The organism is Streptomyces sp. NPDC102283 (genome assembly GCF_044766265.1).
Classification (GTDB): domain Bacteria; phylum Actinomycetota; class Actinomycetes; order Streptomycetales; family Streptomycetaceae; genus Streptomyces.
Genome location: NZ_JBIWLQ010000001.1, coordinates 788,321 through 845,991, shown reverse-complemented (window position 1 = coordinate 845,991; position 57,671 = coordinate 788,321). Strand labels below are relative to the sequence as shown.

39 protein-coding genes (2 of these 39 running past the window's edge) are annotated in these 57,671 nt (G+C 70.6%); 22 read left to right on the top strand and 17 right to left on the bottom strand.

Annotation, left to right across the window (positions count from 1 at the left end; genetic code table 11):
* The 5 genes from ACIRJT_RS03980 to ACIRJT_RS03960 all read right to left on the bottom strand — a co-directional run.
* A protein-coding gene (locus tag ACIRJT_RS03980; protein ID WP_403904073.1) for a hypothetical protein crosses the window boundary here: on the bottom strand, nt 1-1,136 show its 5' portion. The gene continues 358 nt to the left of window position 1, outside the view; only the first 1,136 of its 1,494 coding nucleotides appear in the window; it begins with the start codon at nt 1,134-1,136; the stop codon falls past the left edge of the window.
* An 82-nt stretch (nt 1,137-1,218) separates the two neighbouring features.
* Nucleotides 1,219-3,150 carry a TOMM precursor leader peptide-binding protein gene (locus tag ACIRJT_RS03975; protein WP_403904070.1) on the bottom strand — a complete coding sequence of 644 codons (1,932 nt, stop codon included), beginning with the start codon at nt 3,148-3,150 and terminating at the stop codon, nt 1,219-1,221.
* On the bottom strand, nt 3,143-4,975 hold the full coding sequence (locus tag ACIRJT_RS03970; RefSeq protein WP_403904067.1) for a hypothetical protein: 1,833 nt from the start codon (nt 4,973-4,975) through the stop codon (nt 3,143-3,145). The genes ACIRJT_RS03975 and ACIRJT_RS03970 overlap by 8 nt, the downstream gene beginning before the upstream one ends.
* Nucleotides 4,972-7,515: a hypothetical protein gene (locus ACIRJT_RS03965; protein WP_403904064.1), complete on the bottom strand. Its 2,544-nt coding sequence runs from the start codon at nt 7,513-7,515 to the stop codon at nt 4,972-4,974. The genes ACIRJT_RS03970 and ACIRJT_RS03965 overlap by 4 nt, the downstream gene beginning before the upstream one ends.
* Entirely contained in the window at nt 7,512-8,657 is a 1,146-nt protein-coding gene (locus ACIRJT_RS03960; RefSeq protein ID WP_403904062.1) for a hypothetical protein, read from the bottom strand. Before ACIRJT_RS03960 ends, ACIRJT_RS03965 begins: the two co-directional genes overlap by 4 nt.
* Before the next feature lie 343 nt (nt 8,658-9,000).
* Here ACIRJT_RS03960 and ACIRJT_RS03955 point away from each other — a divergent pair, with 343 nt between their 5' ends.
* The 9 genes from ACIRJT_RS03955 (at nt 9,001) to ACIRJT_RS03915 (ending at nt 19,099) form a co-directional block, all read left to right on the top strand.
* Nucleotides 9,001-9,711, top strand: coding sequence for a class I SAM-dependent methyltransferase (locus ACIRJT_RS03955; RefSeq protein ID WP_403904469.1), 711 nt, complete (start codon nt 9,001-9,003; stop codon nt 9,709-9,711).
* A gap of 231 nt (nt 9,712-9,942) precedes the next feature.
* On the top strand, nt 9,943-10,584 hold the full coding sequence (locus ACIRJT_RS03950; RefSeq protein ID WP_403904060.1) for a class I SAM-dependent methyltransferase: 642 nt from the start codon (nt 9,943-9,945) through the stop codon (nt 10,582-10,584).
* 22 nt (nt 10,585-10,606) lie between these two features.
* Nucleotides 10,607-11,911, top strand: a complete 1,305-nt coding sequence (locus ACIRJT_RS03945) for a nucleotide disphospho-sugar-binding domain-containing protein (RefSeq protein WP_403904057.1) — start codon at nt 10,607-10,609, stop codon at nt 11,909-11,911.
* Between the two features lie 45 nt (nt 11,912-11,956).
* Entirely contained in the window at nt 11,957-13,108 is a 1,152-nt protein-coding gene (locus tag ACIRJT_RS03940; protein ID WP_403904054.1) for a DegT/DnrJ/EryC1/StrS family aminotransferase, read from the top strand.
* A 145-nt stretch (nt 13,109-13,253) separates the two neighbouring features.
* On the top strand, nt 13,254-14,321 hold the full coding sequence (locus ACIRJT_RS03935) for a glucose-1-phosphate thymidylyltransferase (RefSeq protein WP_403904051.1): 1,068 nt from the start codon (nt 13,254-13,256) through the stop codon (nt 14,319-14,321).
* The gene (rfbB, locus tag ACIRJT_RS03930) at nt 14,318-15,310 is read left to right on the top strand and encodes a dTDP-glucose 4,6-dehydratase (RefSeq protein WP_403904049.1); all 993 of its coding nucleotides are present in this window, start codon (nt 14,318-14,320) and stop codon (nt 15,308-15,310) included. The genes ACIRJT_RS03935 and rfbB overlap by 4 nt, the downstream gene beginning before the upstream one ends.
* Nucleotides 15,307-16,614 (top strand): lipopolysaccharide biosynthesis protein RfbH, encoded by a 1,308-nt coding sequence (rfbH, locus tag ACIRJT_RS03925; protein WP_403904046.1) that lies wholly within the window; start codon nt 15,307-15,309, stop codon nt 16,612-16,614. The genes rfbB and rfbH overlap by 4 nt, the downstream gene beginning before the upstream one ends.
* Complete coding sequence (locus ACIRJT_RS03920) at nt 16,611-18,071, top strand: NDP-hexose 2,3-dehydratase family protein (protein WP_403904043.1); 1,461 nt, start codon at nt 16,611-16,613, stop codon at nt 18,069-18,071. The genes rfbH and ACIRJT_RS03920 overlap by 4 nt, the downstream gene beginning before the upstream one ends.
* Nucleotides 18,068-19,099, top strand: coding sequence for a Gfo/Idh/MocA family protein (locus ACIRJT_RS03915; RefSeq protein WP_403904040.1), 1,032 nt, complete (start codon nt 18,068-18,070; stop codon nt 19,097-19,099). Before ACIRJT_RS03920 ends, ACIRJT_RS03915 begins: the two co-directional genes overlap by 4 nt.
* Nucleotides 19,100-19,121: 22 nt before the next feature.
* On the opposite strand, the gene ACIRJT_RS03910 is transcribed toward ACIRJT_RS03915, so the two are convergent.
* From ACIRJT_RS03910 to ACIRJT_RS03890, 5 genes are all read right to left on the bottom strand, one after another.
* The gene (locus tag ACIRJT_RS03910; RefSeq protein WP_403904037.1) at nt 19,122-19,727 is read right to left on the bottom strand and encodes a response regulator transcription factor; all 606 of its coding nucleotides are present in this window, start codon (nt 19,725-19,727) and stop codon (nt 19,122-19,124) included.
* Between the two features lie 1,646 nt (nt 19,728-21,373).
* A complete protein-coding gene (locus ACIRJT_RS03905) occupies nt 21,374-23,506 on the bottom strand; it encodes a DEAD/DEAH box helicase (protein ID WP_403904035.1) in 2,133 nt (710 codons plus the stop codon).
* Nucleotides 23,503-24,834: a BREX system ATP-binding protein BrxD gene (gene brxD / locus ACIRJT_RS03900; RefSeq protein ID WP_403904033.1), complete on the bottom strand. Its 1,332-nt coding sequence runs from the start codon at nt 24,832-24,834 to the stop codon at nt 23,503-23,505. The genes ACIRJT_RS03905 and brxD overlap by 4 nt, the downstream gene beginning before the upstream one ends.
* Before the next feature lie 3 nt (nt 24,835-24,837).
* Entirely contained in the window at nt 24,838-27,618 is a 2,781-nt protein-coding gene (gene pglZ / locus ACIRJT_RS03895) for a BREX-2 system phosphatase PglZ (protein ID WP_403904031.1), read from the bottom strand.
* Nucleotides 27,618-31,544: a PglY protein gene (locus tag ACIRJT_RS03890; RefSeq protein ID WP_403904028.1), complete on the bottom strand. Its 3,927-nt coding sequence runs from the start codon at nt 31,542-31,544 to the stop codon at nt 27,618-27,620. Before ACIRJT_RS03890 ends, pglZ begins: the two co-directional genes overlap by 1 nt.
* Before the next feature lie 375 nt (nt 31,545-31,919).
* Between ACIRJT_RS03890 and ACIRJT_RS03885 the strand changes: the two genes are divergently transcribed.
* The gene (locus ACIRJT_RS03885; protein WP_403904026.1) at nt 31,920-32,756 is read left to right on the top strand and encodes a hypothetical protein; all 837 of its coding nucleotides are present in this window, start codon (nt 31,920-31,922) and stop codon (nt 32,754-32,756) included.
* On the top strand, nt 32,753-34,102 hold the full coding sequence (locus ACIRJT_RS03880; protein WP_403904023.1) for a hypothetical protein: 1,350 nt from the start codon (nt 32,753-32,755) through the stop codon (nt 34,100-34,102). Before ACIRJT_RS03885 ends, ACIRJT_RS03880 begins: the two co-directional genes overlap by 4 nt.
* On the opposite strand, the gene ACIRJT_RS03875 is transcribed toward ACIRJT_RS03880, so the two are convergent.
* Nucleotides 34,055-34,561 (bottom strand): ATP-binding protein, encoded by a 507-nt coding sequence (locus tag ACIRJT_RS03875; protein ID WP_403904021.1) that lies wholly within the window; start codon nt 34,559-34,561, stop codon nt 34,055-34,057. The genes ACIRJT_RS03880 and ACIRJT_RS03875 overlap by 48 nt on opposite strands.
* A gap of 184 nt (nt 34,562-34,745) precedes the next feature.
* Between ACIRJT_RS03875 and ACIRJT_RS03870 the strand changes: the two genes are divergently transcribed.
* Nucleotides 34,746-35,597 (top strand): Scr1 family TA system antitoxin-like transcriptional regulator, encoded by an 852-nt coding sequence (locus ACIRJT_RS03870; RefSeq protein ID WP_403904018.1) that lies wholly within the window; start codon nt 34,746-34,748, stop codon nt 35,595-35,597.
* Entirely contained in the window at nt 35,594-35,776 is a 183-nt protein-coding gene (locus ACIRJT_RS03865; protein WP_403904015.1) for a DUF397 domain-containing protein, read from the top strand. Before ACIRJT_RS03870 ends, ACIRJT_RS03865 begins: the two co-directional genes overlap by 4 nt.
* Before the next feature lie 60 nt (nt 35,777-35,836).
* On the opposite strand, the gene pglX is transcribed toward ACIRJT_RS03865, so the two are convergent.
* Nucleotides 35,837-39,613 carry a BREX-2 system adenine-specific DNA-methyltransferase PglX gene (pglX, locus tag ACIRJT_RS03860; protein ID WP_403904013.1) on the bottom strand — a complete coding sequence of 1,259 codons (3,777 nt, stop codon included), beginning with the start codon at nt 39,611-39,613 and terminating at the stop codon, nt 35,837-35,839.
* Between the two features lie 149 nt (nt 39,614-39,762).
* Here pglX and ACIRJT_RS03855 point away from each other — a divergent pair, with 149 nt between their 5' ends.
* Genes ACIRJT_RS03855 through ACIRJT_RS03845 form a run of 3 tightly spaced genes read left to right on the top strand, consistent with a single transcriptional unit; the run spans nt 39,763 to nt 43,083 of the window.
* The gene (locus ACIRJT_RS03855) at nt 39,763-40,233 is read left to right on the top strand and encodes a hypothetical protein (RefSeq protein WP_403904011.1); all 471 of its coding nucleotides are present in this window, start codon (nt 39,763-39,765) and stop codon (nt 40,231-40,233) included.
* A gap of 22 nt (nt 40,234-40,255) precedes the next feature.
* Nucleotides 40,256-41,626, top strand: a complete 1,371-nt coding sequence (locus ACIRJT_RS03850) for a KGGVGR-motif variant AAA ATPase (RefSeq protein ID WP_403904009.1) — start codon at nt 40,256-40,258, stop codon at nt 41,624-41,626.
* Nucleotides 41,623-43,083 (top strand): hypothetical protein, encoded by a 1,461-nt coding sequence (locus ACIRJT_RS03845; protein ID WP_403904006.1) that lies wholly within the window; start codon nt 41,623-41,625, stop codon nt 43,081-43,083. Before ACIRJT_RS03850 ends, ACIRJT_RS03845 begins: the two co-directional genes overlap by 4 nt.
* 30 nt (nt 43,084-43,113) lie before the next feature.
* Here the strand turns inward: ACIRJT_RS03845 and pglW are convergent, their stop codons facing one another.
* Nucleotides 43,114-47,490: a BREX system serine/threonine kinase PglW gene (pglW, locus tag ACIRJT_RS03840; protein WP_403904003.1), complete on the bottom strand. Its 4,377-nt coding sequence runs from the start codon at nt 47,488-47,490 to the stop codon at nt 43,114-43,116.
* 371 nt (nt 47,491-47,861) lie between these two features.
* On the bottom strand, nt 47,862-48,950 hold the full coding sequence (gene ychF / locus ACIRJT_RS03835) for a redox-regulated ATPase YchF (protein WP_384333963.1): 1,089 nt from the start codon (nt 48,948-48,950) through the stop codon (nt 47,862-47,864).
* Nucleotides 48,951-49,315: 365 nt separating this feature from the next.
* On the opposite strand from ychF, the gene ACIRJT_RS03830 reads away from it, so the two are divergent.
* A complete protein-coding gene (locus ACIRJT_RS03830; RefSeq protein ID WP_403904467.1) occupies nt 49,316-49,882 on the top strand; it encodes a DUF6542 domain-containing protein in 567 nt (188 codons plus the stop codon).
* A gap of 145 nt (nt 49,883-50,027) precedes the next feature.
* On the opposite strand, the gene ppgK is transcribed toward ACIRJT_RS03830, so the two are convergent.
* Nucleotides 50,028-50,777, bottom strand: coding sequence for a polyphosphate--glucose phosphotransferase (ppgK, locus tag ACIRJT_RS03825; protein WP_403903999.1), 750 nt, complete (start codon nt 50,775-50,777; stop codon nt 50,028-50,030).
* A gap of 37 nt (nt 50,778-50,814) precedes the next feature.
* Complete coding sequence (locus ACIRJT_RS03820) at nt 50,815-51,804, bottom strand: 4-hydroxy-3-methylbut-2-enyl diphosphate reductase (protein WP_403903997.1); 990 nt, start codon at nt 51,802-51,804, stop codon at nt 50,815-50,817.
* Nucleotides 51,805-51,897: 93 nt separating this feature from the next.
* On the opposite strand from ACIRJT_RS03820, the gene ACIRJT_RS03815 reads away from it, so the two are divergent.
* The 4 genes from ACIRJT_RS03815 (at nt 51,898) to ACIRJT_RS03800 (ending at nt 55,890) form a co-directional block, all read left to right on the top strand.
* Nucleotides 51,898-53,346 carry an APC family permease gene (locus tag ACIRJT_RS03815; RefSeq protein ID WP_403903995.1) on the top strand — a complete coding sequence of 483 codons (1,449 nt, stop codon included), beginning with the start codon at nt 51,898-51,900 and terminating at the stop codon, nt 53,344-53,346.
* 194 nt (nt 53,347-53,540) lie between these two features.
* The gene (xseA, locus tag ACIRJT_RS03810; RefSeq protein ID WP_403903992.1) at nt 53,541-54,752 is read left to right on the top strand and encodes an exodeoxyribonuclease VII large subunit; all 1,212 of its coding nucleotides are present in this window, start codon (nt 53,541-53,543) and stop codon (nt 54,750-54,752) included.
* Between the two features lie 96 nt (nt 54,753-54,848).
* Nucleotides 54,849-55,085 (top strand): exodeoxyribonuclease VII small subunit, encoded by a 237-nt coding sequence (locus ACIRJT_RS03805; protein WP_403903990.1) that lies wholly within the window; start codon nt 54,849-54,851, stop codon nt 55,083-55,085.
* 214 nt (nt 55,086-55,299) lie between these two features.
* A complete protein-coding gene (locus tag ACIRJT_RS03800) occupies nt 55,300-55,890 on the top strand; it encodes a malonic semialdehyde reductase (RefSeq protein ID WP_403903987.1) in 591 nt (196 codons plus the stop codon).
* An 83-nt stretch (nt 55,891-55,973) separates the two neighbouring features.
* On the opposite strand, the gene ACIRJT_RS03795 is transcribed toward ACIRJT_RS03800, so the two are convergent.
* Nucleotides 55,974-56,522 carry a DUF4245 domain-containing protein gene (locus ACIRJT_RS03795; protein ID WP_403903984.1) on the bottom strand — a complete coding sequence of 183 codons (549 nt, stop codon included), beginning with the start codon at nt 56,520-56,522 and terminating at the stop codon, nt 55,974-55,976.
* A 170-nt stretch (nt 56,523-56,692) separates the two neighbouring features.
* Between ACIRJT_RS03795 and glpX the strand changes: the two genes are divergently transcribed.
* A protein-coding gene (glpX, locus tag ACIRJT_RS03790; protein ID WP_403903982.1) for a class II fructose-bisphosphatase crosses the window boundary here: on the top strand, nt 56,693-57,671 show its 5' portion. It continues 53 nt past the right edge of the window; only the first 979 of its 1,032 coding nucleotides appear in the window; its start codon is at nt 56,693-56,695; its stop codon lies beyond the right edge, outside the window.

The window sequence follows — 57,671 nt, the reverse complement described above, 5'->3', positions numbered from 1 at the left end:
TGGTGCAGCGTCGGGCGCCCGTCCCTCAGGTGCCAGACTCCGTCGGCGTGCCCTTCGATGCCCTGGAACACGGCGGTCAGGCGCAACTCCTCCCAGGCGGCGGCCAGGTGCGGGCCGGGGGGCGGGACGCTCAGCCAGCTGACAGCCTCGCGCAGGGTCCGCTCGGGTACCGGTCGTCGACGGCCGGTCATGCCGTACATGCCGCGCGGCATCCGTCCCGCGCTGCGGCGCCACAGCACCTCCGCCCAGGACAGCGCTCCGTCCCGGGGCAGACCGGCCGGGACGGACGGACCGAGCGGGGCGGCCGAACCCGTGAAGTCCTGGGCGCGGTTGACGGTCAGGATCCCGCCGAGGACCGGGTCGGCAGCCCGCTCCGCCGGGGCCGCGGCGACGGGCGGCCCGCCGTCCTCCAGGGCCACCGTCAACGGCAGGGACCATTCCGACTCGGGCGTCAGGCCGAAGTCCGTCAGCAGGCCCGACGCGTTCCGGTCCGGCAGCCGCAGCCTTCCGGACAGGCCGAACAGCTCCATTCCCAGACACAACTGGCGCAGGTTGACACCCAGTTCGAGACCGATCAGGGAGCTGCGGAACCACCGGTAGGAGTCGGGCAGCCGGGTGTACCTCCCGGCCAGCGCCACCTCCAGCGGACCGGCCGCCCCGTCCTGGCGTCCCACGCCGGTCAGCGCATGCCGGTAGAGGTCGAGCACCCGGCGGTGACGGCCGTCCCTGACGAGCACCTGGACGGGAAACTTCGCCCGCACCGAGGGATAGGGGCGGTGGTCGTTGAACGGGTTCTCCGGCTCCCGCCGTTGCAGCCCGAAGCCCGCGACCAAGGCGTGCCCGAGGGCGTCGGCGCTCTCGCGCGCCTCGCGCGGGGAGCCGACCCGGCCGTGCGGATAGGGCGCCCGCTCCAGCAGCTCGGCCGTGCCCCGGGGCAAGGGCGTCCGGTCGCCGAGCGCCGCCTCCGGGAGCGCCGGCGCGACCTCGGTGTCCGGGCGGGGCTCGGGGACGGCCTCCGCCTCCACCCGCACGCCGAGCCCCGTCGCGTAGGTGAACCACCGCATGTCGCGGGACATGACATCGGCATCGTCCGGGATCGGTGACTCAGGGCCGCCCCGGTCGCTGGTATCTGTCATGGGGAACTCCGTATGCCTCGGTGGTTCGGTGAACATCGGCGCGACTTCGCCGCTCCTGCTGGGCCTGTGGGCCGTCCGCGAATCAGGGGAAGGCGTGCGGGTCGTAGGGCGGCGACAGCTCGCCGGAGGGGGTTCCGACCAGTGCGGCCTCCAGTCGCGGCAGCCCGGCCACGCGTTGCTGGGCCTGGCCGAAGCACATGGGGACGATGCCCGGCACCACGGCCTTGGCGGCGGCCAGGCCGATGTCGGCGTGGTCCCGCGTGGTGGAGTCCACCAGGACGATCCGGTCCAGGCCGGCCGCGGCGTACCTCCCCCGGACGTAGTCCAGCGCCCCGCGCACATCGCCCCCGGCGACCTGTTCCAGCCGGTCCGGCCAGCCCGCGAACGCCTCCGCCAGGCTCATGCGCGGCCCGCCCAGAACGGACGTGACCCGCTCCTTCATCTCGGGCAGCGCGTAGAGCCGCAGATGGTCGTCCATCTCGTCGACCAGCCAGGGGTCGGCCAGCATCGGTTCGGCCTCGGAGCGTTCCCAGGTCATGCGCTCGGTCGCCATCTGGACCACCTCCCACAGCGCCCCGCGGACCGCGGAGACCGGGTCGATGCCGGAGCCCGCGGCGGAGAACGTGGCGGGGAAGGGAGCGCGCGTGTTGACCGCCATCGCCCAGACCACCGGGACGTCGATGTCCTGGGTGGCGCGCAGCAGATGGACCCGGAAGCCGCGCGAGGCGGCCGTCGCCAGCAGCCCCCGGGCGACCGGATCGGTGATCGAGGAGTGGGTGATCTCCGGCAGCGGAAGGGCCCGGTGGAAGCTGATCAGGAAGGCGTCGCGCTCGGCGAGTTCCAGCAGCGAGTACAGCGCCGCCTCCTCCAGGCAGGAGCCGACCGCGCAGCCGCTGGAGGACTCCTGGTAGAGGTGCCGGCGCGGTGCGGCGCCGTGCCTGCGTGCCGCCCGCTGCTCCCGTCCGTAGCGGTAGTCGTACTGGAAGAACGCGAGTTCGGCGGGGACGAGCCGGGGGCGGCCGTCCGCCAGATCGTGCCCCCACGCCCAGTCCATCGGCGTCTCGTCCGTCACCCGCTCGATCCGCGCGGTGGGACGCGCCGCCTGTTCCTCGGTGTACTCGCCGAACGCGGCGGGCCGCACCGCCAGCTCCGCTCCGTCCGCGGTGCGGACGAGTTCGGCGTACGACACTCCCTCGACCAGCGGCGCCTGGTGCGGGAAGCCCGACAGCCGCTCGTACACCTCCAGGATGGCGATCGGGTCCGCCTTGGCGAAGGTCGTCTCGCGGGCGTAGCCGAGGGCCACCGCGTCGGGCTGGAGCGCCATGCTCATGGCAAAGGGGGCCAGCAGCTCCCGCTGCTGCGCGAGGACCGGTCCGAAGCGTGGGTCCACCAGTCGTGAGCGCAGTGCTCCGGGCCGCACCAGTGCGGTCCCGGCCTCGGCCCGGCCCGGATTGTCCGCGGCGGCCGGGCGTGGTTGCAGGGCCAAGGGCTGCGGCGGACTCCCCACCGGCCGGTCGGGGATCTCCGGCGCACACAGCGGACAGGCGAAGTGGCGGGGTATGCGGTGCGTCCGCGTCCCCCGCGCCCCCACCGCGTACAACTCACCGGGCTCCAGCGGGCGGACGGCCAGCCGTGCCAGCGCCGCACGGGTGAGCTCGGGAAGGAACGGGCGGCGCGGAGCGACCCGCGAGGTGGGCCGGGTCAGGTCGTCGGTCAGGGGGTGGTCGATCACCAGCCGGGAGCGCAGCTCGGCGCAGCCCGCGCAGCCGGAGTCCGTCCCCGGCACCCAGCGGGGGCCGACCAGCACCTCGTCGCCGTAGACGCGGACGGACAGATGCTCACGCCCGCCGGCGGACCGCAGCCGCTCGCGTTCCCAGTCCAGGTCCCAGCCGAGGTTGGCGCCGACAGTGCCGTCCCCGGCGGCGCCCAGCGGCTCCAGCACGGCACGCCAGTCGGTGCCGGCGGCGTCGGACAGGGCGGGTGCGCAGGCCACGGTGGTCGCGGTCTCAGCCATGGGCGGTCTCCTCGGCGCTCTCATCCACCATCTGCGGCTCTCCGGCGAGGGCGACGGCCCGGACGGCCCCCGACCACAGGGGCAACGCGCCGGTCACCGGGTCCGGTCGCCGCGGGGTGCCCTCGTAGCGGAGCCCGGCGGCCGCGGCCGACTCCGCGATCTGCTTGCGCAGCGCGGCCTGCGCCGAGGGATCGGCGAACAGCAGGGCGTCGGTGTGCACGCCTTCGGCCAGGGGGCCCGCGCCGAGCACCCCGTGGGTCTGGTGCCGGGCCAGCGCGGTGGCCAGCGCGCGGTGCACCGCCTCCGTGTCGTCACGGCCCCAGCTCCGTCCGGTCCACGGCTGCGGGCCGCCGGAGGTCCCTACCTCCGCCAACGTCCAGTCCAGGCCGGGGTGGCGCAGCAAGGTCACCGCCGGGTCCGGCATGCCCTCTTCCTCCAGCATGCGCAGCAGCGGCACCGAGCGCGCCTCCACGGCCCCCACGGCCCTGGTCGCGTAGGGCACGGCTTCATCGGCCATCAGCCGCAGCGCGCCGTCCAGCAGCCAGTGCTCCTCGGTGAGCCCAGCGGCGGCGGCGCCCGGGGACGGGCAGGCCGCCCGGAGAGCGGCGAGGGCGACCGCGACCGTCGCCGTCCGCTGCTCCTCGGCCCAGGCGACCACGGAGCCGGCGCCGCCGTCGCGGTCGGCCATCTCCCGCAGGGCCAGGGGCATCTGGGGCAGTTCCTCGCCGCCCAACAGGGCGAAGGGGCCGGTCCAGCGTCCGGTGAGCGCGGTCACCGCCTCGACGGCCTCGTCGGGGGTGGGCGGCGGTACGGGTTCGGCGCCGGCCTCGGGCGCGGCTGTCAGGAAGCGCCGCTCGGCGGCTTCGCCGGCGGCGGGGCCGGGGGCCGTGAGGCTCACACGGTCCGCCGTCAGTTCCTCACCGTGGAGGACATGCGCTTCGCCGGGCGGCGCGATGCCCGCGAGTGTGTCGAACAGCAGCTGTCCCGCGAGCGCCCCGGCCAGTGCCGCGGCCGTGGGGTGGGGGACGGGGGCGGTCGCTTCGTCCACGGCCCAGCGTGCGGCCCTGCGGACAAGCGCGGCCGAGCCGGGAAGCGACGCACCACCGGGAGAGACAGGACCGACGGCCGCGACGAGTCCGTCCCAGCGCACCGGGACCACCGGCGCCCCCGCGGGCAGCAGCGCGGTCAGCGCCCGCGGGGTCAGCGCCCGCGGGGTCACGCCGTCGTCCGCGCCGGGGCAGTAGAGGGCGGCGTCCGGCGGCACGGGCAGGTCCCCGGGGTCCGGAAGCGACGCGGAGTCGCTGAGCGGCAGCAGCCGCATTCCCAGCCGGGAGGCGGTGGCAGCGGCGGCGTCGGGGTCCGGGGTGGCCAGCGTGAGACCGGTGATGCCGGCCCGGTGCAGTCCGCGGGCCGCCGGCAGCACGGCGTCGGCCGGACCGCACAGCAGCACCTCGGTGGTGCGCAGCCGCTGGAAGACGGCGTACGGGTCGGCGCACTCCGTCTCCAGGTGTGCCAGGGCCTCCGGGTAGCGGGCCCGGATCTCGGCCGACGGCTCGGGCACGGTCAGCGCGTCCACGTCGAGCATGAGGCCGCGGGCCCGCAACTCGTCGACGATCCGGCGGACGACGGGCCGGGCCCGCTCGCTGCCCAGGGCGGTGACCAGCTCGTCCTCGGTGGTTCCCGCTTCCAGCAGCGGCACACAGACGTCGGCGACCCGGTAGAGCAGTTGGGGGCCGCTGATCACGAACTGGGTGCCGGGACCGTTGAAGTAGACCCCTTCCGAGACCGGCGCATAGTGGAGATGGGGGCGCGCGCGTAGCGTCATCGGGTCTTTCCTCCGTACTGGAAGGGGCCGCCGGGAGCGCGGCCGATGTCGACGATCCACTCCAGGGCGTGCGGGCTGTCCCCCACCCGGGGCAGTGCCTCCTCCACGTAGGCCGCCTCGCCCCGCTCCACCATCCGGGGCAGCACACGCACGCTGAGGGCGCCGGCCAGATCGACGTACTGGGGCTTCTTCTTCCTGCCCTCGCCCGTGGCTTGGCCCGCGCCGGCGGCCTGGCCCTCGCCGGTGCCGTCATCGGGCTGCGGTTTCAGGACGACCTCCTCGGGCACGCCGTGCCGGTTCCGCCACCGGGCGAGCGCCAGCAGCCGGTCGTGCTCGGCGGGCCCCGCGGCCACCGCCTCGTCCAGCTCCCGGCCCCCGTACCAGCGGCGCCGGGCCAGCATGGCCGAGCCGACCTGGAAACGCGGGCAGGCCCGGGTGCGGTCGCCGTCCCACTGCCGCTCGGCGTGGTGGATCGCCACGAAGGGTTCGCGCAGCACACCGCCGGAGTACAGCCAGTTGGCCAGCCGGAGCGGCGCCGGGAGCCTCTCCGGGTGCCCGGTGCCGAGCGAGAGCATGTGCAGCGGGCGGCCGTCGGGGTCCAGGATGCCGAGCGCGTCCGTGTCCGGGTCGTGGCGCAGTCGCAGCCGGAACCAGTCGTCGGGCCCCAGCCGGTCCGGGAGCACCGGCGGGTGCGCGTTGACGTTGAGCCGGTGCAGGCCCGGGTCCTCGACCAGCCGCCCGTCCTGCTCGGCGTAGCGGGCGCGGAGCTGCTCGCGGAAGTGGGGCAGGGCGCGCCCGCCGAGGGCGCGGTCCGGTCCGAGGAACCTGCCGTAGAGCATGCCGTGGCCCGCGTAGGCCTCGTTGAACAGGAACTGCCGCTGCCACGTCTGGGTCAGCACGCCGTAGCGGAGGTCGCCGGTCCGGAAGCGGTCGGGCAGGCCCGTGGTCAGGTCGAGTGCCTGGCAGGCGCTCCAGCTGACGTCCTCGTCGGTGGCCACCGCCCGGTCGATGGCGGCGATCGCGGTGTCGACGACGTTCGCCCGCAGTGCGTACAGCCGGTCCAGCGAGCGGTCGGCCGGGCCCAGTTCGCCGGGGGGCGCCTTCTCGGGGAGTCGGTAGGCACGCCGGTAGGTCTCGGCGCTCAGGTAGTCCGCGTGGTCGCTGAGCGAGACCTCGGCGCCGACGCCGAACCGCTCGACGAAGACGGCGGACAGCAACGCCCGTATGTCGTGCATCCAGTCGAAGACGGACAGCAGGGCCACTCCGGCGGCGAGGTCGTCGAGCTGGCCCCGCCAGTCGGCGGTGGACACCCGGACGTCCTCCAGCACGGCGTCCTCCTCGACGAGGATCTGCGCCGGCCGTCCCGCCTCGCGGCTCAGCGCGGCCAGTGTGCCGCGCAGCCGGCGCAGCGCCTCGGGCCGTTCGTCGGCGGAGTTGTCGGCGAGCCCGCGCAGTTCGGCACCGGTCTGCTCCAGCAGCCTCCGGGCCGTCTCCGGAACTGTCAGACCGGCGGGGTCGAGCAGATCCGGGAAGTCGGCCGCGCCGTCCTCCGGGCGGCTGCGGGTGCACAGGATGCCGGCGCCCACCGCACGCGCCAGGGCCTGCCAGGCGAGTTCGGGGGTGCAGCCGGAGCGTGCGGCGAAGTCCGCGACGACGTCGGCCGCGCGGCGTGGGCCGACGGCGACGGCGGCCACCAGCAGTCCGACCGCGCCGGAGACCTTGGCCGACAGGCGGCGCACCCCGCCGTCGGCTCCGGGCTGCAGGAAGTACAGGAGGTCGCCTTGGGCCGACAGGTCGGACGTGGGCGGCAGTTGGAGCAGGGTGTCGGGGGTGAGGTCGCCGCCCGAGGTGTGCAGCCCGCCCAGTACGTAGTCGAGCATGACGCGGTCCAGCCCCTGGAAGGGCACCACCCGCCCGAACTCCGGGGCGTCCGGGCCCGGTCCGTCCGGTCCGGGGACGGCCAGGCCGATGGCGGTGAAGCGGGCCATCGGGCTGGTGCGGATCATGGCCCGGGTGACGTACTGGACCAGCCCGCGCTCGGACTTGCGCAGCCGGGTGGGAACGGGCTCGGTGGCGGCGACGGCCGCCACGTACCGTCCCGCGCCGGCCGCCGCCTCCGGTGCCACCAGCGTCATCGAGTGCCGCAGGCTCTCGTCGCCCAGCAGCCCGGCCAGCGTCCCGCGCTCGGCGTCCACCGCCCGCGGGTAGTGGCCGACCACGTCGGCGGCGAGTGCCTCCCGCCGCTGCCGGGCCTCCCACCAGCGGCCGACCAGGGGGTGGTCGACGAGCAGCGCCGGCCGCGGGGCGGTGTCGTTGTGGATGGCGCGGCGCAACACGATGAGCTGCCCGCGCTCGTCCCGGTCGGTGGTGGCGCCGATCAGTTCGTAGAGCGCGTCGGAGCACCGGTCAGCCAGCTCGCGCACCTCGGTCGTGGCCCCGTCCAGCGTGCGGAGCGCCGCCAGGAGGCCGGGGTCCGCGAGCCTTCTACGGCGCAGCGGGTTGAGGCGCAGCATCCACAGGGGCTCCGCGGTGTCGCTCATTCCGCCGCCCCGGCGGTGGCCTGCGCCATCTCCTGTCGTGTCTGCTCCAGCCTGTCCTGCCAGGACGAGTCGAGGACGTCGTCCACCAGTTCGGCGACGGCGAAGCAGAAGTAGTAGCGGTGCATGGGCGGTACGCCCAGCAGCGGCAGCTGCTGGTAGAAGAGGTTGACGAGCAGCCGGTAGGAGGCGAACCACTTCGGCGGCGAGGCGATGACGCCGGATTCGTCCATCGTTCGGTGGAAGGCACTGGGTTCGGTGCTCACGCGGCCGTCCCCGCCGGGCGGGCCCATGGTGTCCAGGTCGAAACCGGTGCCGAGACCGTCGATGTCGTCCAGCGTCAGCCTTCCCTGGGCGACCGTGGCGTCGAAGGCGCCCATGGAATAGGCGAAGGCACGGGCCCAGGCCGCCGTCCCGTGGTCGGGCGTACCGGAGAGCGCCCGCTCCACTACGGGCCGCAGGCGGGGGGCGTCGGCTGCCAGCCGCTGGGCGAAGGCGGGGCGGGGGTCCTTGCGGGCGGCCGCCCAGGCGAAGAACGCCTCGGCGTGCGAGCGCATCGAGAACGCCCCGTTCCCGGCTCCGTACTGGTGCGCCGCGGCCAGCGCGATGAACGCCTCCATGAGGCGTACCGGCGCCTCGCGCGGCTCCTCGGCCAGCTGCTGGACCGTGGTGGTCAGCGGCCGGTCCAGTTGGTCCAGGGCCATTTCCCGCAGATCCTGGAGCGGCTGCGGCCACGTCTCGATCGACGAGAAGCTCAGCGTCTCCGTGGCACCGTGCTCACGCATCGGCAGATAGGGCGGTGCGACGCCTTCCAGCCGGCCCATCTCACGGGCCTGGGTGAGATAGGCCTCCTCGTCCATCACGGTCGGGCCCTCGGCGGGGCCGGCGTCGAGGGCGGCGGCGATCCCCGCCCAGTCGAGCGCCGGCCGCCCGGGCACGCTCCGGGCGACGATGTCGATGTGCGGACCATACAGCCAGCCCCGCCGCAGGTGGAGGAGGGCCGCTTGGCGGTCCTCGCGGAGGCGGTGACTGACCGGCAGCACGGTCCGCGCCAGCCAGCGAGGGGTGATGGGCACCCGGGAGTACAGCCGTACCCCCGCCGCCTCGGACATCTCCGGACCGGCGGCTGCTGTGTCTGTGATCACGCTGCGTACCCGTTCATGATCGGAAGGCGTTGCGGGAGATGGCGGCCGTCCGACGTGGTGTGACGCGGCCCGGCAGGGCTCACAATGCCGCCGCGCCGGGCCCCGGACAACGAGCAGTGGACGGAACCTGACATCTGTCATGTGCCGCCGAACCGTCCGCCGTGGCGCGGTCCGCGGGCGGAGAACGGCCGAAGACCCGCGGAAGCGGCCGTACCGGGCGGCTTCGGCGCCCTCCGGGCCGGGCCGCCGGAGTGATAGAACCTTGGCTCCCGCAGACAGCTCGCCGAGATCTCCCCACCATGGACGGAGCATCAAGATGGTTACGCCGCAGCGCCCTTCGACGGTGTACAGCACGGAGCACGCCGAGATCTACGACTTCATCCACGCGGCCCGGGGCCGGGACTGGTCGGCCGAGGCGGACGGCATCACCCGGCTGGTCCGGGAGCGTTGCCCCGAAGCGGGTTCGCTGCTCGACGTCGCTTGCGGCACCGGCGCGCATCTGGAGCGGTTCGCCGAGCACTTCGGCACCGTGGCCGGCGTCGAGCTCTCCCCCGAGATGCGCAGAACCGCCACGAACAGAGTCCCGGCGGCCCGCGTGCACGAGGGGGACATGCGGCAGTTCGAGCTCGGCCGGACCTTCGACGCGGTGCTCTGCATGTGCTTCTCCCTGGGGTATATGAGCACCGTCGAGGAGCTGCGTCGGAGCGCGGCGACCCTGGTACGTCATCTGGCGCCCGGCGGAGTGCTCGTCGCCGAACCCTGGTGGTTTCCGGAGCAGTTCATCGACGGGTTCATATCGGCCTCCCTCGCCCAGGAGCAGGGCCGGGCCGTCAGCCGGCTGTCGCACTCGGTCCGGGACGGACGCGTCAGCCGGATGACGGTGCGCTATACCGTCGCGGAGACGACCGGTATCCGTGAATTCACCGAATACGAAACGTACTCACTGTTCACCCAGGAGGAATACCTGGACGCCTTCGGGCGGGCGGGGTGCGAGGTGGAGTTCCTCTCCGACTGGCCGAACGGCAGGGGGCTGTTCATCGGGGTCCGCGCATGAGGGGAAACACCCCGGCACCGTGACGAGGAAGCGGGCAAACCCCATCCCTCCGCGTCGCCCTGACAGATCCGCGCCGCGACAGCAAGGCGCCGAGGCAGGTTCCTGATATGTGTCACAGCCCCCATCGCTTCGATCCCGCAGGCCCCTGAGGTGGGCTAGCTTTCCGCGGAGAATGCCGACGGCCCTTCCCGGGGCCATCGGCGGATCGACCGCACATTCCGGGGGGAGACCATGAGCGAGCCGTCGGACCGGATCGCCGGAGTCGGCGCGCGCGCCGACAGCGGTGTGGAGGTCTTCGAGCGTCACTACGCCGGTGAGCCGGGCGCCGGCTGGGAGATCCAGCGGCCGCAGACGGTCCTCGTACGCCTCGCCGCGGAGGGCGCGCTCCGCGGCCGGGTGCTCGACGTCGGCTGCGGCAGCGGCGACAACGCCCTGCTGGCCGCCGAACACGGCCTGGAGACGACGGGGGTGGACGCCGCGCCCAGCGCGATCACCCTCGCCACCCGCAAGGCGCGCGAACGCGGCCTGAAGGCACGCTTCCTGGAGTGGGACGCCCTGGACCTCGCAGCGCTCGGCGAGCAGTTCGACACGCTCATCGACGTCGGGCTCTTCCACTGCTTCGCTCCCGAGGACCGGCCCCGCCTCGCCCGCAGCATGGCCTCCGTCGTGCCGGCCGGCGGACGCTGCTTCCTGATGTGCTTCAGCGACCGGCAGCCGGGCGACTGGGGTCCGCGACGCGTTCCCGAGCAGGCCGTCCGGGAGAGCTTCACCGGCGCCGGGTGGCGCGTGGACACGCTCGAAGCAGCCGAACTCGACGTCGCCTTCCGCCCTGGGGTCGCCCAGGCCTGGTTCGCCGCCATGACCCGCCTCTGAGCGGGTCGGAGAGAAGACGACCATGCGCGTCCTGTTCTGCACCTGGCCCGCCGCGGCCCACCTCTACCCCAGCGTGCCGATGGCCCGGGCCCTGCACGACGGGGGCCACGAGGTGCGGGTCATCTCCCACCCGTCGCTGCTGGACACGATTGACGCGACGGGGCTCACGGGGGTGTCGCTAGGCGACGAGCAGACCCTGCCGCAACCGCTGGGCGCCGGCCGCCCCATCGCCCCGGACACGTACGCCGACCTCGTCCGCCTCACCCGGTCCCTCGAACTGGACGGCTACGAGCGGTACGTGTGGACCTATTACCGGGACTACATGCTGCCGGCCGTACGCGACTTCCAGCCGGAGGGCGCTCCCGCCGGCGAACCCCAGTACGCCCTGGACGCGCTGGTCGACTTCTGCCGTTCCTGGCGGCCCGATCTGGTCCTGTGGGACCCCACGATGCCGGCCGCCGGGGTGGCCGCGCGGGTGTCCGGCGCGGCCCACGCCCGCATCCTGTGGGGCCCGGACCTGTTCGGCTGGGCGCACGAGCAGTACACCCGGTGCGGAAAGCTCGCCGGTGACGCCCTCCTGCCCGAGGAGCCGATGACCTCGTCGGTCAGGCCGATGGCCGAGCGCTACGGGCTCCCCATGACCGACGAGCTGCTGTTCGGGCAGTGGACGGTCGACCCGGTGCTGGAGCGCATGCGCCTGCCCACCGCGAAGCGCACCGTGTCGATGCGCTGGCAGGCGTACACCGGCCCCGCCGTGCTTCCCGAGTGGCTGAGGGATCCGCCCGCACGACCGCGGGTGGCCATCACCCTCGGTTCCTCGATACGGGCCTGGGGGCGGGACAGCGCCCTGCTCGTCAACCGGGTGCTGGAGATGGTGGACGGCCTGGACATCGAGGCCGTCGCCACGCTGGACGCCTCCCAGCTCGCGGTGGCCGACCGGATACCCGACAACGTCCGGACCGTCGACTACGTCCCGCTGACCGAACTGCTGCCGACCTGTTCGGCGGTGATCCACCACGGCGGCCACGGATCGTTCGGCGCCGCCCTGGTCAACCGGATCCCGCAGTTCGTCGTGATGGACCCCGGCTACCCCATGGAAGCGCCGCTCACGGGCCGGTTCCTCTCCGAGAGCGGAGCGGGAACGGGGGTGCGCGTCGACCGGCACACCGGCGCCGAACTGCGCGCGGGGCTGTCCCGGCTGCTGACCGCACCGTCCTTCCGCGACGCCGCGGCGGAGCTGTACACGGACCTGCTGACCGCTCCGGAGCCGAGCGAGATCATCCCCGTCCTGGAGCGCCTCACCCGCCACCACCAGAGCCGGGACTGAACCCGCCACCTTCCCACCGTCCCCACCGCGCCAGGGAGCCACCGCGTGATCAACGTCTTCCAGCCGAGCCTGGGCGAGGCGGAACTCCTCGCCCTGTCCGAGGTCTTCGCTTCGAACTGGCTGGGCCACGGACCCCGCACCGACGCGTTCGAAGCACGCTTCGCGGACCACATCGGTGTCGAGCCGGACCGGATGCTCTTCCTCAACTCCGGCACGGCCGGGCTCTTCCTCGCCACCGAGCTGCTCGACCTGGGCCCCGGCGACGAGGTGGTCCTGCCGTCCGTGAGCTTCGTGGCCGCCGCCAACGCCATCGCCGCGACCGGCGCGCGCCCCGTCTTCTGCGACGTCGACCCGCACGGTCTCCACCCGACCGTGGAGCACGTCGAACGCGCCATGACGCCCCGGACCAGGGCCGTCATCGTGCTGCACTACGGCGGCTACCCCGGGGATGTCGTGGGGATCGCGGCCCTGTGCCGGCAGCGGGGGATCCCCCTCGTCGAGGACGCCGCCTGCGCCGTGGCCTCCACGGTCGACGGCAGGGCGTGCGGCACCTTCGGCGACATCGCCCTCTGGAGCTTCGACGCGATGAAGGTGCTGGTGACCGGCGACGGCGGCATGCTGTACGTCCGCGACCAGCGGCTCGCGCGCCGCGCCCGGGTCCTCGCCTACCACGGTCTGGAGCAGCCCAGCGGCTTCGCCCACGCGAAGGTGTCCGAGCGGTGGTGGGAACTCGACGTACGGAGCTTCGGCCGCCGCGTCATCGGCAACGACCTGACCGCCGCGCTCGGCACGGTGCAGCTCGGCCGGCTGCCCGCCAACATCGCCCGGCGGCGCGAGGTGGCGACCGCCTACGACAGCCTGCTCGCGAACACCCCGGGCGTACGCCTGCCGCCCCCGCTGCCCGAGGGGCACCGCTCCTCCCACTACTTCTACTGGGTCCAGATGGATCCGCTCATCCGTGACCGGGTCGCGGCCACGCTGCTGGCCCAGGACATCTACACCACCTTCAAATACCCGCCGCTGCACCGGGTGCCCGCGTACGGCGCCCACCCCACCGACCTTCCGGGCACCGACCTGGCCACCGGCAGCACACTCCTGCTCCCCCTCCACCAGGCCCTGAGCGACGCGGAGATCAGGACGGTGGCGAGCGCCCTGTGCGAAAGCGTCACCCATCACCTGGCCCTGGCCGGGGCCTGACGCACGCCGACGGGAACCACCGAGGGAGGCGCCCGCCTGTGGGCATCGACGAGACAGCCGTTCCAGGTGCGTACGCGCACGCGCCCGGCCGAGCGGCGCGCCCTCCGTGCGCCCCGGCCCGCACCGCACCACGGGAGGAACGCCCATGAAGGCGCTGATACTCGCCGGAGGTCTCGGGACACGGCTGCGGCCGTTCACCGAGACCATGCCCAAACAGCTGATTCCCATCGCCAACCAGCCCGTTCTCGAACACGTACTGGTCAACCTCCGCGCGCTGGGCGTGCGGGAGATCTGCGTGGTCGTCGGCGCGTGGGGGCCCGACATCGCGGCACGGATCGGCGACGGATCGCGGTTCGGCGCCCGGATCACCTACCTCACGCAAGCCCGGCCGCTGGGTCTGGCGCACTGTGTGGCCATCGCCCGCCCGTTCCTCGGGGACGACGACTTCGTGATGTACCTCGGCGACAACGTCGTGCAGGACGGCATCGCGGGGCCCGCCGAGGAGTTCCGGGCCCGCCGCTCCGCCGCGCACCTGGTGGTGGCCAGGGTCGCCGACCCCCGCGCCTTCGGGGTGGCCGAGCTGGACGCCCGTGGCCGGGTGCGGCGGCTGGTGGAGAAGCCGCGCCTGCCGCTCAGCGACCTGGCGCTCATCGGCGTCTACTTCTTCCGCCCCGCCATCCACGGAGCGGTCGCCGCGATCAGCCCGAGCGCACGCGGCGAGCTGGAGATCACCGACGCCGTCCAGTGGCTGGTCGACCGGGGGTCCGCGGTCACGGCCGACGAGTACACCGGCTACTGGAAGGACACCGGACGCGTGGAGGACGTCCTGGACTGCAACCGGCGCCTGCTGGACACCCTGGACCGGGGCGTCCACGGAACGGCCGACGCCACCAGCCGTCTGACCGGACCGGTGCACATCGCCCCGGGCGCCACCGTGCTGCGCTCCGTCATCACCGGGCCGGTGATCGTCGGCCCCGGCTCCCGCGTCGAGGACTGCCGTATCGGACCGGGCACATCGATCGGCAGCGACTGCGTACTGCGCGGCACCGAGCTGGAGAACTCCATCGTGATGGACGGCGCGTGGGTGACGCGACGGACCGGTGCGAGCGACCTGCTCATCGGCCGCTCGATGCGGATCGGCTCCGGATCGCCCCCAGTGCCACTGCCCATGGAACTCGCGGCGAACGGCGCGCGTACAGGAGGAACCCGATGAGGATTCTGGTCACCGGCGGGGCCGGGTTCGTCGGCTCGCACTACGTGCGGACGATGCTGGCGCAGGGGTACGCGGGCTACGAGCGGGCCGACGTCACCGTGCTGGACAAGCTGAGCTACGCGGGCAACGCCGAGAACATTCCGGTCGGTCACCCCCGGCTGCGTCTCGTCCGGGGCGACATCTGCGACGCGCCGCTGTTGAACGAACTGCTGCCCGGCCACGACGCCGTGGTGCACTTCGCGGCCGAGTCGCACGTCGACAGGTCCCTGGACGCCCCCGCCGTCTTCACCCGGACGAACGTGGTGGGCACCCAGACCCTCCTGGACGCCTGCCTGGCCGCCGGAGTGGAGCGGGTGGTGCACATCTCCACGGACGAGGTGTACGGGAGTATCGGCGAGGGCTCCTGGCACGAGGAGTCACCCCTGCTGCCCAACTCCCCCTACGCGGCCTCGAAGGCGGCGGCGGACCTGACCGTGCGCGCCTACTGGCGGACCTTCGGACTCGATGTGTCGATCACGCGCTGCTCCAACACGTACGGCCCGTACCAGCATCCGGAGAAGGCCATCCCGCGCTTCACCACCAACCTCCTGGAGGGCGAGCCGATCCCGCTGTACGGCTCCGGGCGGAACGTGCGCGACTGGATCCACGTGGACGACCACGCGCGGGCCGTCCAGCTCGTGCTGACCAAGGGCATCGCCGGCGGCATCTACCACGTGGGCGGCGGCCACGAGCTGACCAACATCGAGCTGGCGGAGCAGCTGATCGCCCTGTGCGGCGCGGACCGGTCCATGATCCGGCATGTGACCGACCGCAAGGGACACGACCTGCGCTACTCGCTGGACGGGTCCAAGACCCGTACCGAGCTGGGGTTCACGCCACGGGTCGGCTTCGACGAAGGGCTGGCCGCCACCGTCGACTGGTACCGGGACAACACGGCGTGGTGGAAGGCCGCGAAGGACCAGGCAGCGGACACGGAGGACCGGTCGTGAACGACGAGCACAGGACACGGGTCCTGGAAGAGGCGCGGAAGCACCACCAGAGCGTGCGTGCTTCCGGGGAGTTCGTGCCGGGAACCACGGAGATCTGGCCGTCCGGCGCCGTCCTGGACGAGGACGACCGCGCGGCGCTGGTGGAGGCCGCCCTGGATCTGCGGATCGCCGCCGGGCCGCTCTCCAAGCGCTTCGAGTCGAACTTCGCCCGGCTGCTGAAGCGCCGCAAGGCCCATCTGACGAACTCCGGTTCGTCCGCGAACCTGCTGGCGCTCACCGCCTACACCTCCCCTCTCCTGGGCGAACGGCGGCTGCTGCCCGGTGACGAGGTCATCACGGTCGCCGCCGGATTCCCCACCACGGTGAACCCGATCCTCCAGAACGGCCTGGTGCCGGTCTTCGTGGACATCGAGCTCGGCACCTACAACACCACCGCCGACCGGGTCGCCGCGGCCATCGGACCCAGGACCCGCGGCATCATGATCGCGCACGCCCTGGGCAACCCGTTCGAGGTGGCGGAGATCGCCCAACTCGCGGCGGACCACGGCCTGGTCTTCGTCGAGGACAACTGCGACGCGGTCGGCACCACCTACCGGGGGCGGCTGACCGGCACGTTCGGTGACATCAGCACCGTGAGCTTCTATCCCGCGCACCACCTGACGATGGGCGAGGGCGGCATCGTGACGACCTCGGACCTCAAGGTCGCGCGGATCGTCGAGTCACTGCGGGACTGGGGGCGGGACTGCTGGTGCGAACCGGGCCACAGCGACACCTGTCTGAAGCGCTTCGACCACCAGCTCGGCGCGTTGCCCGCCGGCTACGACCACAAGTACATCTTCTCCCACGTCGGCTACAACCTGAAGTCGACGGACCTGCAGGCGGCGCTCGGCCTGTCGCAGCTGCGGAAGCTGGACGGGTTCATCGCGGCGCGCCGCCACAACTGGCGGCGGATGCGTGAGGGCCTGGACGGCGTACGCCATCTCCTGCTGCCGGAGGCGACGGCAGGCAGCGACCCGAGCTGGTTCGGGTTCGTGATGACGGTCGGCCCCGACGCCCCGTTCACCTGCGGGGAGCTGACCGGGTTCCTGGAGCGGCGGAAGATCGGTACGCGCCGCATGTTCGCGGGCAACCTCACCCGGCAGCCCGCCTACCTCCAGCAGCCCCACCGCGTCGTCGGCGAACTGACCAACAGTGACATCGTCACGGAGCGGACCTTCTGGACCGGTGTGTACCCGGGCCTCACCGACGAGATGACCGACTACGTCATCGCCTCGGTACGGGAGTTCGTGGCGGGCCGCCGGTGAGGCTCGACAGCTCGCGGCCGATCGGCTCGGAGACCGGACCGGACGGACTGGGCGGATCTGGCGCACGGGAGGGGCTGGAGGGGCTGGAGGGGCTGGAGGGGCTGGAGGCCAGGATCGCCCGCTCCGTGGCCGCCACCGACCCGGCGACCGGCGCCCGGAGCACGACGGCCGAGATCCTCGCGTGGCTGACGGAACGCCGCCGCGCCCACGGCACACGGATCCGGCCCATCCCGTTCGCGGAGCTGGACGGCTGGTCGTTCCAGGAGGGCACCGGGAACCTGGTCCACCGCAGCGGCCGCTTCTTCACCGTCGAGGGCATGCGCGTGCACGACGCGGACCGGGCCGAGAGCCCGTGGCAGCAACCGGTCATGATGCAGCCGGAGGTGGGCGTACTCGGGCTCCTCGCCAGGGAGTTCGAGGGCGTACTGCACTTCCTGGCCCAGGCCAAGATGGAACCGGGCAACCGGGACATGCTTCAGTTGTCACCGACCGTGCAGGCCACCCGGAGCAACTACCAGCGGGTGCACGGGGGCTCCGGCGTGCGGTTCCTGGAGTTCTTCACCGAGCCGGGCCGTGCCCGGCCGCTGACCGACACGGTGCAGTCCGAACACGGCGAGTGGTTCCTGTACAAGTCGAACCGCAACATCGTGGTGGAGACGGCCGAGGAGGTCGCCGAGGACCCCGCCGCCGAACCGGACTTCCGCTGGCTGACCCTCGGCCAGATCGGCGAGCTCCTGCGGTTGGACAACGTGGTCAACATGGACACCAGGACCGTAGTGGCCTGCCTGCCGACCCCCGGAGAGCCACGGCCGGCCCGGCACACCGACGCCGAGGTGTCGTCCTGGCTCGGTGCCGCCCGCGCCCGCTCCCGGCTCCGGGCCGAGCCCGTACCGCTCGCCCGGGTGCGGGGCTGGCTCCGGGACGAACAGGCCGTCCGCCGCTCCGACGACCGCCACTTCCGCGTGGTCGCGGTCGCGGTCGAGGCGGAAGGCCGGGAGGTGGGCAGCTGGACCCAGCCACTGTTCGAACCGTGCGGCCCCGGAGTCAGCGCGTTCCTGTTCCGCCACTTCGACGGCGTGCCGCATCTCCTGGTCCACGCCCGCGCGGAGGCGGGGCTGCCGCAGACCGTCGAGGTGGGCCCGACCGTCTGCTACACCCCCGACGACCGCGGTCACCACCCGGCGTACGCGGAACTCGTCCATGCCGCCGGAGGTTCTCGCGTCCGCTACGCGACGGTGCTCTCCGAGGAGGGAGGGCGGTTCCTGCACGCCGAGAACAGCTGCCTCCTCGTGTCGCTGGACGGCGTCGACGACAGCGACCTGCTCGGCCCGCCGCCGGACTACCTCTGGATCACGCCGGGCCAGCTCGGCGCCCTGACGGGCCGGGGCCATCAGGTCACCGTCCAGGCCCGTACGTTGCTGGCCGTGCTCAACTCCGGTGCGGCGAGGCTGTCATGAGCCGGCCGGTACGGATCGCGGTGCTCGGCACCGCGGAGTTCGCCCGGCGGCGCATGCTGCCCGCCTTCCGGGCCTCCGCCGACGTCACCGTGGTCGCCGTGGCGAGCAGGGACCCGGCCAGAGCGGCGGCAGTGGCCAGGGAACACGGCTGCCGGGCCGCCGCCGACTACGCCGAGCCGCTGGCCGACGACGACGTGGACGCGGTCTATCTGCCGCTGCCCGCGTCGATGCACGCCGAGTGGGCCGGTGCGGCGCTGCGGGCGGGCAAGCACGTGCTCGTGGAGAAGCCCGCCGCGATGAGCGGGGCGGACGCCGCCGAACTCTGCGCGCTGGCCCGCTCACGAGGCCTGGCCCTGGTGGAGAACGTCCTGTTCCTCCACCACTCCCAGCACCGGGCGGTCATGCGGCACGTCGCCGACGGGGCGATCGGACGGCTCCAGGCCTTCGACGCGGCGTTCACCGTGCCGCGCCGGCCGGCCTCCGACATCCGCTACCACCCGGACCTGGGCGGCGGGGCCCTGTGGGACCTCGGCGTGTATCCGCTGCGCGCCGCACTCGGCCTGCTGGGATCGGACCCGTGCCCGAGGCTGGTGGGCGCCACCGCCCGGCGGGACCCGTCGGACAGGGTGGACACGGCGGGTACGGCGCTGCTGGACGGCGGAGACGGACTCGCCCTCCAGCTCAGCTACGGCCTCGACCACACCTACCGCAGTACGTACACGCTCTGGGGCAGCACGGGCCGGCTCACGGTCGACCGGGCGTTCACCCCACCCGCCGACCACGAACCGGTGCTCCGGCTGGAGCGGGCAGGGGTGTCGACCCGGCTCCCCCTGCCCGCGGACGACCAGGCGGGCAACGCCGTCACGGCCTTCGCCCGCGCGGTCCGTGCCCGCGCGCGTCCGGCACCGGAGATCCTGCGCCAGGCTGAGCTGCTGGAGGCGATCAGCCTCAGCGGCAGGGCAGTTCACCGCACGGAGCGACCTGTGCGCGACGGCCGGACTCCCCCGGCGGACCCCACCGGTTCATGATCCCGGTGGGGCGGAACGGAGCTCAGATACCGCCGAGTTCTTCCGCGATGCGTGCCGCGTCGTACCGATTGCGGGCCTGGAGCTTCTTGATGGCCGACGAGGTCAGGTTCCGCACCGTGCCGGGGGCGAGGTAGAACTCCCGGGCGATCTCCTTGACGGAGGCTCCGGTCGCCGTGGAGCGCAGGACGTCACGCTCGCGTTGGCTCAGGAGGTCGACGGCCGGACAGGAGACGTCCGCCGGTCTCTCGCTTGCCCGGAGATCCTGTTGTCTCGCCTGCATGCCGCGGATGGTGCCGATCAGCTGATTCAGCCGCGCCCCGCGCGAGATGACGCTCACCATCTCGGACTCCTGCACCTTGACCAGCGCCACCTGCCCGGGCTGTTCGGTGATGAGGGTGATACCGCAGTGGGGCACGTGGTTGCGCACTTCGTGCACCGTTTCCCGTACGTACGGAGTCACTCCGCCCAGGACCAGGGACACGGCGGCCGCCTTGCGGATCGCGGGAACCAGTTCGCGGTGCGAGCCCACGACCCCCGCCACCCGGAATCCGGGAATCTGGTTCAGCAGCCCGGCCAGCGCTTCCGTGTATATGACATGCTCACCTGCGACGAGAATGCGCGTACTCATTACCGTTCCCCCGTTTTGCCTCAATGCAAGGGAAATTTCGCCGGGCCACACCTTGTGGGTGAACCTGGGGCTTCACACCTCAATTCCCCCGGAACGCCTGGTCAGACCTACGGTGTGAACGTCGAGTGCCAACCGGCCCCGCCTGGCGAAAGACCCCCTGGATGTCGGTCAGATAATATGCGCGACCTTGACGTTACAAAAGCCTTCGACCACTCCTCGGGGACCTGTTACAGAAAAGGGTCAATGTCCCGAAGATTGCGGTGGACGCACAGTCGTCCTCCATCTCGATGAGGCGGAATGCCGCACCGAAGAAGCATTCTTCGCCCGAATTGCCCATGCCCATCCCTCGCGGAGACCGCTCAGGAGAAGCCCGCTCCCAGGACCGTCCACATGCTCGTGACACGGGCCGGGCGGCGCGGCCGTACGCGGCGAAGGAGAAGGGACCGACGGGGACGGGCCACTGGGCGGCCCTGCACCGCCGCCCGACGCCGCCGGCCGCCGGGGACCACTGTCAGACGCCCGAACTCCCGCTGCGGCGACCGGTATTGCCGGAGGTCCCGGTCATCGGCGCGGGCCGACGGGGCCGCAGCCGCACGCACGGCGACCGGCACCGAGGAGCACGGGGGCCGGGCGCGGGGCCGGCGCCCGGGGCGGCCGAGGAGAGGCGCCCCGGCCTCGTGCGCTTCGCCCGCCCCACCCAGGGCCGGTGGCCCATCGCAGGCGCGCACGGCATACGTGACGAGGCGCATCGGCAAGACGCCTTCAGCGTCCACGCCGAGGCCCGACACTCCGGGCCCGCCCAGCGTGATCAAGCCACCGGCATCAGCGCCCTCACGCGTCGACGCGGCACCCTCGAAGCAAACGGCCACAAGCATGTCCACCCTCAACACTCGCTCCACGCTCTCGGCCTACCGCCCTGCCAGCCAACACACAGTGATCAGATCCGGATCGCCTCACGAAGGCACAGAGGTCCTGGGTCGCGCTCTTCGATGTCTCACCATGCGATCGCTCCCACCGGAAGCGTAAAGGTGAATCCAGGCCAAGTGCAAGGAGAAGCAAGGAGTTGGTCTAGGTTCCGTAAAGGTATCGAGGTGATGCGCGGCGGATTTGACGTTTCCGCGGGTCAGAGGCTGGTTCACGGTCCCACGACACTCCTGACGGCCTATCAGGACCGAGCAGACCCGCACCGCACTTCTCGGCCCTGCGGCCTCCAGGACATCCTCACCCACAGGCAATGTCCGACAACAGACTCAACCACCGTGCCGCGCAGCCGACTTGATCCGCGCCCGCGCTGAACTCCCGCCGGTCCGAGCGTGATCAGCCGTACACGCCCTTATGCACATTTACCCGCCGCCCTACCCGAAAGCCGCATTTCACGGCATCGGCGAGCACGCCGGAGTCGCCTCACCCGACGCCTTCCTACCGTCCCCCTCCGCTCCTGGAGATGGACTTCGAGCCGCCTCAGCCGCGCCCCGTCGAGATTCAGGGAAAGAAGCGAGCCGATGAGCGCCTCAGCTCCTTACGTGGTGTGAGCTCATCCGCTCAGCCGTTGAAGCGGAACCCGTAACACAGAGCTCCCACCTGCGGAAACGCCGGATTTCGCAGGGGCCATCCCAGCACAGAGGCTCCACCCTGCATCGTGCACTTCAGACGCCACCTCCCACGAAGCGAACCGGCTCGGACAGCGCAGCAGTGGCGGATTCAAGGTCTGCGAGTCTGATCGACAGCGTGGCCTCGGCCAGCCGCTCGGGTAGAGCGTCCCCGAATTTCAGGCCCCGCACGGCCTTTACGTCGACATCGGGCAAGGCCAGGCGCTCCATCACGTCAAGTCGAGCCAGTCTCCAGTCCGCCGGCGTGAGGTCACCCCGCAGGCGGACCCAATGATCGCTGATGCGCTGTCCTGGCACTGCGATGCCTCCGAGAGTGGCCGCCAGGGTGGCGTTCGCCCGGTGCCCGGCCCAGGTCCACCAGCGCAGCTGGTCTGCCTTTCCATGTTCTCGCCCGATCAGGGTGCCTCCGGGATGCACTCGCTCCATGAAGTGCTCCCTTGCCTCTTCCAGACAGCCCTGAGCCCTTCTGGTCAGATTCACTGGCGGGTCGGTACCGAGCAGCACGTCACGCACCGCGCGGGTGACCCGGAAGGACGCTCCCTGCCCGAAACCGGCTCCGCTCCATTTGGCTTTTCCACCGCCGTCGACCGGCTCGACAAAGCATCGCTTGCGTCGCCAGTCGATATAGGTGACCTGCCAGTTCCGTCCGGCGAGCAAGAGCCGGCGGGGGCCGGCGACCTGCTCGGTCAGGAGGCTGGGGTCCGTCCGACCGATCTCGACACGGCCCTGCAGGACCGTGAACTGGGGTGGGGCGGTGAACACCGCGGTGAGATCCATGAAGTGCCGGTGCCCGAAGCGGCGCTCGGCCTCAGGGCCGATGAAAAGCAGTCCACCGTCCTGGTCGAGGTATCCCTCTGCGATGAGGTGCCTGACGATCGGTTCCGCTGACACGCCGAACGGCCCGAGGCCGTTCCACCATTCCTGCCACAGATTACTCCCGACATTGCCTTCCTGAAGGCAGAGGGCAAGCAACTGCTGCGCCACGATGTGCCGCGGCTCAGGCGGAGGCACCACGGGCTCGACCCAGCCTCTCGACCATTGCACGAGGAGCCCCGCCGCGCTCAACAGGCCCGCTTCATCGAGGGTGAGGAAGAGACAGTTGCGCGATGTCCCCGGCCGGCGCCCGGTACGGCCGATCCGTTGCAGGAATGATGCGACGGACGAGGGCGCGTCGATCTGGATGACACGGTCCAGGTCGCCGACGTCAATGCCGAGTTCAAGAGTGCTGGTCGAAACGATCACGCAGTCTCTCGCCTCGGCGAAGGCTGCTTCCGCCCGTTTCCTCTCGTCGAGGGAAAGCGACGCGTGAGAGAGGAAAGTGGTTACCCCACGGGTCCGTAGGGCAGATCCCAGTTCTTCTACCAGGCGCCGTGACTCGCAGAAGACCAAGCGTTTCTCACCACAGTGCAACGTGCTGATAACCGTCGCCGCGTTCTCGAGCGAGCCCACGTAGTCGAGTTGGATGTCCCCCGGCGGCAGGGAGTTGGAGCTGTGGACCACAGGCGTCTCCAGGTGCGGGGCGACAACCCTGCCGGCGCGGTTCCCCGCGCCCGAACCCTGGAGCCACGTCAGCAGCTCATCCGGGTTGCCGACTGTCGCCGAGAGCCCGACACGCTGGAGTGGCCGCCCCACGACGCGTTGCAACCGCTCCAGTACAGCCAGCAGGTGCCAGCCCCGGTCGTCGCCCGCGAAGGCGTGTACCTCGTCGACGACCACCGCCCGGAGCCCGGAGAAGAACGACGCGTGATCGACGTTGACACTCACCAGCATCGCTTCCAGCGATTCAGGGGTGGTGAGAAGTACGTCCGGCCGGTCCGCCAGGATGCGTTTCCGCGCCCCCGAGGTGGTGTCACCGTGCCAGAGCGCAGCGCTGCGCCCGAGCCAGGAGCTGTACGTTCCGACTCGCGGCAACAAGTTGTTCAGCAAGGCCTTGAGGGGGCAGAGGTACAGCACCGACGTGCCGGTCCACCGGGAGCTGTGCATCCGGGACAGCAGCGGGAAGCACGCAGCCTCGGTCTTCCCCCCGGCGGTGGGCGCCAGCAGCACGGCGTCTTCACCTCTGGTCAGGGGCTCCACCGCTGCCTCCTGAAGCGGACGCAGTCCCTTCCAGCCCAGGGTGTTGACGATGTGGTGGACCAGCGCGGGATCCAGCTCGTCGTCCGTGCTCACGGCAGCTCCAGCGCGATGTCGTCGGCGTCGCCGACGGCGGCGTTGCGCTCGACGCTGTTGAGTTCGGAGTCCGTGATCGTGAGCGCGTAGTGCTCACGGGGGTCGAAGTCCTCGAATTCGTCGACCCGGTCCAGGACATCGGCGACGAGTTTGCGCAGAAAGACTCGCGGTGCGACTCCGACCTTGCCACCGAGGCCACCGGTGACGGCGGTGGCCAGTTCACCGATGTACCCGTCGTCGACGCGCGCCGCGACCCGCTCCGGGTGAACTGCCGCCTGCTGGTAGAGGTCGCGGACGGTTCTGCCGAGTTCACCGAGCCGGGGCAGGTCGAAGCCCGGCAGCCGCAGCTGGACCGCGCGCGGGGAGTCGAAGCGCGGGTCCGTGGTGAAGTCGGTGGCCAGACGCTGAGCCAGCGGCGGCAGGCGCTGAGCTCCCTGCTGGCCGTCGTAGAACGCTGGAGTGCCGGTGATGACGAGGAAGAGCCCGGGGAACCGGCCGGCGTCGATCTCGTCGAGGAGCTGACGGAGCGCGTTGAGGCCCTTCTCCCGGACGTCTCCGCGAACCCGCTGGAGGGTCTCGATCTCGTCGAGCACGAGGAGAAGCCCCGGATGACCACAGTCCCTCAGCACCGTGAGCAGCCCTTGGAGGAAGCCGAGGGCGGCGAAGTGGTCGAGGTCTCCGCGCACCCCTGCCGAGCGGCGTGCCGACGCCGCCACGGACTTCTGTCCGCCGAGCCAGGCGATCAGTGCTTCCGCGGTGGCCCCGTCCCCGGCCGCGACCGCTCTGCGATAACCGCGCAGTGCCGCCGCGAACGCCGGGGTGGTACGCGCGACATCGGCGAGCCGCCGCTCCATCAGAGCGTCCACGGCCTCGGCCAGCGCCGCCTCGTCCTCCTCGTCCGTGTCGCCGCCGTCGAGGACCTCCTCCTCCAACGTGTAGAACCACGAGTCGATGATCGCCCGAAGCGCGCTTGGTTGATGCGTGGCGGTGGCAAGACGTTCCGTAAGCCTTCGGTAGACCGTTTCCAGCCGGTGCAGAGGTGTCTCCGTCTCGGAGATCTGCACTTCGGCGGTGGCGAGACCAGCCCGTTTGGCACGCTCGGTCAGCCAGCGGGCGAAGAACGTCTTGCCGGAGCCGTAGTCCCCCCGGATGGCGTGGAAGGCCGCGCCGCCACGGGTGACGGTGGCGAGGTCCTCGTCGAGGGCGCTTTCGAACCGGCTGAGCCCTACGGCGAACAGGTCCAGGCCCGCCTGCGGTACGGTGCCGCGCCGCAGTGCGTCGATGACCTCGCGGCGCCTGGCCACGCTCACCGGGGCGGGGGGCGTCATCTGTTACTCCTTCGGCTTCGGCAGGAACTGGTCACGCAGCAGCGGAACATCGAGCTTCACCGCGTGCCCCGCGTCGACGAAACCGAGGACGGGATAGCCTTCGACGTTCAGCAGCCGCTGAACGGTGGCAACGAATCCCTCGATGTTGCGCCGGACCCGTCCGGTCGCGGAGATCGCGGCGGCGAGAGCCGCCGGAGACATCGTGCCGCCCGCAGCCACGAGGGCGTCGATGACCGCGGACACGACCTTCGCCTCCGGAGCCTTGCGCACATACTCCTTCTGGGCTTCGTAGACCTCGCTCGCCACCACCTCACTGCCCAGGGTGGTGGCGACCTGCCGGCCGGCGGGAGAGGCAGCCCGTTCGGGGGGCGCGCCGACAGCGGCCGGGGCGGCCTGACGCGGCGGTGCTGCCGACACCGTGGGCCCACCGCTTGCGGCAGCCGGACGTGGCGACGTGACCGGATCGACTCCCGGCACCGGCTCGCGCCACCATCCTGGGGTCGACCGCTCTCGCGGCAGCACCTCCCAGCCCTTGGGAGTCCGCTCGGCCTCCACGACCAGGGCGAGAACCGGGACGGTCATCTCGGCGAGTGACGCGCCTCCGTGGTAGCCGGCCCTGCGGCCGGTGTACCGAATGTCCTCACGCCACGGCGCGACGATGCGGCCTCCCCCTTCCAGCACCCTGGGGCCTCGGATCTCGGTCTCTCCGTCTTCGGCCTGCCCCTCGGTGCGCCAGCGTGGAGACACCGCCCCGGTTCCGGACACGGACGCGCTGTCGGTACGGCTTCCGCGCTCCAGGACATGCCCGTGGTCGGCGACCAGGACGACCGGGCGTCCGTACCCTCTGGCCGCCGACAGGAGGTCCCGCAGGTGAGTGACGTCGTCGAGGGCCCACGTCGTACCGCGGCCCTGCTGTCCCTTGTCAAGTGCGTCGTCGATGGTGTTCAGGACGACACCGACGACCACTTCGGAAGCGAGGGCGCCCATGAGTTCGTGAGCGAGGGCGTGGCCGGAGTCGCCGCCGACATCGGCCTTGTGGAAAAGAGCGGCTTCCCTGCGGCGCCGCTTCCAGAAGGCGGCGAAGCCGGCGGTCTCCACGGACTGCCCGCCCTGGGCGGGTCCCCCGGTGAGCAGTGAGGCGCGGCTCGTCCGGGTGACGGAGGGCAGCATGGACACGGCGGACACCCGACCGGCCGTCTGTCCCTCTGCGGGGCGCGGCACGACCTCCCACCAGCCTTCGCGCTCCAGTTCCGCGCCGAGCTGGATGGCGACCGCACAGCTCATTCCGTCGAGTACGACGATGAGCGGGGCACCCGCACCGGTCAGCGGACGTACGACCGACTCCAGGACGTTCTCGATGACCAGAGCCCCGTCCGGCTGGTGTGCGGTGGCGTGCTCCGACCAGGCCGTGAGGCGGCGGGCGAACTGTTCGTCGAGGCGTTCTCTGCGTGCCCGCCCCTGCTCGTACAACCCTCGCAGTTCGCGGGCCGTCGCCAGGTCCCCTCCGGGGTCCCCTGCCCATAGGAGGGTGAGCGCATGGTCCGCCCATCCCCAGTCGGTGGCCTGGGAGCGAGTGCCTTCGGCCACCGTGGGCACGGACGGTTCGGCCAGTTCCAGCCAACGGGCGACCCGTACCGCCATCTCCGCCACGTGTACCCGGTCCGGGTGGAGCGCGGCCAGACCGTGGCCCGCCAGGTCAGCGAGCGCCATCTCACCCGCCGCGGAGGAACGGCGGGCTTCGGCTACGGTTCGGCCGAGTTGCGCGGCGAATCCGGTGGGCAGGAACCGGCTGGTGGTGAGGGCGCCGACCAGCCCTGCCTTATCGGCCAACTTGTCCGCCCGGTCGATGACGGCGAAGACCCGCTGTCGGGCCGACTGGCTGGTTCTCGCCTGTGCGATCCAGCGCGTCAAGGTCCCCTCCACCGCGTCGGTGAAGGCGCTGAGCGCGGCCCTGCGGGGCATGACCTGTCCGAAGAGGCCACCGATGGCAAGAGCGGTGTCGGGGGCCACCGCGGGGTCCCGGAGCGCCGCGGCCAGCACGCCGAGGGCCATGCTGTCGTGGCCGAGTCCCGCTTCTGCAAGGGAGAGGAGCACCGGGGCCGCCGGGCCCGCGGTGTCGCCGAGCCATTTCTTCAGCTCGGCGCGTTCGAGGGCGGGAAGTCCGGCGAAACGCAGCGGGCCCGCCGGCGTACGGGACCAGGCGAGCAGTGTGTCGGTGTCGAGCGTGGGCGGCTGGGCCTGCGTGCCGGATCCGGAGTCGGCCTCGCCGAGGCCGAGCCGCTGCACGGTCAGGGCGCGCAGGGCGGTGTCGAGAGTAAGCAGTCCGCCGATGCGCGGCCAGCCGGTGTCGGAGGGTTCGGCTTCGAGGAGCGCTTCGAGGAGCCATTCCTTGCCGTACATTCGCACGTCGAGGCCGGTGGCGCCGAACCGCTGCGTGACGACCTCCGCGCTCTCGACGGTGAGCGTACGGCGGCGTACGGCCTGTCCTCGCAGGTCCCAGCCGAGCTGCTCGTCATCCACGCCCGTGGTGACCACCAGGACGTCACCGGGACCGGCTTCGTCCCGGTGATCCTGCCACGCGGCGATCACGCCGAGGACGGAGGACTCGTCGCGTACCTGGACGCGCCGGGGCTCGTCATCAAGGGTCGCGGTGAAGCGGGTCGGTGCTCCCGGCACATAGTGCCCGTGGACCAGGACCAGGCTGCGGTCGCGCAGGCTGGCCGCGTGCGTGGCCAGGAGCGCTTCGACGGTGCGGCGGCCCACCCGAGGCGCGGCGGGGGCCATCAGTCTCCCGCCTTCGGGCTGTCGGTGGTGTCCGCGGTATCGGCCGTGTCGCCGTCCACCGGGTGCCAGGTGACCCGGACCCGGGCGTTCGGGTGAGTGGTGAGGTAGGTGCGGATCTCGTCCCCGATGCCGGCGACCGTGGCTGCCAGGGTCGCTTCGAGACGCGTGGGTTCCACCACGTGTGCGAGGCCGGGGGCGTCGGTCCGGTTCCGGTCCTCGGGCACGGACACGTTGTCCACATCGCGGACAAGGAACGTGGGGACACGGGGGCTGCCGTGCTGGGTCAGGCGGATGTCCTGGGCGGTGAGCGGCGAAGGGGTCGGCTCCGGAGGCATCACGGGCCGGCCGGCCTGCGCCAGCCGGGTCGCCTCGCGCATCAGCGCCTTCGTACTGTCCCGCAACCCGTCCAGGACGGGAACCAGCGAGGACGCCTCTTCATGCTCGTTGGCGGTCCGGGACACCTGGGCGAGGAGACGGCCGGCGCGGTCACCCACGCTGTCGTCCCGGTTCGCGAGCTCGCGGACCGTGTCGAGATCCTCTGCCCAGTCGGGGGATTTGAGTGCGGTGAGCACCTCGGGGGCCTGCTTGAGCGCCGCCCCGATCTCCCCGTCCGCGACGTCGTACGTCGCTGCGGCCAGTTCCCTGATCAACGAAGCGGGGTCACCGGTCCGCATGACGCGCGCGACGAGGTCGGCCGCTGCCTTCATCGACTTGATGCGCGGGGCGTCCGCGCCGCCCGGCCCCTCCAGGCCGAGGCGAGCGGCGTTGTTCTGCAACAGAGTGCGTGCCTCACCGACCGGCGTCCGGTGGTCGTCCGCGGACTTACGGACCTTCTCCGCGAGATTGGCGACGTTACGGGCGAACAGCACCCGCGAGACCGTCTCGCCGAAGACCTTCCCGGCCCGGCCCAGCGCGACGGTGAACTCCTCCTCGCCAGGGAGCTCCACCGCCCGGAGCCCGTATCCCGGTCCGATCCGGTCGATCTCGGGAGCCTGAGGCAGGGGGGAGGTCTGATAGACCCAGGTGCGGTCGTCGAGCAGAGCGTAGGTCGCGATGACCAGGTTGCTGACGTTCCGGTCGAGGCCGGTGTAGCCGAGTTCCTCGATCCACTCGCGGATGTCCTCGACCGACAGGTCGGTGCCGGTGTCGGGGTTCTCCGCGGCCTTCTTGTTGATCCGCAGCCGCCACTCGTTGGTGACGTTGAGCGGACCGTCGTGCACCTCGCCGAGCCCCAGAGCATGGACGATCCTCCGTACGGAGACCAGTTGGTGACCGTCGACCACGACCCTGCGGGAACCGTCCGCCATGGCCCGGTTGATCCACGTCAGCGTCGTCTTCAGGTCGCCCTTGGTGATGGCCCTACGGGTGAGCCGTGGGTCGAAGTCCGGATGCTTGGGGTGGCGCGCCGCGAGAATCCCGTCGGCGATGAGGAAGAGGTTCTCCTCGAAGCCGACGGCCGCTTCGGGGTTGTCGCGTGTGAAGCCGGGCTGAAGGGTGAGCAGGTGCTTCCCTTCGGGGACTTCCGCTCCCGTGGTCCCGGGCTCGGCTCGGGCGATGCCGTACACCTGCTGGAGCGCGTCGGTGAGCTGGCCGGTGAGGCTGTCCCTGGACGCCTTGAGCTGGTTGCGGATCTGGATGCGTTCCTCGGCGGGGCGGGTGGCGGTGTGTTCTTCGAGCCGGTCCCGTTCCAGCAGGTAGTTGATCTTGAGGAGGCGTCCGAGGTTGCGGCTCTTCTGCTCGGAGAGGAAGTCGGCGAGCCAGACGACGGTGGGGGCGGCCTTCCCCGCCCGCCTCATCCGGTCGACCCGCTGCACGTCGTCCATCGGAGAGTGGTCTCCGTCGTCGAAGGGGTAGTCGAAGACGAGACGGATGTCACTGCCGAATTGCGGCTTGAAGGCGTCGTCGGGCAGATGCGGGTCGCGGACGTTGCCGAAGACGAACTCGGCCGTGCGCTTCGTTCCGCGCCAGACGACGTCGCGGACACAGATGAACGCCTGGGTGTCCGGGATTCCGAGTGCGGCCCACAGCTGGTCCTTGATCCACTGCCGCCGGTAGCCGAGCTGGTCGGCGACGCCCTGTACCTCTTCGAGGAGCGGTTCGACGTCGAGGTCGGACAGATGCAGGTGGAACACCGGGTCGGCGTTGTCGCCCTCGCTGCGCAGTTCGCCGTCGAAGCCCTCCGACTGAAGCTCCTGGAGCCGCTTGACCGCGACCGATCCGGCGTCCCCCACCCTCGTCCTGATCGTGCCGTGGTTCAGGGCGGCGAGTTTGCCGCCGGTGAGCCGGGACAGGGCGGGTACGTGCGGGGCGAGGGCTGCCAGCAGCAGCGTCTTGACGAGTCGGTCGTCGGTCTGGAACCGCTTGTCGTCCGCCGAGCCGTACTTCGTCAGCAGGTGCTCGGTCACGCGCTCGTGGAAGCGGCGTGCGCTGTCCGCCTCCGCGCGCAGCTTGGCGGTGAACGCCTCGCCGGTGCGGGTCGCGATGACGTCCCAGAGATCCCCTATCGGGATCAGGTCGCCCAGTTTCAGGTCGTCCAGGCGTCGGCCGAGCAGTTCCTGTACGAGCTTGAGGCCGGTCCGCTCACGCTGAAGGGCTCCCGAGAGGTCGACCAGGACGTTGAGCAGCGCGGGCGACAGGGGGTAGAGCGTGCGGAAGTCGTCCCAGTTCGCCTCGGTGCGCCCCTGCGAGTCGAGCAGGACCTGCCGCACCTCGTCCCTGGAGGACTCGACGAGCTTGAACGCGTCGTCGCGCGCCTGCTCCATGCCGGGCCGGGGGGCCAGCACCCGGTATTTGATGATCTCGACGAGGTTGCTGTCCTCCAGCTCGACGACGTCCACCCGCCCCGCGAGATAGTCGATCTGCTGTTCCAGGTTCTGTACGTCGGCGCCCGCGACGTCCGCGCCGATCAGCTGGGACAGATCGCGCTGGCGGGAGATGAACGAGACGATCGGCACGGGCCTGTTCCCGTCCGCGGACTCGATCAGCTTGACCAGACGCTGCACCTGGTCACGGACGAAGTCCTGGTCCCCCATGTGCGCCTGGAGCCAGAGGATCAGCTCGTCGAGAAAGAGGACGACTCCGTCATAGCCGAGCGACTGGGCGTGCTGAGAGATGGCCTTCAGGCCGTTCTCCAGGGGGATGAAGGAGTCCTTCTGACCACGCGCCGCTTCGGCGTAGGACGCCATGGGACCACTGACGAGAGCCGACACCAGCCGATCGCGGTCCGGGTCACCGGCCTGCGCCGCGAACGCACGGTCCAGTTCGGCGCTGCTCCAGCCCAGCTGGACGGCGACATCGCCCGTCCCCGCGTCGATGACCGCTACGTCGTCCTCGTCCTCCGGCACATCAGCGGCGCCCGCCGCCGGCGCTCCGGCCCCGAGCCACTGCCGGAATTTGGCGTCGTCGGCGAGGAACTCACGCTGCCTGCGTGCGTCGGCGAGAAGTGCGTCGGCCCGGAAGACGGCGGGGGTGGGCGCCTCCGGATGCAGCACGCGCACGGTGTGCACGTAACCGCCGAGCAGCGCCGAATCCAGGTCGGTGGAACCCACCAGGTGGTAGGGCACCATCAGGAACCGGCTCTTGGGCAGCCAGTCCTGGTGCTCGGCCATGACCTCGGCCAGCCGGGGCTTGCCCTGGGCCGCCGGGTGGTTGTTGAGCGCGGCGTGCAGCACGGTCAGGAAGTGGCTCTTACCGGCGCCGAACGAGCCGTGCAGGTAGGCGGCGTGCGAGTCGCCGCTGCGCACGGCGGCGGCGACGATGCCCAGCGCCTTGCGGAACTGCTTCTGCAGCTGCTCCGTGACGACGTACTCAGCCACGCGCGCGTCGGTCTCGTTGAAGCCCTGAGAGAGATCGATCTTGAAATTACCCGCATGGACGTCTTCCTTGACGGCGATGACATCACGCAGGACGAGCTCTCCGCTGGGCATCAGGCGATCATTCCCTCACTCGACTGGACCGGTGACACGCTGCTGCCGCGCGCCCCTGTCAATCTTGCCAGGCCGTGTGTCTGCGAGTGAGCGCCATCCGGCCTCTCGCCGGTCACTAGATCGCTCTGGGTAACCACTCGTGCCACTGCGGTCTCGCATCTCACTCAGCGTCGTGAGCGCAGGCCAGGGCGGACTCTTCGGGCTTGGCCGATAGGCGCTCTATCCCCGCTGTCTCCCTCCTGTTCCTCTGAAGAGGCCCGGCGGCGCGGCTGGGGCACGGTCGTACTGACCCATGAGGGGATGAAGTTGGGTACGTCATCGCGGTGGCCCGGACCGAGGGGAGCTCCCGGCACACCGGCCGGAGACTGGAGCCGTGTGCGCGGGCGCCTCTCCTCATGGCGCCCCGGCCGGCCGGACGCCGAGGCACGACTGGACGAGATCGCCGAGGACGCTCTGGCGACGCTGCACCGGACTCTGCGCGCGGACCCCTCGGCCTTCGGCCTGTACGAGGCCGCGTGCGCGGCCGGCGAACGGCTGACGGCCGTCATGGACACCCTGGCACCGGGCCGGGAGGCAGATCCGGACACCTTTGCCGGTGACGGTCGGGAGACCCTCACCGAGGCCGGGGCGGACGACAGCGGTGACGGTACGGACTTCGCGGCCCGCTTCGTCCGGGCCGTGGGCGGCGAGGGCGGCACGGTCGCCGACGCGACCGTACGCCGGGCTGCCGCGGTGACCGCGGGCCGGGTCGCGCGGCAGGACGCCGGGGCGCTCGCCCGGGGCGGGAGCGACTGGTCCGGCGACCTGTTGTGCCTCCTCTACCAGTGGTTCTTCGCGGACGTCGTCACCGAATTCCTGCGCGTCGCGGTCGCGGAGCAGGTCAAGCTCGTGGTCCCGGTGCTGCCGGCGGCCGATCCGGAGGACCGCGTCGCGGACTGGATCGCCGAGCAGGTGCTCCACCTGGTGCCGAGCCCGTGCGAGGAGGCCGCACACCTCGCGGAGGCGGCCGAGCGGGGCGAGGGCGAGGTCACAGCCCTTGAGGATCCTGCCGACGCCACTCTCGCGCAGGTCGCCCGGGGTCTCGTCCCGCGCGCGGTCGGCGCGGCGCTCGGTCTGCTCCCGGAGACCGACGGTGATGCCTGGATCGGGGCCTCCACCGGCGCCCGTGCCGGACCGGGCGCCATGCCGAGCGAGGGGACATCAGCGGCATGACAGGAACACCGGTCCGCCACTTCTGGCTCTCCCACCCGGACGCCCCACCGCCCGATCCCCCGTGGCGGCCACTGAGCGACGCCCTGTACTGGGAGTCCCCGGCACGCGCCCCCGACCGCCGTGAACTCTTCGGTCATGCCCCCGACTGGGCGGACGACCTCCAACGGGTCGCCAGGGCCGTCTTCGCCGCGGATCGCTGCACACCGCGGAAGGCGGCGTTCGACCACTGGACCCGCCACATCCGGCTCTCCGTCCCGGTCGTCACTCCCGACGCGTGGTCCCGTGCTCTCCCGCACCTCACCACGCTGCTCGGAACCGTCACGGGCGACCGCTGGGAGGTCGAGTTCCGCCCCTTCCACGCCGACGAGCGACCCCGCGCCCGCCCTCTGCCCTTCGGTCCCGAGGAGTACGCCCACGAGGTGGCCCTCTTCTCCGGCGGCCTCGACTCCCTGGGCTGGGCAGCCCGGCGCGCCACCGCGAGCGATCCGGGCGCCCTGCTCCTGATCACCCTCGGCGAACGCAACTTCGAACCGCTCCAGGACGCCGTCTACGAGGCCGTGCGCCTGCGTGCGCGGCGGGAACGGTTCCCGCGTCACCTGCGCCGACTCGTACAGAGCCAGAGCGTGCGGCCGAAGGCCGCCGGGGCCGTCCCCGAACTGACCACCCGCTCAAGGGGCCTGCTGTACGCCGCCACCGCGGTACATGCCGCGGCGGCCGAACGCGTCCCCGTCGTCCACGTCCCGGAGAACGGCCAGCTCGCGCTGAACCCCCCGCTTTCCGCCGCCCGTTCGGGTGCCTGCTCGACGCGTTCGGTGCATCCCTGGACCCTTCACCACCTCAACCAGATCATCGAGGAGGTCGCGGGCTCCTCCCCGTCCCCGGTCCGGGTCGTCAACCCCTTCGCCGGGCTCACCAAGGGCGAGGTGTGCGCGGCGGCCAGAGACGCCGGCCTGGACCAGAGCGTCCTGGAGGCCACCCTGAGCTGTGGCGCGCCCCCCGCCCGGCGGCCGCCGGGCGGGGGGCGTGCGGCTCGGCCGCGCCTGAACCACTGCGGGCTCTGCTTCCCCTGCCTGGTCCGCCGGTCAGGAATGCTGTACGCCTACGGTGAGGACCGCACCCCCTACGCCGCCGACCCCTGGGACCCGTCCCTCACCCCGGAACGCACGGCGCACTGGCGAGCCCTCCAGCGCTGGCTGGACAGGCCCTGCACGGTGCTGGACCTCGTCGCCGACACCCCGCTGCCTCCCTGCGCCCGCCCCGCCGAACTGCTGGCCGTCGTGGACCGGGGCCGGGACGAACTACGGGCGCTGGTCGCCCGGGCACCCGGCGTACGACGGTCCGCTTGAGCAACCCCCCGCGTACGTGCCTCCCTCCGACCCCTCCAGCCCCAGCCCCTCCGGCACGCCGACCGGCCTCGTCTCCGCCCAGACGGTCTTGCCAGGCCCGGTGCGGTCGCTCACGCCCCATCGGAAGGCCACGGCCCCGACGAGGTGGAGGCCCCGGCCGCACTCCGCGTCCGCGTCGGCAGCGGTGGCAGCCGAGGGGTCCGGCCGTCGGGGGTGGGTGTCGGACACCTCGACCCGGACGACGGCTGTCGCCTGCTCGTACAGCAGGCGCAGCTCGAAGTCCCTCCCCGACACCCGCCCGTGGAGGGCCGCGTTGGCCGCGAGTTCGGCAACCAGGAGGGCCACGTCGTCGGAGAGCGGGGAGCCGTACGCGATCCCCCAGTCGTCGAGCTGTCGCAGGGCGAACCCGCGCGCACGACTGGCGCCGAGACGGGTGGCGGAGAACCGCCGGACGAACACATTTACGGTTACAGGCGGTTGTGCCTGATGGGCTGTCATGAGTCACAGCGTTGCGGCCCATCCCCCTCCACCAACAGGAACAACACCGATACAGATCCGCCTGTACCAGTTCACACTGTGGACTGGGCGGGTAACTCCCCGTGACCCTTCGTGGGCTGGACTCAGCGTGAAAGGCGGGGCTGCGATGACGGCGGACAACGGAAGCAGCACGACAGCGGGTGGCGATCCCGAACTCTCCGACAGCCTCCGGACTTTCGGCGCGGTCCTCAAAGCGCTACGGGAGGCAAACCGGCTGACCCAGGAGGAGTTCGCGCCACGTGTGCGGTACTCGACGGCGTACGTCGCGAAGATCGAGCAGGGGAAGCGTTTCCCGCCGGAGAACCTCCCGGGGCGGGCCGAAGACGTCCTGGGGCCGGTCGCGGGGAAGGTCCTCGGGGCAGCCATGCGCAGCCTGCGGAGGAAGGCGGGACTGGCGTCGTGGTTCTTGCAGTGGGCGGGGGTCGAGGAGGAGGCGATCACGCTGTACGCGTATGAGTGCCGGGGGATTCCGGGGTTGTTGCAGAGCGAGGGATACATCCGGGCCGTCTTCGACCGACGCCTGCCGCCTTTGTCGGAGCAGCAGTTCGAGCAGCAGGTAGCCGCACGTCTCGAACGACAGAAGCTCCTGACCGAGCGCCCCAACACCTCGTTCTCGTTCCTCATCGAACAATCCGTCCTGGAGCGCCAGCTCGGAGGCCCCGAGGTCACGTCTGAACTCATCGACAACCTGCTCACGCATGGCGGTCGACGCAACGTGGAAATCCTCCTCATGCCGCTCAAACAACCGGACCACTCCGGCATCGACGGGCAGATGTATCTCGCGGAGACCTCTTCCAACAGTTGGTTCGGCTACGTCGAAGGCCACGACTCCAGCACCCTCCTGACTGACCCGAAAGTGGTCAGTGCCATGCTTCAGCGCTATGGCAAGATGCGCTCACAGGCGCTGAGCCACGAGGCCACGGTGGCCCTGCTGAAGCGGATTCAAGGAGCGCTATGAGTACGGAACTGGACTGGTTCAAGAGCAGCTACAGCGGCAGCGGCGGCGACAACTGCGTTGAGGTCGCCATTGACGCCGAGGCGGTCCGCGTACGCGACTCCAAGGACGTCGGCCTCCGCCCGTTCGCCGTGACGCCCGCCGCCTGGTCGGCCTTCACCACGTACGCGTCCGGCTCCTGACCCACGCAGCCGCACGGCCTGTGAGGCGGCGGGTCTGCCGCCTCACAGGAGTCGGCTCTCCTACTCCTCGACCGTCCCCGCCTCTTCGACGGCCCTCTTCTTCGGCTCGGTCGCCTTGCGTCCGCGCGGCCTCTTCACCGGCCGCCACGCCTTCAGCTGCGCCTCGCCGACCGTGTGCCTGCGCAACAGAGCCTCGAAGTCTGCTTCCAAAATGTCGGCCGGCACATCGCCGTCCCACTCCGCGTCCGGCTCACCGTGCCACTGCCGGACCCACGGCATGACTTCCCGCAGCCCCGCGAGCAGCGGAACGATCCGTTCGGTGTCCCAGCCATCGCCCTTGGTCCGCGCGTCGACCAACTGGGACAGCACCTGCGCCTGGTCCTTGTGATCCCACCCGGCCCAGCCGAGCATCAAGGTCGAGTCCCCGTCCGGACTAGCCTCGGGATAGGAGATGAACCGCTCCTTGGGCACATCGAGCTTGCCCCGATGGGACCAGTACGAAGGCCGCAGGAAGTCCGACGTCTTGTACTTGGTGGGCGGATCGATGTCGCGGCGCACACCGTTCTTGTCCTCTTCCCGCTGCTCCTTCCACACTTCCTCCCACTGTGCGCGGGTGCGCAGTCCGGAGTCCTTGTAGCGCAGGGCGGCCAGGTAGGGCACATGTTCGTCGGCGACGACTTCGGTCAGCACCTGCGCCAGCGGCAGGTCCGGCTTCCCGAGGTGATCGGCGGCATAGAGCGCGGCGACGGAGACGAAATCCGCATCCGAACTCATCCGGTCCGCGAGGTAATTGACGGTCATCGAGCGTGGCTGCTTCAGCCCGTCCCGCAGCTCGTACCACAACTCGTCACCCTCACACCGATCGAGCAGCCAGGTCCGCAGGGCGGCCCGCTCCTTCTTCTCCCAGGAGTCGGCGGACCACCGCCGCTTGCACTCGGGACGCTCGATGAGGCCGATGTCCTTGGGGCGCGAGGTAATGATGTCGATCCGAGCCTGAACGATCTCGCGGTACCACTGGGGCCAGTGGGCGGGGATCTCCGTGACCGGCTCCGAATCGTGACGCCGGAACCACTGCTCCACGGCTTCGTCGGTGGAGGCCCGTGAAGCCATTGCCAACTCGAACGCTCTCTCCCCCAGGCGTACTTCGGGAACTGCGGAGGCGGTTTCGCTCACGGTGACGCGCGCCAAATCATCGCCGCTGAGCAGCCCGTACAACCCATAGACCCGCCAGTCCAGCTCCTCTTGAAGAGCAATCATCTGGTGCCAGATGCGCGCATACTCAGACTTCACCTCGGCTAGAATTGACCCGTCAGGGGTTGCGCTTGAGCAAACAGCGGACGGCTCTAGACTTGCCAAAGTGGTGGCCAGAATATCAAGCTGGCGCCCCAGCGATAGCGGCAGCTCGCCCGGAAGTGGAAACTCTTGCAGCTTGGTTCCGGTGAATTCGTAAAAACTTTCCCAGGCATACCGACCGGTCGAACGCTCACCTCCTCTGTTCCCTTTATCTTGGCTTACCTGTTTCAGCCAGAAACAACCCGCCGACGAGTTGAGCACCCCCAATAGCTCCAGGTGTGCGTCCTCATTCGCCCCCTCCGGCAGCTTGATGACTGGCGCGGACCTATTGAATACCTTTCCACCTCGATCCAGAACAAAGTGGTTGTGCGTCGACACAAAAGCGAACGCGATGCCGAGCGGCACCGAAAAGCGTTCCGGGTGCCATCGACTCCACTCGTACCAAGTGAGCCCGATCTCCTCGTGAGTACCTCCTGGCTCACGACGTAGGCGCAGCGAACTTCTCTGCATCCAGAGGAGCCGGTAGGCGGCAGCGTCCGAAAGATCGGCGCTCAAATCGGAACCGTAGGGGAAGAGCGCCTCAGTTGCGGGCCGAAGGTCCCAATCCCGAATAACATTGCCTTCGACCAGGGGGACCACGTGCCGATCGGCCACACCTTGCCTGCTCCAGCTGCCAGGGGGGGAAAAATACGCCTCATCGGCACCGGTGTGCGTTGTTCGGCCAATAAGCTTCACCCTCGCGCCGAGCGAAGACGCCCCTGCCGACGTCAGGTGCCCGAATACCGCAGCAGCCCCGCCACCGCTCAGCGACCAGGGCGCGTTAGCGAAACTCGCACGATCCAGATCGGCAACAGAAACCCATTCGGATTCGCTGCCCGGGCTTCGGAACTGACTGATGATTGCCTGCCAAACGTAACCATCGGCCGCATTGAGCGGCTGCTCCGGCTCCCCTCGGACACCCAGAACCGCGCGAATGTTTCTATAATCGCTGGGGATCCGATTTCGCCCGACCAGGATGACCGTCGGTGTGCCGTGCCCGGGAATATAGGCACCCGAGGTGTCGATCACGTGCGAGAGCTCGACCTCGCCACGGAATACGACCTCGATAAGGTCCTTACCAAACTCGCGCTTCATGAAGGAGTTAGCCGTGATCTGCCCTACGAAACCGCCCCCGCCGAGGATCCCGCCAGGCCCCCGAACTGCCAGATCGAACAACCTTTGCGCAAAAGGCACAGACAGCGCAAAGAGCCCAATGCTAGCGTTATAACCCTTCTTATAGTTTTCCTTCTCCTGCTTGTCCTTCACCGTGATGTACGGCGGGTTCCCCACCACCACGTGGTAAGAGCCGCGTCCCAGGAGGTCCGCCCGCTTCGCGTACTCCCAGACGTCCTCCGTCGCGTACGCGTACGCCTGCCCGTCCTCGCGCCCCACGGCCGTGTCCGCGAGGAACATGTCCAGGTCCATCTCGGTCTGGATGCCCGCCGCGCCCCGCCCGTGCAGCAGCGAGTCGCCCACCGCCACGTTGATGGGGAAGGACGGCGCATCCGCCAGCCTCCGCGCACCCGCGACCTTCATCGCCGCCACCAGGAGCCGGAAGCGGGCGATGCTCGCCGCGAAGGGGTTCTTGTCGCAGCCGTGGACGGACTCCAGCGAGCGGCGGACCAGGGTCCAGTTGTCCGTGCCCGGTTCCGCGACGCGCCACTTGTCGAACAGGCGGTGGAAGACGCCGAGGAGGAAGTGGCCCGACCCGCACGCCGGGTCGATGGTCCGCAGTCCGCGCAGCGGCTCACCGTCCGGGTCCAGGGGGTCCTCCCGCGACGCGTTGAGACCGAACTCCTCGATGGCCGGTTCCAGCGTCAGGTCGAGGATGAACTCCTCGACGAACTCCGGCGTCTGGAGCAGCGCGTACGTCTTGCGGGCGTGCTCGCTCAGCTCCTGGTAGAGGTCGCCGAGGAACCGCGTGTCCCACTCCGCGTCCGTGAAGTCGTAGCGGATCTCACCGGCCACCCCCCACCTGCGCCAGAACGCGAGCAGCTTCGTCGCAGCGTCGTAGCTCGGGGTGAGGCTCCACAGCGGGTTGTGGTGCTCATCGAAGAGGCCGGCGGCGGTCGTGTTCGTACCGGCGAGGTGGCGGAAGGAGGCGATCAGCCAGTCGCGGTCGTTGAGGTGCGGGTGTTCGCGGAAGAACAGGTCGTGCCGGGCCTCAGCCTCGGCCAGCCGCTCGCCGGGGCCGGCGAGGAAGGGCTCCTCGATGAGGTGGTTGTCCTCGCAGAAGCGGACGAAGACACAGGCGAGGACCCACGCGGCGGCGGCCTGGGTGACGCGCTCGTCACGCCAGGCGGCGTAGGGGGCCGCGATCCGCTTGGCGTGCTTGGCCTGGCGGTACTCCTCCGCCAGCCGCTCACGGAACTCGTCGACCGTCTGACTGCGGGCACGCAGGTCGTCCTCCAGGTCGAGGACCTGTCGCTTCAGGTCTTTCACCAGAGCAGCCTTGTCCAGGGCAGCCCTGTCCTGCTCTGCCATACCCGCCGTGTCCACAGTCACTTTCCGCTTCCTTCTCACCACACCGCGTCGCAGCCTGCCGCGTATCCCGCACCAGGCCCCCCAATCCTGCCAGCTGGATAACGGGCCAGGCCCTCCCGTGTGCGGAAACACTCCCTCCACGCTCCACCCCCGCCATTAGAGTGATCGTCGTGACGGCTCCCACCACCCCGACGCCTCCCCCGCACACCTTCCTCAAGGCGGGGCACGACCACTACAAGGCGGCTCTACGGCTGTCGCAGGACGTGAAGCTCGCCGGCCCTGCCGACCACCTCGCCGGTCTCGCGGCGGAGTGCGTGGTCAAGGCGATGCTGATGGACTTCTTCAACGCGAAGCAGGACATCCCCTATGCCAGGCCGTACAGCCAGAAGACCCCGCAGGACAAGCGGACCTGGCACGAGCACATGCCCAAGGTGTGGGACCACCTCCAGCTCATCGCGTCGGGCACGCGAGGAAAACTCATCCGTCAGCAGTTGCCGACGCAGAACCCGTTCAGCACCCCGTCCGACGAATGGGACGTTTACCACCGCTACCGTGACGGTGACGACTTTGACCCGCAGCGGCTCCCTCGCCACCTTGCGACGGTCCTCGTCTTGATCAACGCCTACGACTCGGCGAAATGACACCAGGGAGCGACTGGACCCCATGACGGAACCAACCCGATTCGACAGCGCGTGGCAACAGGCGTGCGCGCTCGCCGGTGACGCTGCGGCCGAGGGGCACGATGTCGTTCTCGTCCGGGACCTGTCCGGCCGCTCCACCCTGCTGATCGACGACCGGGATGACGAGATCGCACCGGACTCCGACCGCCTCACCCTGCTCCGGCAGACGTTCCGTGAGCGTCTCGGCCCCTTCGCCGCAGGCGATCCCGTGCAGACGGCCGGCACCATGTTCTCGGCGGACGTGTTCTTCGACGCTCCTGAACTGATCATCCTCCAGGACCGCGAGGAGAACGGCCCCGGCCGGGTCGGCGCCCTGGAACGGACCGTCGTCGGCGCCGACTGGTCCTCTCCCGGCATCGAGCGGGAGGGCTCCTCTCCCCGCTCGTGGCCCCGTATCGCCCTGTACGGCTTCAAGGGTGGCGTGGGCCGCTCCACCGCGACCGCCGTGCTGGCCCGCCACCTGGCCGAGCTCGGCAAGTGCGTGCTCGTGGTCGACCTCGACCTCGAATCCCCCGGCATCTCCAATCTGCTCGCCGATCCGGGAGCCGCTTCCCGGCACGGCATCGTGGATCACCTGGTGGAGTCGGCCGTCGGCAACGCGGACGGGCTCGACCTCCTCGCCAAGTCCTCCCTCACTCCGAAGGAAGGCAACGGCGAGATCTGGCTCGCCTCGGCCTCCGGCACCCCGCGCAAGGGTGAGTCGTACGACTACCTGGCCAAGCTCAACCGCATCTACAGCGACCTGCCGCCCGGTCGGCCCGGCGAGAAACCCCGACCCTTCGCCCAGCGCCTTGAGGACGCGATCGCCGCGTGTGAGGAGCAGACGGAGCGGCAGAACGGCCGTCGGCCCGATGTCGTCCTGCTCGACAGCCGCGCGGGCATCCACGACATCGCGGCGGTCACGCTGACCCGGCTCAGCGACCGGGCCCTGCTCTTCGCGGTCGACAACCCTTCCACCTGGGAGGGCTACCGGATGCTCTTCAAGCAGTGGAAGCAGCAGCCCGACCAGGCACGCGCGATGCGGGACCGCCTGAGCATCGTGGCGGCGATGTTCCACTCCGCCGGTGACATAGAGCGGCTGAACACGCTGCGCAGGCACGCCTACGACGTCTTCATGGCCACCTTGTACGACTTGCCCGACGACGACTCCCCCGAGCCGTACCTCCCCGCCGAGGGGGATGTCGACGACAAGCCGTACGCCCCCATCCCCATCCTGTTCGGCAACGATCTCGTGGGGCTCGACCCGCAGCGCAGCCTCAACTGGACGAAACTGCCGTTCGTCCGTGCCGCCTACCGGGACTTCCTCGGCGCGGTGGAAGAACTTGTGCACGACCTGGACGAGGATCTCGCATGACGGACCCGACGACTCTGGCCAACCGCAACCTCATCATCGAGGCACTCAGAGACGCTCCCGACGCCAACACCACGACCCCGGACCTCCGGACCATGTTCACGCCCTCGTCCCACCGGGAAGCCCTGGCTCCGGACGTCACTGTGGTGCGTGGGGCACGGGGCACGGGCAAGACGTACTGGGCGAAGGCGCTGACCGACACCGTTCTCCGCGAGGTGGCCGCCCGCTCCTACCACATGCCCAGGCTCAGCCAGACCGAGGTCATCACGGCGTTCGGCCTCGAAGGCGGAGACGAGCCGGTCTTCCCCGGCAAACGGGCCATCGCCTCCCTCGTCCGGGACTTCGGCGGGGAGGACGACCTTCAGCCGAAGGACCTGTGGTCCGCGGTCGTCCTCATGGCGTTGAAGGTGCCTCAGGTCATCGCGCTCGACAGCTGGATCGAGCGCATCCGGTGGACCGCTCGCAACGGCGACGCGTACGAGAGTGCCCTACGCAGGGCGGACCGGGAGACCCGGGAGCAGGGCAAGACCCTGATCCTCCTCTTCGACGCGCTCGAACACCTCCACTCGGAACGCGAACACGTCGACCTGCTGCTGTCCGGACTGTTCGAGGTCGCACTGGAGCTGCGGCTCACCACGACAACGCTGCGGGCCAAGATCTTCGTACGGCCGGATATGTACGACAGCGCCCCCCGGAACTTCGCGGACGCCTCCAAGCTGGACGCGAACGCAGCCGATCTCTCGTGGAGCCGGGAGAACCTCTACGGGCTGTTCTTCCACCAGCTCGGCAACCACACCTCCGACCAGGCGAAGGCGTTCAGGGACTCCACCGAGGGGACATGGCGCATCGAGGAGGGCCGCTACATCGCCCCCGTGGAAGTGCTCGCCGACCAGAAGGCTCAGGAACGCCTCCTCGTCACGCTGACCGGTCCCTTCATGGGGACGGACCGGCGCAAGGGCCACACCTACACCTGGATCCCGAACCACCTTCAGGACGGGCTGGGCCGGATCAGCCCGCGCACCCTGCTCTTCACACTGCGCAAGGCCGCCCAGCTCACCGAGAGCGCGAACGCGACCCACCCCCTGCCGCTGTACTACGAGGCCATCCGCGAGAGTCTCAGCCACGCCGCCACGGTCCGGGTGCGCGAACTCCAGGACGATCTCGGCTGGGCCGCGCTCGCGGTCGAACTCCTCGCGGGCAGCCAAGTGCCCATGGAGCCGTCCGCGGTCCACTACGCGTGGAGCTCACGAGGATTCCTGGCCAGACTGCGTGAGGTACTGGAACGCGAGAGCGAGGGAAGCGGGCCCCGGCACGCCGACAATCCCGTGGCGCTGGTCGAGGAGTTGGAGAAGCTCGGCGTGATCACCTACCGCACCAACGGGGCCGTCGACCTCCCCGACATCTACCGGCTCGCCTTCGACATCGGCCGCAAGGGCGGCGTCAAGCGCAGCAAGGCCTGACGGTTCCCCGGCGGACGCCCCCAGGGGCCCTCACCCTCCGAGCGACTCCACGAAGTCCGCCTCCAGGTGTTCCCGCTCGCCGTCCCCCCCGATCACCTCGACGGTCCGCCCGTCCAGCCGCGGCTGCTGGGACCGCGTCTCGACCGGGCACAACAGCCACAGGCCGTGGGGAGCGGACTCCGGGCGACGGGCTGCGCCCTGGAGGCGGGTCAGGAAGCCGTGGCCGCCCTCGTCCCAGTAGCGGGCGACCAGGCCCGCGTCGTGGAGGAAGAGGACCGTGCGCGGCGGAGCGGCACGCTCCAGGAGTGCGTCCTCCATCCGCTGCCAGACGAGGCGGGCGAAGGAGGCGAGTCCGGGCTTGATGCGGCCGGGTGCGGAGTTGCTGTCGGCGCGCAGGAACTTCTGCCAGTCCTGGCCCTTCTCCTCCGCCAGCTCGCGGAGCATCCGCAGGAACGTCTCCGCCACGTCGACGGTGACGACGCCTTCGGGTCCGAAGGCCGCCGCGATCCGCTCCGCCGTTCCCGCGAGCACGGTGCGCTTCACCGTGAGAGCCAGGAAACCGCCGCGCCCCGCCCGCTCGGTGAGCCGGGCACGCATCACGCCCTGCGGGTCCTCCCGCTCCGACCGGGAGACCGGTCGGGGAGGAAGGTAGCTGGTCAGGGCGCCGGTGGAGGTGCGGGCACCGGACAGCTCGGTCCGGCGCGGGAAGAATGTCCGGGACTCGTCGTCGTACCTCAGGTCGAAGCGTGCCCCTTCGAGGGCGTCCTCGAATTCGACATGGGTCGGCTCGCCGCCGCCCGCGAGAAGGTCGAGGTCGGGGAACCGGGCCCGCAACCGCGCCACCAGGCCAGGGACAGTGATGCCCCGGTCATGACGGACTCCGGCCCCTGCCTGGGAGATGCGCAGAGCCCGCTCCAAGCTCAGATCCTGCGGGTACAGCTCCAGACGCGGGGTGGCCGCGGTCCGGGAAGCGACCGTGGCGGCCAGCGCCACCAGGCGGGTGTCCGCGAGAGGAGCGAAACCGTCAGGAGCCGGGACGCCACGCAGCTCACGCAGGATCTCGGTGCGGCCGGGCAGCGGGTCGCGCCGGGCCAGCTGATGAGCGGTCGCCCCCAACGACGTCGCGTAGTCGGCGAGTTCGCGCGGGCTGGGGTCCTCGGTCCCGGGCAGCGACTCGGCTGCGATGAGGATCGCGTCGCCGCGCCGGTGCACTGCGAGACGAGGCTCGTGCTGCCTGGCGCCCTCGACGCCCTCCGCGGTCTCGGCCTCTACAGCGGCTCTGACCACCGCGAGCGACCTCGCGAGGATCCGTTCAGTGGTGTCACTGGCCGCGCCGTGGCGAGCGCGCAGTTCGGCGGCTGCCTCAGTGGCGGTCATCACCCGCCCGGCGGTGGTGACGATGTCGACCAGCTCGCCCCGTACCCGTCCGAGCCAGGCCGCCTCCGCCCACTGTTTGATCTCGATGCGGTGATGCCGTGAGACCGGCGGCTGCTTGATGCCCAAGTATTCGGCGATCCGCGCCTGAACCGGCCAGGATCCCAGCGGGGACAGGCCGCCCTCCTCGGGCGGAATCCCCAGGGTGAGCCGAACGACATCCGTGCGGTGGGAGCCCTTACGGCCCGGGGCAGGGGTGAGCAGGGCGCCCATCTCGTCTATCGAGAGGATCCGCTCCAGGGCCGCGTCGTCCGGCCCGGTGGGTTCCGGGGCGGTGGGAGCGACGGGTACGGCCTGGGAGGCCCGCCCCTCGGCGGCCGGCAGCAGCGCCGCCGCCCATTGCTTACGACGCCGGTTCAGCTCCTTGCGGACCAATGCCCCGGCGCCACGCGCCCGGGAGATGACGTAGGGCTGGAGATTCAGCAGCTCGCCGACCCGGTAGGCATGCAGGTCGTTGGCGACGGAGACCGCCCGGGGGGAGAGACCCGCGGCTTCCAGAAGCGTCGTGGTGTCGGCTGCCGCAGCGGCCCTGTCGCGGTCCTTCTCGGGGTCGTCGGAGGCGGTGCCGACCGTGGACGGGGTGGTGGTGGGGCCTGTCGAGTCGGCCGCGCGGAACACCTCGCGCCACTCGTCCCGCATCTGCCGCAGGGTATCGAAGCGCTGTTCCGTGTCACGGTGCAGCGCCCGGCGGAAGAAGCGGGCGAAGCCCTCGCTCAGGGCCGGTTCGAACAGCTCTGCCGCGATGTGGAGAGGAACGGACTCATTGGTGAGCGGGTCGTTCTGCTCGTCGCCCCAAGCCGGTCGCTCACCGCTGGCCATCTCATGAAGGGTGACGGCTGCTGCGTACCGCTCGGCGTGATCGTCGTAGTGGGCGCGGCGCATCGATCCGAGAAACGGGTCGAGATAGCTGCGGGTACCGGCCTTGACGTCACGGTCGGAGGCGTCGGTCAGTGAGAAGTCGAAGAGCTTCAACTGCCAGGTACGGTCCTTGCGACGTTGGATACCGAAATTGTCCGGCTTGATGTCACGGTGGCGCACCCCGTGTCCGGCAAGTTGGTCCAGCGCGTGGAACAGGTCGTCCGAGAAGCGTTCCAGCTCGTGATAGGTGAGTCTCCCCTTACCCCTCAGCCGCTCGCCCAGGGACTGCTCCCCGGCGTACTCCAGCTCCAGGACCGTACGGCCACCAATCTCCCGCAGCCCGTCCCCGCGCAGTTGGACGACGGCTCCGCCGCCGACGATGCCGAGCACACGCTCCTCGGCCCGCAGCCTGCCCGCACGCTCCTCGTCGAGCGCCACCTTGAAGACGTGCTCGTCGATCTGGATGTGTCCGTCTTCGTCTTCGGTAGCACGCTCCACGAGCAGAGCACGCGCCGTGGCCCCGCTGCCGAGGACCCGTCGGACCGACCACTCGGCGTCGAGCGACTGACCGGGCAGCGCGTCCAGAGGATCCACCCCGGTCGAGGCCGGGGAGTCGGGCAGCACGCTGGCACGTTCGGCCTCGTCGAGGAGATCGAGGAACTCCTCCACCGAGCCGAGGCGGTCGTTGACGTCGGTCCGGGTCGCTTGGAAGACCAGATCATCCAGGGCGTCCGGGAGTCCGTCCGCCACGGCGAAGAGGCGCAGGCCCGAGTCCGCGCGCAGCCGGTCGCTCAGCGCACTGCGCTGCGAGGCCGGCGGCTGACCGGTCAGGATCAGGTGGGCCACCGCTCCGAGACCGAAGACGTCCAGGTCGCCGGGGTCGGCGTACGGCTGGTCCGTCTCGGGAGCGAGATAAACGCGTGCGGCGTCCTCGATGAGGGCGGCGTCGAGCGCGGAGCCACCGATCGAACGGAAGAAGGTGGCGTTGGAGTCGAAGTCCCGGGCCGCGGTCTGCCAGTCGGTGATCCGCAGTTCAGGGTGCGAACCGCCGTCCCTGAAGGAGACGTACACCGATCTGGCCGCGAGCGCTCGGTGGTACAGGGAACGGTTATGGGCGTAGCGGACGGCCTCGGCGAGCTGCCGGACCAGGTCGAGTCGTGTCTCGGGCGTGAGTTTCCCGCCGTAGGTGTCCAGGTACTGGTCGAGACGCAGATCTGTGTGGCGGTGCCGGAAGAGAATCGCCGGCCCGCCCTGGTGCTCACGGAATTCGACGGCGTCGACGATGCCGCGGTGGTTGATGCCCTGAAGCACCTGATACTCGCGGCGAGCGGCGCGCTCGGTGGCCTTGCGGGCTGCTTCGGTCGCCATCTGGCTGACCAGGTAGATGCGGACCCGGCCCTCCTCCTGGACCATCCCGTCGTCCCGGATTGCCAGGCGGTCCTCCCAGGACGGACCGGCGTCCAGGGGGTGGGGCTCCATCTTCCAGGCATCGCCGAACCGCAGATGGGCGGCGGACTGGCGGATACCGATGGCTTTGAGGAGCTGCGGCAGCGTGTGGCGGGAGAACTCCGGGGTGATACGCCGCTCGGGGCGCTCCGGCGGGAGCCCCAGGAAGTCCTGCCAGATCCGCTTCAAGCCGCTCGTGCCGTCGTCACGGCCGTAGACCTTGATCTGCTGGACCTCGTCCAGGTGGCTTTCGAGACCCTCGGCCGAGAGGAACACGGCCGGCTCGACGCGCGGCACAACGCGATCGCTCAGGCCCAGTTTGCGTGCTGCCCACTGGAGCTGGCTCTTCAGTTCCTTGGACTTCATGTCGTTGAAGTGCAGTGGATTGGTAAGGGTCCGGGTGCGGTCCTGACCACGGAAGTTCCAGGTGGAGCCGGTGTTGTGGAGCTGTCCGGGATGACTCTTGATCTCGACGAGGAAGAGCCCGGCCGGGACCGCGATCAGCAGATCGCATTCATTGACGCGTCCGGACTGCGCGGTGAAGGAGAAGGTGGCCCAGGCCCGGTAAGGCTCGGCGTGCGGCATCAGGTGCCGGACGTGGTCCAGGGCATCCTGCTCCCAGGGGTACGGCGAGACTCGCTCCTGTGACCATTGCCGGGGCGGCCTCACCGGGCCAGGTTTCGGCACCCCGGACACTGAGGCCCCTCCCGCTGCGGTCACTGTCCCGTCCTCCCGCGTCTCCCTCGCCCCACAGGGCCGCATAATGCCTGGTCGACCCTATCGCGACCCTCGCGGGAAGAGTGCTCCTTTCCCGGACCTGAGCACCCGGACCAGGGCAGCCTTCCCTCGTGCGTTCCTCGTGAGCTCCGGCCGGAATCCCAGCACGGCAGAGGTGGGCATAGCTGCTGACAGGTGACGACAAATCAGCTTTCCCAGCACCGCCCCAGCACGGGAAAGGACAAGGGGCCGGTTCCCGCACGAGCCGACCCCTTTTGACCTGCATGTTTGCCGGGATGCCAGCGTGGTGTCACATGATCCAGTCAGACGTTGAAGCGGAACTCCACCACGTCCCCGTCCTGCATGACGTAGTCCTTGCCCTCCATGCGGGCCTTGCCCTTGGCGCGGGCCTCGGCGACCGAGCCGGTCTCCACCAGGTCGGCGAAGGAGACGATCTCCGCCTTGATGAAGCCCTTCTGGAAGTCGGTGTGGATCACACCGGCCGCCTCCGGGGCCGTGGCGCCCTTCTTGATGGTCCACGCGCGGGCTTCCTTCGGACCTGCCGTGAGGTAGGTCTGGAGGCCCAGGGTCTCGAAGCCGACGCGGCCGAGGGTGGCGAGGCCGGGCTCTTCCTGGCCCATGGACTGGAGCAGTTCGAGGGCCTCGTCGTCGTCGAGCTCGATCAGCTCGGACTCGATCTTGGCGTTCAGGAAGATCGCCTCGGCGGGGGCGACCAGGGCGCGCTGCTCGTTCTTGAAGTCCTCGTCGACCAGCTCGTCCTCGTCGACGTTGAAGACGTACAGGAACGGCTTGACGGTGAGCAGGTGCAGCTCGTGGAGGAGGCGGCCCCTCTCGGTGGATGCCGTGATGCCCGCCGCGAACAGCGTCTGGCCGGACTCCAGGATCTTCTGGGCCTCCTCGACCGCGGCGAGGACCGCGACCTTCTCCTTCTGGAGACGGGACTCCTTCGTCAGGCGCGGGACCGCCTTCTCGACGGACTGGAGGTCGGCGAGGATCAGCTCGGTGTTGATCGTCTCGATGTCGTCCTTCGGCGAGACCTTGCCGTCGACGTGGACGACGTTCTCGTCCTTGAAGGCCCGGATGACCTGGCAGATCGCGTCGGACTCGCGGATGTTCGCGAGGAACTTGTTGCCCAGGCCCTCGCCCTCCGAAGCGCCCCGGACGATGCCGGCGATGTCGACGAAGTCGACCGTCGCCGGGAGGAGCCGCTGGGAGCTGAAGATCTCCGCGAGCTTGTTCAGGCGCGGGTCCGGGACGCCGACCACGCCGACGTTCGGCTCGATCGTGGCGAACGGGTAGTTGGCCGCCAGCACGTCGTTCTTGGTCAGGGCGTTGAACAGGGTCGACTTGCCGACATTCGGCAGACCGACGATTCCGATCGTGAGCGACACTTTGGCGACTTCCTGGAGTGAGGAGGGGGTCAGGGGCGTCCGGGTCCGGCTCGGCTGTTCGGGCCGGGTCAGCCGGGTCCCGGAGTGGGACCGATTCTCCAGTTTACGGGGCTGCTCCGCGGGTCCGAACAGTGCGGTTTCACGGTCCCCGCCCCCGGCCCGAACAGTGCGCCTTTCGGCCGTGTGACATCGAACGCAACGCCAAGGTCGGCCAAAGCGCGTGTCCAACGCCTGATTCCCCGCCCTCCGCGACCTACGTTGTACAGGTGGAGCAGCACAGGACACGTCCCCCGCAGCGCAGGCAGCCCCCGCAGGCCGCGCCCGCCCCGCCCGCGCCGGGTGGTCCCGCCGGTGAGAGTTCCGCCGTGTACCGGGTGCGGGTGCGCAGCGTGCCGCCCGTGGTTCTCGCGCTCAGGCGGTTCCCCAATCCCCGGCTCACCGGGATCGGGGCCGGGCTGTTCGCCGCCCTCACGATGTTCGTGCTCGCCTGCGTCGACCGGCTGCTGTTCGACAGCTCGGAGCTCGTCTACGGGCTGCTCTTCCTGCCCGTCAGCGCACTGACCGCCCTCTGGGTCCGGCCCGCCGATCTGGTCACCGCGCCGATCAGCGTGCCCATCGCCTTCGCCGTCGGGGTGTTTCCGATCTCCGGGGGGTCCGAAGGCCTCGGCGGGCAGATCATGGGCCTCGTCACCGCCCTCGCCGTGCACGCCGGCTGGCTGTACGGCGGGACGCTGGTCGCGGGGCTCATCGCCTCCGTGCGCAAGGTGCGCCAGATGCGGGCCCGGCGGCGGTATGTGCTGGCCCAGGGGCGTGGCGCCGAACCCGGGCGGGCTCCCCGGGCGGCAGCCTCGTCTCCCGCCGCTGCCGCGAAGCCCGTACGGGCCGGGGCCGGCGGGGCGGGCGCGGTTGCCCGGCGTCCTCAACGGCCCTGAGCGGCTCTCGGCCGGTACCCGCGGTCGCTGTCGGTGCCCGTACCGCTATCGCTGCCAGGTGTCGGCGCCCGTGCCGCCATCGCTGCCGGATTCGGTGCCCGTGGCGGCGTCTGTGCTGGTGCGGGCCCGTGATGCGTCCGGCTGTTCAGCTCCGGTCGTGCGTCTGGCCCGCCGCCATCGCCGCTCCCACGATGCCCGCGTTGTTCTGGAGCTGGGCCGGGACCATCTCGGCCCGGACCTTCTCGATCAGCGGCAGGAACTTCTCCGCCTTGCGGCTCACCCCACCGCCGATGATGAACAGCTCGGGCGAGAACAGCATCTCCACGTGCAGCAGGTACTTCTGGACCCGGTGCGCCCAGTGCTGCCAGCTGAGGTCCTCGTCCTCCTTGGCCTTCGTAGAGGCGTGCTTCTCCGCGTCGTGGCCGTGCAGTTCCAGGTGGCCCAGCTCGGTGTTGGGGACGAGCCGGCCGTCGGTGAAGACCGCGCTGCCGATGCCCGTTCCGAAGGTCAGCATGATGACCGTGCCCGCGCGGCCCTTGCCCGCGCCGAAGGTCATCTCGGCGACCCCGGCCGCGTCCGCGTCGTTCAGGATGGTGACGGGCTGACCGATCCGCTCGCCCAGCAGGGTGCGGGCGTCCGTGTCGATCCACCCCTTATCGACATTGGCCGCGGTACGCGTGATGCCGTCCGTGACGACCCCGGGGAAGGTGATACCGACCGGGCCCGTCCAGTCGAAATGGCCCACGACCTCGGCCACACCGTCGGCCACACCCTTGGGCGTGGCCGGATGCGGTGTCAGCACTTTGTGGCGCTCGCGCGCCAGGTCTCCGCGGTCCAGGTCCACGGGAGCGCCCTTGATCCCGGATCCGCCGATGTCCACGCCGAAGATCTCCATGGAACCACGGTACGGGCAGGCCGGGCCCCTTGCCCGGCTACTCGGCGGAAAGGGCGGCGGCCTCGGCGCGCAGGTCGCGCCGCAGCTCCTTGGGGAGGGAGAAGGTGATCGACTCGTCGGCCGTCTTCACCGTCTCCACGTCCGCGTAGCCGCGCTCCTGGAGCCATTCCAGGACGCCGTCGACGAGGACGTCGGGGACGGAGGCACCGGAGGTCAGGCCGACCGTGGTCACGCCCTCCAGCCAGGCCTCGTCGATCTCGTCGGCGAAGTCGACCAGGTGGGCGGCGGGCGCTCCGGCGTCCAGGGCGACCTCGACCATGCGGATGGAGTTCGAGGAGTTCTTGGAGCCGACCACGATGACCAGCTCGGCGTCCTCGGCGAGCTTCTTCACCGCGATCTGGCGGTTCTGCGTGGCGTAGCAGATGTCGTCGCTGGGCGGCGAGAGGAGGTTGGGGAACTTCGCCTTGATGGCGTCGACCGTCTCCATCGTCTCGTCGACGGACAGGGTGGTCTGGGAGAGCCAGACGACCTTCGACTCGTCGCGGACCTTGACGTTCGCGACGTCCTCGGGGCCGTCGACCAGGGTGATGTGGTCGGGGGCCTCGCCGGAGGTGCCGATGACCTCCTCGTGCCCCTCATGGCCGATCAGGAGGATGTCGTAGTCCTCCTTGGCGTACCGGACGGCTTCCTTGTGGACCTTGGTGACCAGCGGGCAGGTCGCGTCGATGGTGGCGAGCTTGCGCTCGGCGGCCTCCGCGTGGACGGTGGGCGCGACTCCGTGCGCGGAGAACATCACGATGGAGCCCTCGGGCACCTCCGCGGTGACGTCCACGAAGATCGCACCCTTCTTCTCCAGGGTCTGCACGACGTACTTGTTGTGCACGATCTCGTGGCGCACGTAGATCGGGGCCCCGTACTGCTCCAGGGCCTTCTCGACGGCGATCACGGCACGGTCCACGCCCGCGCAGTAGCCACGGGGTGCGGCGAGCAGGACACGGCGGGCAGGAGTTGCAGTCATGCGTCCCATCGTAAGGCCGTGGCGAACAGGCGCGAGGACGGCCGGGTCGGGAGACTGGTCGCGGTGCGTTCGTGAGGAATGACGGATGGTGATGGAGGGGCGATGACGTCGGTGCCGGAGAGCGGTTCGGGCAGCGGGACGGGCAGCGGTTCGGGCGGCGGGACGGGGAGCGGTACGGAAGCGGGCGGGCTGCGTCGGACGCTCGGATTCCGGGATCTGGTCGTCTACGGGCTCCTCTTCATCGCCCCGATGGCCCCCGTCGGGGTGTTCGGCACCCTGGACGCGAGGTCCGACGGCGCGGTCGCGCTCGTCTATGTGGTGGCCACGGTGGTGATGGGGTTCACCGCCTTCAGTTACGCCCAGATGGTGCGGGTCGCCCCCTTCGCCGGTTCGGTCTTCACGTATGCGCGCAAGGGGCTCGGGGAAGGGCCGGGGTTCATCGCCGGGTGGATGGCCATGCTCGACTACCTGCTGATCCCGGCCGTCGCCTACCTCTTCTCCGGGATCGCGATGAACGCGCTGGTCCCGGAGGTCTCGCGGTGGGTGTGGACCGCGATCGCCGTGCTCGTGACCACCCTGCTCAACCTGTGGGGCGTGCGCGCGGCCGCCCGGGTCGGCTTCGCGGTGCTGGCCATGGAGATCGTGGTGCTGCTGGTCTTCGTGGTCTCGGCCGTGGTCGTCCTCGTACGGGACGGGGCGCAGCGCGGCTGGCTGACGCCGCTGACGGGGGACTCCGGGTTCTCCATGGCTGCGGTGCTGGGGGCCGTGTCGATCGCCGTGCTCTCCTATCTGGGTTTCGACGCCATCGCCTCGTTCGCCGAGGAGGTGACGGGCGGCTCGCAGAAGGTGGCGCGGGCGGTGCTGTTCTGTCTGGTGCTGGCCGGCGTCCTGTTCGTGGCGCAGTCGTATCTGGCGGCCCTGCTGGAGCCGGTGAGCTCGGCGGAGCTGGCGGCGGACCCGGCGGCGCAGGGGTCGGCTTTCTACGACGCGGTGGACGCCTCGGTGGGGACGTGGCTGCATGACCTGGTGGCGGTCAGCAAGGCGATCGGCGCCGCGTTCGCCGCGCTGGCGGGGCAGGCCGCCGCCGGGCGGCTCGTCTTCGCGATGGCCCGGGAGCGACGCCTGCCGCACATCCTCGCGAGGGTCGACCCGTCGTCGGGCGTGCCGCGGGTGGCGATCCTGTGCGCGGCGATCGTGACGCTGGTGGCCGCCGTGTGGGCGGCCCGGCGCGACGACGGCCTCGACCATCTGGTCTCCGTGGTGGACATCGGCGCGCTGACGGCGTTCATCCTGCTGCACGCGTCGGTGGTCGGCTGGTTCGCCGTACGCCGGATGGAGGGGCCGCCGGTGTGGTGGCGGCATGTGCTCGTGCCGGTGGTCGGCGCGGGAGTGCTGGTCGCGGTCATCGTGGAGGCGACGACGTCCTCCCAGGTGGTGGGAGTCTGCTGGCTCGGGGTGGGCCTCGTGGTGCTGGCGGTGCAGGGGACGGGCCGCCGGGGCGGCCTGGAGGGCCCGGGCAGCGCCACGGGGAAGGGGACCCCTGCCCCATAGGACTACCTACTACGGCCGCGGGTCCCGCACGGCTTCGCGCCCGTCCGTGCGGCTTCGCGCCCCGCACAGCCGTGGGTCCCGCACCGCTTCGCATCCGTACCGCTTCGCGTTCCGTGCCACTTCGGGCGGTGCGTGGCCGCAGTCCTCCGCGCGGGGCGGGGGCCGTGTCGGTGGCTGCCGATACGCTCGCCCGTATGGCTCTCAACACGTCCGCGGAAGCGCCGCTGCCCGTCGGCGAGGTGTCCCGGCTCATCGGCGGGTGGATCGACCGGCTCGGCGCCATCTGGGTGGAGGGGCAGATCACCCAGCTGTCGCGGCGGCCGGGCGCCGGGGTCGTCTTCCTGACGCTGCGCGATCCGTCCCATGACATCTCGGTGAGCGTGACCTGTTTCCGGCAGGTCTTCGACCGGATCGCCGATGTGGTGACGGAGGGCGCGCGCGTCGTCGTGCTGGCCAAGCCCGAGTGGTACGCGCCCCGGGGGCAGTTGTCGCTGCGGGCGACGGACATCCGGCCGGTCGGCATCGGTGAGCTGCTCGTGCGGCTGGAGCAGCTGAAGAGGTCGCTCGCCGCCGAGGGGCTCTTCGCCCCGGACCGCAAGAAGCCGCTGCCGTTCCTCCCGCAGCTCGTCGGGCTGGTCTGCGGGCGTGCTTCCGCCGCCGAGCGCGATGTGCTGGAGAACGCCCGCCGCCGCTGGCCCGCCGTGCGCTTCGAGGTCCGCAACACCGCCGTGCAGGGGGTGAACGCGGTCGCCCAGGTGGTGCAGGCGGTCGAGGAGCTGGACGCGCTGGACGAGGTCGATGTGATCGTGGTGGCCCGGGGCGGCGGCAGCGTCGAGGATCTGCTGCCGTTCTCCGACGAACAGCTGATCCGGACCGTGGCCGCTTGCCGTACGCCGGTGGTCTCCGCGATCGGCCACGAGCCCGACTCGCCGCTGCTGGACCTGGTCGCCGATCTGCGTGCCTCCACGCCCACGGACGCGGCGAAGAAGGTCGTCCCCGACGTGGGCGAGGAGTTGGAGCGGGTGCAGCAGTTGCGGGACCGGGCGCTGCGGACCGTACGGGGGCTGCTGGACCGCGAGGAGCGCGGGCTCGCGCACGCGCTCGGCCGCCCCGCGATGGAGCGGCCCCACCGGCTGGTGGACGAGCGCGAGGCGGAGGTGGACGCACTCCTGGGGCGCGGTCGCCGGGTGCTGGGCCATCTGCTGGACCGGGCCGATTCGGAGCTGTCGCACACGCTCGCCCGGGTCGTCTCGCTGTCGCCCGCCGCGACCCTGGAGCGGGGGTACGCGGTGCTCCAGCGGCCCGACGGGCACGTGGTCCGCTCCCCCGAGGAGGCCGGGCCGCCCGGCGAGCCGCTGCGGGCGCGGGTGTCGGAGGGCGAGTTCACGGTACGGGTGGACGGGTGAGGCCGGGGGAAGCGGGAAACAGGGCGGCCTGGCGGCCGTATCTCAGGGGCGGCAGCGCCCACATCGTCGTAACAGCTCACGCTTAGGGTGGATCACATGACGGACGACGACGGCACGACGGCGGCTGCCGGCACGGGCACGCTCGGGTACGAGCAGGCGCGGGACGAGCTGATCGAGGTCGTACGCCGGCTGGAGGCGGGCGGCACGACGCTGGAGGAGTCGCTGGCCCTGTGGGAGCGGGGCGAGGAGCTGGCGAAGGTCTGTCGGCACTGGCTGGAGGGCGCCCGTGCCCGGCTGGACGCCGCCCTGGCCCGGCCCCAGGAGGACGAGTAGGGCTGAGCGGCCGCCCGGGGCGCACAGCGCCGGCGCGGTGGTGGCGCGGGGTGCTCCTCGGGGTGGCCGTCCGGCGTCGGAACCGGGGCCGGCGCACAAGACAGATGCGCTGTGCAATGGATCACTCCCGGCCAGTTTTAGTTGAAAGTTAACCTATTTCTGGCGTACGTTCGAGCCTTCTCCCCACCGCGTACGTTCGGAAGGTTTGCACCAGATGTCCCTCGTTCTCGACCCCGCCGCCCAGGACCTCCTCTTCCGTGAGGCCCGTACCGCCAACACCTTCACCGACGAGCCGGTGACCGACGAGCAGGTCCAGGCGATCTACGACCTGGTCAAGTTCGGGCCGACCGCCTTCAACCAGTCGCCGCTGCGCGTCGTCCTGGTCCGCTCCGCCGAGGGTCGCGAGCGCCTGGTGCGGCACATGGCCGAGGGCAACCAGCCGAAGACCTCCACGGCCCCGCTGGTCGCGATCCTCGCCGCCGACAACGAGTTCCACGAGGAGCTTCCGGCGCTGCTCCCGCACTTCCCGCAGGCCAAGGACGTGTTCTTCTCGGAGCGCCCGGCCCGCGAGTCGGCCGCCGGCCTCAACGCCGCGCTCCAGGCCGCCTACTTCATCATCGGCGTCCGCGCCGCCGGCCTCGCCGCCGGCCCGATGACCGGCTACGACGCCGCGGGCATCCAGAAGGAGTTCCTGGACGACGACCACGCCCCGCTGATGGTCGTCAACATCGGCAAGCCGGGCGAGGACGCCTGGTTCCCGCGCAGCCCGCGCCTCTCCTTCGACGAGGTCGTCACGACCGTCTGAGTCCCGCGTACGCGAAGGGGCCCCGGAACACCTGCTGGTGTTCCGGGGCCCCTTCGCGTACGCGGTCCGGAGCGGGTCGCGCGTCAGGAAGCCGGCGCGGCGGGCGGCGTCGTCTTCAGCGCGGCGGCCATCTCGACCAGGCTCTCCTTGGGCGCCGAGCCGGTCACCACCGTGGTATGGCCCTTCCCGGGCAGGACGAGGGCGTTGTACTTCGCGCCCTCCCAGTACTGCCACTCCCGGCCGGCCACCGTCTCGGTGCGCCCGGTGTCCTTGGCCTTCCGGCTGACCTCGGGGACATACGTACCCGCGGCGGCGGTGGACTGCTCGACCGCGACGTACCTGCGGTCCGCGTCGAGGAAGCCCAGGTGCCAGGCCTTGCCCGCGGCGTCGTCGTACCGGACGGAGGTCGCCTTCCACTCCTTCGGCAGGCCCTCGGGCGCGGCCACCGGGTAAGGGGCGGCGGTCCGCACCGTCGCCAGCTCCACGGTGAAGTCGACGGCCTTGAGCGGATCGGCGTGCTCGTCCTTCGGGATGAAGAGGTAGATGACGCCCGCGCAGGCGACGATCACCAAGGTCGACAGGATCATGTCCCGGACTGTCTGCTTGCCTCGCTTGCTTGCCACGGGATCCATGGTGGCACGCGGCCTGACACGCCCGGCCGCAGGGTGCCGCTCACGACCGCGACGCCGAGGGCCTCTCGCCCGGCGCTCATGCGTGACCCGGCCTGCTCATTTTATCGACCTACCGATAGAGTCGCAGCACCCTCATATCCGGTCGTCGCCGTACAGAAAGGTGCGCTCCGATGTCCGAGCATCATCTGCCGTCCCAACTGGAGGTCTCCCCGGAGGCCCCCGACCGCAACCTGGCCCTGGAGTTGGTCCGGGTCACCGAGGCCGCCGCCATGGCCGCCGGGCGCTGGGTGGGCCGCGGCGACAAGATCGGCGCCGACGGCGCCGCCGTGAACGCCATGCGGACCCTCGTCTCGACCGTCTCGATGAACGGCGTCGTCGTCATCGGCGAGGGCGAGAAGGACGAAGCGCCCATGCTGTTCAACGGCGAACGGGTCGGCGACGGCACCGGCGCCGAGGTCGACATCGCGGTCGACCCGATCGACGGCACCACGCTCAACGCCAAGGGCATGCCGAACGCCATCGCCGTGCTGGCGGCGGCCGACCGGGGCGCGATGTTCGACCCGTCCGCGGTCTTCTACATGGACAAGTTGGTGACGGGGCCCGAGGCGGCGGACTTCGTCGACATCAACGCGCCCGTGTCGGTCAACATCCGGCGTGTGGCGCGGGCGAAGAACTCCATGCCCGAGGACGTCACCGTCGTCATCCTGGACCGGCCCCGGCACGAGGGCATCGTCAAGGAGATCCGGGAGACGGGCGCGCGGATCAAGTTCATCTCCGACGGCGATGTCGCGGGCTCGATCATGGCGGCCCGCGAGGGCACCGGCGTCGACCTGCTGATGGGCATCGGCGGGACGCCCGAGGGCATCATCTCGGCGTGCGCCATAAAGTGCCTCGGCGGTGTCATCCAGGGCAAGCTCTGGCCCAAGGACGAGGCGGAGCGGCAGCGGGCGCTGGACGCGGGCCACGATCTGGACCGGGTGCTGTCGACCGACGACCTGGTCAGCGGCGACAACGTGTTCTTCGTGGCGACGGGGATCACCGACGGTGAGCTGATGCGCGGTGTGCGGTACCGCGCGGAGACGGCGACCACCGAGTCGATCGTGATGCGCTCCAAGTCCGGCACGATCCGGACGATCTCCTCGACCCACC

Bases quoted from the DNA above. Each gene is read 5' to 3' on its own strand.
- ACIRJT_RS03975 (WP_403904070.1), bottom strand. From the start codon at position 3,150: ATGGCTGAGACCGCGACCACCGTGGCCTGCGCACCCGCCCTGTCCGAC.
- ACIRJT_RS03970 (WP_403904067.1), bottom strand. From the start codon at position 4,975: ATGACGCTACGCGCGCGCCCCCATCTCCACTATGCGCCGGTCTCGGAA.
- ACIRJT_RS03965 (WP_403904064.1), bottom strand. From the start codon at position 7,515: ATGAGCGACACCGCGGAGCCCCTGTGGATGCTGCGCCTCAACCCGCTG.
- ACIRJT_RS03950 (WP_403904060.1), top strand. From the start codon at position 9,943: ATGAGCGAGCCGTCGGACCGGATCGCCGGAGTCGGCGCGCGCGCCGAC.
- ACIRJT_RS03945 (WP_403904057.1), top strand. From the start codon at position 10,607: ATGCGCGTCCTGTTCTGCACCTGGCCCGCCGCGGCCCACCTCTACCCC.
- ACIRJT_RS03935 (WP_403904051.1), top strand. From the start codon at position 13,254: ATGAAGGCGCTGATACTCGCCGGAGGTCTCGGGACACGGCTGCGGCCG.
- rfbB (WP_403904049.1), top strand. From the start codon at position 14,318: ATGAGGATTCTGGTCACCGGCGGGGCCGGGTTCGTCGGCTCGCACTAC.
- ACIRJT_RS03915 (WP_403904040.1), top strand. From the start codon at position 18,068: ATGAGCCGGCCGGTACGGATCGCGGTGCTCGGCACCGCGGAGTTCGCC.
- ACIRJT_RS03910 (WP_403904037.1), bottom strand. From the start codon at position 19,727: ATGAGTACGCGCATTCTCGTCGCAGGTGAGCATGTCATATACACGGAA.
- brxD (WP_403904033.1), bottom strand. From the start codon at position 24,834: ATGACGCCCCCCGCCCCGGTGAGCGTGGCCAGGCGCCGCGAGGTCATC.
- pglZ (WP_403904031.1), bottom strand. From the start codon at position 27,618: ATGGCCCCCGCCGCGCCTCGGGTGGGCCGCCGCACCGTCGAAGCGCTC.
- ACIRJT_RS03890 (WP_403904028.1), bottom strand. From the start codon at position 31,544: ATGCCCAGCGGAGAGCTCGTCCTGCGTGATGTCATCGCCGTCAAGGAA.
- ACIRJT_RS03880 (WP_403904023.1), top strand. From the start codon at position 32,753: ATGACAGGAACACCGGTCCGCCACTTCTGGCTCTCCCACCCGGACGCC.
- ACIRJT_RS03870 (WP_403904018.1), top strand. From the start codon at position 34,746: ATGACGGCGGACAACGGAAGCAGCACGACAGCGGGTGGCGATCCCGAA.
- ACIRJT_RS03865 (WP_403904015.1), top strand. From the start codon at position 35,594: ATGAGTACGGAACTGGACTGGTTCAAGAGCAGCTACAGCGGCAGCGGC.
- ACIRJT_RS03850 (WP_403904009.1), top strand. From the start codon at position 40,256: ATGACGGAACCAACCCGATTCGACAGCGCGTGGCAACAGGCGTGCGCG.
- ACIRJT_RS03845 (WP_403904006.1), top strand. From the start codon at position 41,623: ATGACGGACCCGACGACTCTGGCCAACCGCAACCTCATCATCGAGGCA.
- ppgK (WP_403903999.1), bottom strand. From the start codon at position 50,777: ATGGAGATCTTCGGCGTGGACATCGGCGGATCCGGGATCAAGGGCGCT.
- ACIRJT_RS03820 (WP_403903997.1), bottom strand. From the start codon at position 51,804: ATGGGACGCATGACTGCAACTCCTGCCCGCCGTGTCCTGCTCGCCGCA.
- ACIRJT_RS03815 (WP_403903995.1), top strand. From the start codon at position 51,898: ATGACGTCGGTGCCGGAGAGCGGTTCGGGCAGCGGGACGGGCAGCGGT.
- xseA (WP_403903992.1), top strand. From the start codon at position 53,541: ATGGCTCTCAACACGTCCGCGGAAGCGCCGCTGCCCGTCGGCGAGGTG.
- ACIRJT_RS03805 (WP_403903990.1), top strand. From the start codon at position 54,849: ATGACGGACGACGACGGCACGACGGCGGCTGCCGGCACGGGCACGCTC.
- ACIRJT_RS03800 (WP_403903987.1), top strand. From the start codon at position 55,300: ATGTCCCTCGTTCTCGACCCCGCCGCCCAGGACCTCCTCTTCCGTGAG.
- ACIRJT_RS03795 (WP_403903984.1), bottom strand. From the start codon at position 56,522: ATGGATCCCGTGGCAAGCAAGCGAGGCAAGCAGACAGTCCGGGACATG.